Origin of the sequence: Leifsonia sp. YAF41 (assembly GCF_052113185.1) — a bacterium.
GTDB lineage: Bacteria > Actinomycetota > Actinomycetes > Actinomycetales > Microbacteriaceae > Cryobacterium.
In genome coordinates, this window is the sequence record NZ_JBFRCS010000009.1 from 1 (window position 1) to 57,105 (window position 57,105).

Consider the following 57,105-nt stretch of genomic DNA (forward strand, 5'->3'; position numbering starts at 1 on the left):
CCCGAAACCATCTCCTACGTCGCCAAACGCACCCAAGAAGGCAAGACCCCCGAGAAGATCCTGCGCTGCCTCAAGCGCTACATCGCACGCTCACTCTTCAGGAAACTCAACGCGAACGCCACTTGACACGACCCATAGAAGCGTCGACAAGCTCGATCACCGAACTCCTACCGCCGGAACGCCTTCCGCGCCAGCCAGTTGCCGGAGAACTGTACAACCTGCACGAGCACGATGATCACGAGGACCGCGGCCCAGGTGGCGACCGGGTTGAACTGCCGGTAGCCGTAGGTGAGCGCGAAGTCTCCGAGACCACCTCCGCCAACGGCACCGGCGACGGCCGCCATGTCGACGAGCGCCACGAAGACGAAGGTGTAGCCGAGAATCAGCGGGCCGAGGGCCTCGGGCAGCAGCACGGTGAAAATGATTCGCAGCGGGCTGGCACCTACCGAGCGGGCGGCTTCAACGACGCCGGGTGAAATCGTCATCAGGTTCTGTTCGACGATGCGCGCGATGCCAAAGGTCGCCGCGAGCGAGATCGTGAAGATCACCGCTGCGTTGCCGATGCCGGTTCCGACGACCACACGGGCCAGCGGCTGAGCGGCGGCGATGAAAATGATGAACGGGATCGGCCGGACGAAGTTCACCAGCACGTTGAGAATCACCGAAATCGGGCGGTTCTCGAGGATGTTGCCTGCGCGGGTCAGATAGAGACCGAGCCCGACAATGAGGCCGCCGATCCCGCCGAAAAGCAGTGTGAGACCGACGATGTACAGTGTCTCAACGGCCGCCGTGCCGAACTGGGGAAGCAGATCGAGGAAAGCATCCATCTCTAGCGCACCTCCGTCACGGTCGTGAGCGTTCGAATGCGCGTCAGCGCCGAGTCGACAACCGCGTCGTCGGCCAAGAGTGACAGTGTCAGGTGACCGAACGGGCGTCCCTGAATCTCATGAATACCGCCGTAGACCACCTCGAAAGCGACCTGGGCTCGGGTGAGTTCGCCGAACACGGCGGTCTGGTCGACCGCTTCGTCGCGGAAGGTGAGGGTGACGATTCGACCGGCGTGACGCGCCTGCAGCGTCTCCAGTTCGGCTGCCGAGGGAACGCCCTTCACCACGGTCGAGACGAACCGGGCGGATGCGGCGTGCTGCGGATTCGAGAACACGTCGAAGACGTCGCCCCGCTCGATCACCCGTCCCTGGTCCATCACAGCGACCTTCGTCGCGATGGTCTGGATGACATCCATCTCGTGGGTGATCACGATGATCGTGACGCCGAATTCTTGGTTGATGCGTTTGAGGAGCGTGAGTACCTCATGCGTGGTCTCGGGGTCGAGTGCGCTCGTCGCTTCGTCGGCGAGAAGGATGCTGGGCGAGGTCGCAAGCGCGCGGGCGATGCCGACGCGCTGCTTCTGCCCGCCCGAGAGCTGGTCCGGGTAGGCCTTGGCCTTGTCGCCGAGTCCGACGAATTCGAGAAGCTCGGCGACCCGGGCCGTGCGCTCGGCCTTCGGCACCCGGGCGACCTCCAGCGGGTAGGCCACATTGGCCGCGACGGTGCGGGAGTTCAGCAGGTTGAACTGCTGAAAGATCATGCCGATGCCGGCCCGGACCGGCCGGAGTTCCCGCTCGGAGAGACCGGTGATACTGGTGCCGTTGACCAGGATCTGGCCGGAGGTCGACAGCTCGAGGGCGTTGACCAGACGCACAAGCGTGCTCTTGCCGGCGCCGGAGTAGCCGATGATGCCGTACACGTCGCCCGCCTCGATGGTGAGGCTCACGTCGTCGATGGCGACGACCGGCAATCCTCCCTTGGCGGTGGCGGGATAGACCTTGCTGACTCCGCGGAGTTCAACAACGGCGTGCGGGACGACTGACATGAGTTCCTTCATCGGTGCATTCACGACCAAGCAGTCCCGCTGACGCCTTGTGGGCATCAGCGGGACTGCAGGATCGTGCAGGGTGGTGCGGATAATGCGGGTGGTGCTGGGTGCTACTTCTGAGCAGCGGTGTCTTTTTCGACCTTGGCCAACGACGCTTCGAGGTCGGCAACCGGGGTCTTCAGCAGTACGGCGGTTCCGCCGGAAACCTTGAGCACGCCATCCTGAACGGCCTTCGAGTTCTGGTAGATCTCGACGAGCTTCTTGTAGGTCGCGTTGTCCTTGTCTTTGGCGCGTGCGGCGAAAACGTTGACGTAGGGCAGAGCGTTCGGGTCGCTGGGGTCATCCTTCGCGATCGCGTCGGCGAGGCTGAGACCGGCCTTGGCGACGAAGTCGTTGTTGATGACGGCTGCTGCGACATCCGGCAGCGAGGTGGGGATGAGCGCCGCCTCCAGCGCCTTAACCTGAACCTTCGACTTTTCGGTGTCGATGTCGGTCAGGTCGGAGAAGATGCTGCCGCCGCTCTTGAGCGTGATGAGCTTTGCCGACTGCAAGATCAGCAGGGCGCGAGCCTGGTTGCTGTTGTCGTTCGGAACGACGACCGTGTCCCCCTTCTTGATCTCGGCGACATCCTTGACCTTGGTCGAGTACAGGCCGAGCGGGTAGATCGCGGTGGAGCCGACCGGCACCAGATCCTGCTTCGCTGACACGTTGTAGTCGGCGAGGTAGACGATGTGCTGGAACTGGTTGAGGTCGATTTCGCCCTCGGTCAGCGCCGGGTTCGGCTGCGGGTAGTCCGAGAAGCTGACGATCTCGACGTTGATTCCTTCCTCGGCGGCAGCCTTCGTGTAGTCGGCCCAGTAGGCGTCGCCGGCGTTGACGACGCCGATCTTGACGACCTTGTCGGCACTGTCGGTCTTCTCGGCGTTGCCGCCGCCGGCCACTGCTGCGCAACCGGCGAGGAGTGCCACGAGGGGTACAACCGCGAGGGCGGCCAAAATCTTCTTCTTCACGTTTGTTACTTTCCCTTTCGCTGTGTGCGCCGGCCTGCACCGAAGTTCGATGAGAGGGCAAAATCGGCACAGAAAATCCACCGGTGCAAAAGAGTGGGGGTCTGTGCCGCTGCGTTGCGAGGCACATCAACTACGTTAGCTGGAGAAAATTCGGCCCGCTGGACGTTACGTCACACTCCGTCACAGCTTCTGCGAGCGGATGCGGTGGGTCGCGCAGTATCGCCAGCAAATGCCGAATTTCGGGCGCGGGCCACGCGGACAGCGGGTGACGAGGAGGTGATGGGCGTTGCGCCGGAACGGGGCAACCTGTGAGAGTCGAGTATGACCACGCCGCTTGCGACCATTCTGTGCGATCTTGACGGAACCCTCTACACGGGCACCATGACTTTCCCCGGCGCGGCCGACGCGCTCGACGAGTTGCGTCGCCTCGGCTGTGTTCTGAGGTTCTTTACGAACACGGATTCGAAGAGTGAGTCGCGACTTCTCGGAGAGTTGAAAGACCGCGGATTTTCCCTGACCTCGGAGGAACTCTTCACGCCGGCCAGTGCCGCCGTCAGGCTTCTCGACGCCGAACCTGAGTGCCGAGTCCTGGCGCTGGTCACACCAGACCTGGCGCCGACATTCGCACCATTCCAGAGCACCGACGGCGCCCCAATCAGCCACGTCGTTGTCGGCGACATCCGCGAGACCCTCAGCTACGCGCTACTGGATCAGGCATATCGGAGCATCCGTGGAGGGGCCGAGCTGATCGCTCTGCAGCGCGGCCCCTACTTCAAGGACGAATCGGGAGATCACATCGATACCGGCGCCGTCGTCGCCGCCCTTGAGTTCTCTACGGGAGTTCGGGCACGCGTTATCGGCAAGCCCTCCCAGGACTTCCTGCGGCTCGCGGCGGCATCTGCCGGACAAGTCGCAGCGGATGTCTGGGTGGTCGGCGACGACGCAACAACCGATATCGCGATGGGCAACGAAGCCGGGAGCGTCACCGTGCAGGTCGAGACGGGTAAGTTCGCCGATCAAGCCAATGAGCGTGTCTCCCATCCGGCGACTCATCAGATCGCATCCGTTGCCGACCTCCCGGGGCTCATCACGGCGACGATTCCACGCGACTGACGATTGATCGGCGTGCTGATGCCGTCCCGGTGAACCTAAGTGCCTCTGGTTTCGTTGTTCTCAATGGGGCTTGTGACGAACTCGAGGTCTACGGAGGCTGGGACGCACCATGAAGAGCAGCGGATTAGTGAGATATGCGGCCACGGTCGCGATTGTGTTGTTACTGGCCGGATGCTCGTCGGGCGGGGGCATGACCAACTCCGCGCCGACTTCCAGCCCGGCGCCGTCCGGCAACTCGAGCGTCACCACCTGGGCCATCACTGTCAAAGATTTCGGCTTTCAGGGGCCACCGTCGGTGCCTCCGGGCGCCACGGTGACGGTGACCAATCTGGACAACGTGGCCCACACTGTGACGGCCGACGACGGCACCTCCTTTGACGTCACGATCAAGGGCAGCGGGGACACAGCGTCCTTCAAGGCACCCACAAAGCCCGGAAGCTACGCCTACCACTGCACTTTCCACCCGGACATGCACGGGACGCTTGTTGTCACAGGAGGATCATGATGCGGCACGGAAGCACGGCGGAAATCGTCCTGAGACTGTTGGTCGCTGCGACCCTAGTGGTTGACGCCGTCGTGCATTTCCGGCTGGCGCCCGGGTACCAGCTGGCGAATCCAGGAGGAATCGGGCAGGGCAACCTGTTCTATATCGAATCGGCGGTCGCCGTCATCGTGGCGGCGTATGTGGTCATCCGCGGGAGCCGACCGGCGTATCTTGCCGCCTTACTCGTGACAGGGAGCGCCTTGGCGGCTGTCCTGCTGTCCACCTCTGTGGCGCTCCCCGCGATCGGACCGATTCCGGCCATGTATGAACCGATCTGGTATTTCGAAAAGACTCTGAGCGCCGTGGCTGAAGGGCTGGGGGCGGCCCTGTCGATCGTCGGACTCATCGCAATCCGCCGCACCGCGAGCCAGCCAGCCGTGAACAAGGACGCCTCACTATCGCGGTGACGGTGGCCACGGTACGTTCGGCGTGAAGTATGCCGCATCGGGCTCCAGCCCCGCACATTGCCCAGCTTCAGAAAGCAGATGAAACCATGCCAACTCTCATGATCTTCCACGACGTCGACGACGTTGAGCACTGGCTCGCCTCACCGCGACGGGAGGAAGTCTTCGGCCCCATGGGCATTACCGTGCGCACCTTCGTCGACCACGCGAGGAGCAACCAAGTCGGCTTAATCGTCGACGTCCCTGACCTGGATAAGTTCCAACAGATGATGCAATCCGATGTGGCGGCCGACGCGATGAAATTCGATGGTGTCCGCCCGGAGACCATGCGGATGTACTTCGAGTCCTAAGGCGAGTCGCTCAGAAGACCGGCGCACTTCAGGTCGCCGTCAGGAGTGTGCGGGTGGGTTCGCAGCCGTTTCTGTAGCGTGCATGCTCAGAACCTTACGAGCCGATGTCATCGCGCGCCCGACGACCACACGCCAAACCACTGCTCGTCACCGAACTCCTCGAATCGCTCCGCCTCGGTGAACCCCAGCTTCGCCGCGACGCGCACCGAGGCCCCGTTGGCGATCTGCGTGCAGAGCACTACCGGCTCGCCGGGGAGCGCGCCGGCGAACCAGCGAAGCCCCGCGGCGCACGCCTCAGTGGCATATCCGAATCCCCACGCCTGCGGCAGAAACATATAACCGAGCTCGGCCTCCCCGCCATCCGGGCGAATGTGACCTGGACGCTCGGCGTCACGGCGATCGAACGTCACTATGCCGATCGTCGTTCCATCGAGATCGACGACGAAGTAGCCAGGACGTCGCCCCGGAACGTCGGGCACCGCGCGCTCGAGTGCGTCGCGCGGTCGCGGGCCGCCGAGATGGGTGGACACTTCTGGCGAGCCGAACAGTTCGATAACAGCAGAACGGTCCCGAGTCTCAGACTCACGGAGCACGAGGCGCTCGGTCCTGAGCGGGCCCGGCGGCCAGGCGACGAATCCCAGATCTGCCATGCGCTCATACTAACGAAGGGTCCGGCTCCGTTACTCAGGGGTGTTGATGGTGTCCGTAACGGGAACCGTTCGTTCCGGGCGTTTAACCCTGGGCTTGCGAGCGCCGATCCCGCAGCGTCGCTAGTAGGGTGACCGGCACGTCCGCATCGTCGAGGGTCAACGCGAATTGCTTGTTGCTGGTCATGGTGACTATCAAGCCAGGGCCTTTCCTGAGTATCAGCGCAGATCTCCCCGGGATGATCCGATATCCCCAACCGCCCCATTCACTCGGAGCAAGCTCAGCAGCCTCCACCGTTTTAATGTCCTCCAACTGGATGTGCTTCAGTGGAATTCGTGACAGCGACGAGACCACGCGCAGGCCCCGCCAGTCAGCGGTCACCTGAAAGCGACTAAACGAGGCGAGAACGAGGATCACAAGGGCGATGACGGCCAGGCCGAAGATCGCCTCGGAGAGCCTGTTGTTGGCAGCCGACGTCGTGTAGATGGCGATGCCGACAGCAATCAGCGCGAGGCAGCTCCAGAGAAATAGTTTCGCCGTGATGTTCCGTGACCACGCGCCACCTTGCCCGGGCCCAATGTCGATCCTCTGCACCACATCGTGCGAGATCTGCTGCGGTTTCGGGGCGATCATGAACGGGATGAGGCCATAGGCGGCGGCCGCGAAACCTAAGACTGACCAGGCGCCGAGGACGACCTCGTACGGATCGCCGACGCTCATAGTCAAGAGCGTGTTGACAAACCACGACTGGGCTCCCGCTCCCGCGACGGCTCCTGCAATCAAGAAGCCACCTCGCCGGGTTGCCGCTCGCATGCCCGGCCACAGACCGATGACGACGGCCGCGAGAGCTGCGCCGCCGGTCATGACCAGTGCCACGGTCAGGAATTGCGGGACTGTCATAGCACCATCGGCCGGCCCCGTCCCCGACCAGTGAGAGGCAATCTCCCGGGGCAGTTGATCCCTCCAGACGATGAAGGATCCCAGCACGACGCCCAACGGGATGAACATAGTCGCAACTGCTATGACAAGTCGGACGGTTTCTGATCTCTGGGGCGTATTCGTCATGCGGATTCCGCTCCATTGATCAATTGCACGACTTCGGAGTGTGTCATCCCCAGCTTCTGGGCTTCCTTAATCAGCTGCGCCGCCAATTCTGTGATGCGAGCTAGTCCGGTGCCGGCGTCCTTGCGGACGAATGCACCCCTGCCCTGACGCATCTCGATCAGACCTTCATCGCGCAGCTCAGCGTATGCACGCAACACGGTGTGCATGTTGACCTGCAGCGCTTTCGCGAGATCCCGTGCGGGAGGGAGCCGTTCCCCCGGCACAAGAAGCCCGTCAGCGACGCTTGAACGAACCCGCTGGGCGATTTGTTGCGCCAAAGGAACTGAGGAGTTGGCGTCGACCCAGAACAACATAGAACGATTGTACTAGAACAAAATGTAATAGAACAATCATCTAACGGACAATGCCCGCCATGGCGCGGATCACCCCACAGCCAGCCAGGCCCGACCGCCAAAACGGCGATCGAGCCTGTCGAGACAGCGCACGCAGATCCTCAAACGCTCTCCGCGTTCAGGAACCCGGTCACCAGATCTCGACAGGCTCGATCAGCGGATGCGTTCGATTGCAGTGCTCTACTACTCGCCGAGCAACTCCGAGAGCTCCAGCCAACGCGTCTCGAAGCTCGCGATCGACTCTTCGAGCTCGCCGAGTTCCGTGCTCAGCTTGCCGAGGCCGGTGAAATCCGACTGGTCGTGCGTGGCCAGCTTCTCGTGCAGCGCGGCGATCTCAGCCTGACGCTTCGCGACCTTGCGGTCGATCGACGCGAGTTCCTTCTGGGCGTTGCGCAGTTCGGCGCCGCCGAGCGCTGCCTTCTTCGCGCCACCGACCGGTCCCCCGGCCTCCGTCGGCGATCCGGTCAGTGCCGATTCGCCCTTGGTGCGCAGTTGGAGGTACTGGTCGACGCCACCCGGCAGGTGGCGGAAGGCGCCATCCGCTACGGCGTACTGGTTGTCGGTGACGCGCTCAATCAGGTACCGGTCGTGCGAGACGACGAGCAGCGTGCCGGGGAAGGAATCGAGCAGGTCTTCCATCGCGGCGAGCATGTCGGTGTCGAGGTCGTTAGTGGGCTCATCGAGGATGAGAACGTTCGGCTCGTCGAGCACGATCAGCAGCAGCTGCAGGCGACGCTTCTGGCCACCCGAGAGGTCCTTGACCTGGGTCGACAGCTGCGCGCTCATGAAGCCCATGCGCTCGAGCATCTGGCCGGGCGTGATCTCCTTGCCGCCGGCGACATACGAGGTCTTCTGACGTGCGATGACCTCGCTGACGCGGTCGTTCTGGATGCCCTCCAGCTCGGCGAGCTGCTGCGTGAGCACAGCGACCTTGATGGTCTTGCCGCGCTTGACCGTGCCCTTGGTCGGCTTCACGGTTCCGGCGACCAGGCCGAGCAAGGTGCTCTTGCCGGCGCCGTTGATACCGAGGATGCCGGTGCGCTCACCCGGGGCGATCCGCCAGGTGATGTTGTTCAGCACCGTCTTCTCGCCGGTCTTCGTCGGGTAGGTGACGGTGACGTCGATCAGGTCGACGACATCCTTACCCAGACGCTGCATCGCCATCGACTGCATCGAGACGGTGTCGCGGGGCGGCGGCTCGTTCTCGATCAGTTCGTTGGCCGCGTCGATGCGGAACTTCGGCTTGGCGGTACGGGCGGGGGCGCCGCGACGCAGCCAGGCGAGCTCCTTCTTCATCAGGTTCTGACGCTTGGCTTCGACGACCGAGTTCATCCGGTCGCGCTCCACGCGCTGCAGGATGTAGGCCGCATAACCGCCTTCGAACGGTTCGATGATGCGGTCGTGCACCTCCCAGGTCTGGTTGCAGACCTCGTCGAGGAACCACCGGTCGTGAGTGACGACCACCAGGCCGCCGGAGTTCGCGGCCCAACGGGTCTTCAGGTGCCCGGCGAGCCAGGAGATGCCTTCGACGTCGAGGTGGTTAGTGGGCTCATCGAGGAAGATGACGTCGTGGTCACCGACGAGAACCGCGGCGAGGGCGACGCGGCGGCGCTGGCCACCCGACAGGTCGTCGACGAGGGCGTCCCACGGGATGTCCCGCACGAGTCCGCCGATCACGTCGCGCACCTTGGCGTCGCCGGCCCAGATGTGCTCTTCGATGCCGCCGACGATCGCGTGACCGACGGTGACGCCTTCGACGAGCTTGTCGGACTGGTCGAGCATGGCGATGGTGACGCCGCGCCTGCGGGTCACCCGGCCGGCGTCAGGCTCCATGCGCCCGGCGAGGAGCTTGAGAAAGGTGGACTTACCGTCGCCATTGCGGCCGACAACGCCCACTCGGTCGCCCTCATTGAGGCCGGCGGTGACGCTGTCGAAGATGACGCGGGTTGGAAATTCGAGGTGCAGGGACTCGGCCCCGAGCAAATGTGCCATTATCCCTTGAGCTTATCTGGCCTGGATGTGCAAGCCCTGCGGCATCCGTTGTCGCGCTCGCGGAGCTACACAAGGTTTATTCCTCATCGAGCAACGATGTCTCGCGAGCGGAGACGTCGATGACGACGCGAAGCGAAACGGATGCGCTAGACGCGCTGGCTACGCGTGCATCAGTCGCGCGCCATGCACCGGACCGGAAGCCCGCACTGCATTCACACGCAACGCCGACAGGGCTACCTGCAACTCAAGAGCGCTATCGGAGTCGGCGACCAGGAAGGCGACCGTCGGGCCAGAACCCGAGAGGATGCCGGCCAACGCGCCGTTCTCCTCGCCGAGCTCCAGCACACGGCCAAGCCCCGGTGCCAGGTGCAACGCCGGAGCCTGCAGGTCGTTGTGCAGCGACTCGGCGAGCATCGCCGGGTCGCCCGCACGCAGCGCCTGCAGCACATTCGCGTCGACGCTCGGCTGGTGGATCGCCGGAAAGATGTCCTGCGCGTGACGTTCGCGGTGCCGATCGAGCTCGGCGTAGACTCCGGGCGTCGACATGCCGAACTCGGCAATCGCCAACACCCAGTGAAACTGCCCCTTGGCCAAGGCCGGGCTGAGCTGGTCGCCGCGACCGGTGCCGATCGCGGTTCCGCCGGTGACAGCGAAGGGCACATCGGCGCCCAGCTTCGCAGCAATCGTCAGCAGCTCGTCTTTGCTGGCCTCGGTTCCCCAGAGCGCATCGCAGGCGAGAAGCGTGGCCGCGGCATCCGCTGACCCGCCGCCCATCCCGCCGGCGATCGGAACGTTCTTCGAAATCTTCAGGCGCACCCCGCCGCGATAGCCGGCCTTGCGGGCCAACGCCCGGGCCGCCTTGATCGCCAGATTGCTGCCGTCGGTAACGAGGCCTGAGGTGTCGATCGATCCGGAAAACTCGACGGAGAAGTCATCGGCCGGCGCCGCCCACACGTCTTCGTACAGCGAAACCGCCTGGAATGCCGTCGCGAGTTCGTGGTAGCCGTCGTGTTGCAGTGCACCGACCTTGAGAAAGACGTTGATCTTGCCCGGCGCTCTTGCGTGCACAACCGTTGAGGCCTCCGGGATGGTCATGAATCCAACCTAGCTCAGGCCTCGTGGCTGTGATGACGAAGCGAGGCCCGTGCCTCGGCCAGCCAGCCTTTCATCGCCTCTTTCGCCGGCGCGACGGCGGTCGCATCGTCGAGTTTCGAGTGTGTCAGCGACACGGATGTCTTGCCGCCGGAACTCGGATTGGCCATCGCGAGAATCGACGCCTTCTCCCCCGTCATCCACTTGGCGGTCACGAACTTCACGTCACGGCTGACCCGAACCGGTGGCTCGCCGAGCCCGGCACTGACCGCAGCGATCACTGCGTCGAGGGCCTCCTGCTGCGAGCCCGCCAACGTCGCTGACGCCCCCACCTCAAAGGTTCCGTCTGCGCGCTGGCCGGGCAGACGCATCCCGCGGGCCTGCTCGAAGCCCACGGTGACCATCTGACACCACCACGGAGGAACCGCGTGGTCGCTCTGCAAGAGGCCGGCGATCTGCGGATGCGTCAGGGACGTCGCCCCGGCAGCATCGAGAATCGCAAACCACTCTGCCCACGACTYGCCGGTCGCCGCGCGCAGAGCGTCGTCGCTCAGATTGTCGTGACGGCTGTTCACCGGGGTCGCGGGCATCGGGCTACTCCTCGTTCGACTCGTTCGACTCGTTCGACTCGTTCGACTCGCTCGGCTCATCCGGCCACGCCTGGGCGATCGCCAAGAAGTCGTGCACCGTGAGCTGCTCGCCGCGCGTCGTCGGGTCGATGCCGGCGGCCGACATCACCGCGGAGGCCGTCGCCGAGTCGCCGAACAGCACCGAGAGCGACTGGCGCAGCATCTTGCGGCGTTGCTGGAACGCGGCGTCGACGAGGGCGAAGGTCGCCAGGCGCAACGCCTCCGACTCGAGAGGTTCGGCCCGTCGCTCGAAGGCGACCAGAATTGAGTCGACGTTCGGCACCGGCCAGAACACCTGGCGGCTCACCTTGCCGGCGGTGCGGAAATCGCCGTACCAGGCCGCCTTGACGCTCGGGCTGCCGTACACCTTCGAGCCCGGCGCCGCGGCAATCCGCTCGCCGACCTCGGCCTGCACCATGACGACACCGGTGCGAATCGACGCAAAGTGCTCGAGCAGGTGCAGCAGCACGGGCACCGACACGTTGTAGGGCAGGTTCGCGACGAGGCTGGTCGGGTCGCCGGGCAGCTCCATCACCTTCAACGCGTCGTCACGGATGACCGTCAACGGCACCCCCGGCTGCATGAGCTCGACGGTCAGCGGAAGCTGCTCGGCCAACCGTGCGTCGATCTCGACGGCAACGACCCGGGCTCCGACCTCGGTGAGACCGAGGGTCAGTGAGCCGAGGCCCGGTCCGACTTCGACGACCGTGTCGCCGGGCGTGATCTGGGCCACCTTGACAATGCGACGCACCGTGTTGGCGTCAATGACGAAGTTTTGGCCGAGTTTCTTCGTCGGGTTGACCCCGAGCATCTCGGCCAGGTCGCGGATCTCTGCGGGCCCGAGCAGTGCGCTCGGAGCCTTGGCCGGGGCTGCCGCGTGGCGGCCGTGCTCGGGGTGACCCTCGGCGTGCGGCTGGTCGATAGGAAGGTCCGAAGACGGGTCGTTCTGTGTCTCGCTCATGCGATGCCTCCGATGGGCTGGGCGTTGTCGTCGATCTCGGCGTGATGGCCGGTCAGCGGCTGGGCATCCCAGCGGCCGTAGACGAGTTCAGTGTTTGAAGAAATCTGGGCGGCCAGCACCCCGACGTCGGTCTCGAGGTGCTCAGCCATGGCCCGCAGCGTGTTCGGCAGCAGGTACGGCGAATTCGGGCGGCCGCGGTACGGCATCGGGGTGAGGAACGGGGCATCCGTCTCAACCAGCAGCAATTCCCGCGGCGTCACGGCCAGCGCTTCGCGGAGCGCGATGGAGTTCTTGAACGTGACGGTGCCGGAGAACGAGAGGTACCAGCCGTTGTCGGCGCAGATCTTCGCCATCTCGGCGTCGCCGGAGAAGCAGTGGAACACGGTGAACTCGGGCGCACCGACACGTTTGAGGGTGCCGATCACCTCGTCGTGGGCGTCACGGTCGTGGATCTGCATCGCCACGCCGTTGGCCTTCGCGATCTCGATGTGCGCTTCGAACGAGTGGTACTGGCTGGCCCGGCCGTCTTCTCCCGTGCGGAAGAAGTCGAGTCCGGTCTCCCCCACGGCGACAACCCGCGGTTGTGCGGCGAGTTCGGCGATCTCGGCGAGGGCGTCGTCGAGGGTGCCCTCCGCGGCATAGCGCGGCGCCTCATTCGGGTGGATGGCGACGGCAGCGAGCATGCGCGGCTCCCGGGCCGCCATCAGTGCAGACCAACGGGAGGTTTCCAGGTCGTTGCCGACCTGAATCACTCCGCGCACGCCGACGCTTGAGGCGCGGTCGAGCTGGTCGAGCCACGACAGCGGGTCGTCGCCGTCGGCAATTTCCAGGTGGGTGTGGTTGTCGTAGACCCCCACGGTGAGCGGTTCCGGCAGTGGCGGGTAACTGAGATCCCGCCCCGAGGTCTGCTCGCGTTTCCGAACGTGGTCGGAATCGTTAGCCAACAGTCGCCTCGATGCGCGGGAAGAGAGCGTCGAGAGTGGTGACGTGCGTGCCGCCGGTCCACTCCCAGGCCCTGTCGATGCGCTGTTCGGTGACTGCACCGGCGCCGCCGAGCGCGGTCCACAGGGTGGCCGTCGCCTCCGGGATCACCGGCGAGAGCAGCACAGCGAGCGTGCCGAGACCGCGCACGGCGGTGTTCAACACGGTTTCCAGGCGTTCGCGGTTCGCCGGGTCCTTCGACAGCGCCCACGGCTCCTGCACGGTGATGTAGCCGTTCAGCTCATCGACGAGCTCCCAGACCGAGGCGAGCGCCTCGTGAATGGCCAGACGGTCGATCGCCTCTGAGGCGGCATCCGTCACGCGCTTCGACGTGGCCAGGATTGCCTCATCGGCCTCGGTCAGCGCACCGGCAGCAGGGATCTCGCCCTCGCAGTAGCGGTTGACCATGGCGATCACGCGCGAGGCAAGGTTGCCGAAGCCGTTCGCGAGTTCTGACTGGTAGCGGGCCGAGAGGTCTTCCCACGAGAACGAGCCGTCCTGGCCGAAGCTGATGGCTCGCATGAAGTAGTAACGGAACGCGTCGGCGCCGAAGGTGTCGGTGATCTGGCTCGGCGCAATGCCGGTCAGCTTCGACTTCGACATCTTCTCTCCGCCGACGAGCAGCCAGCCGTGACCGAAGACCTGCGTCGGCACCTCGATGCCGGCGGCCATCAGCATGGCCGGCCAGATCACGGCGTGGAAGCGCAGGATGTCTTTGCCGACGATGTGGGTTGCCGGCCACAGCTCGGCGAACTTCTCGTCGTCGTGGCCGTAACCGGCGGCGGTGATGTAGTTCAGCAGAGCGTCGAACCAGACGTAGACGACATTGCTCTCGTCCCACGGAACCTTGATGCCCCAGTCGAAGCTGGAGCGGGAAATCGACAGGTCGCTCAGGCCGTTCTTGACGAATGCGATGACCTCGTTGCGCGCCGATTCGGGCTGCACGAAGGTGGGGTTCGACTCGTAGAGTTCGATCAGCTGGTCGGCGAAGGCACTCATCTTGAAGAAGTAATTCTTCTCGTGCAGCAGTTCGACCGGCTTCGAGTGGATGGCGCAGACCTGCTGGCCCGCGAATTCGCCGGTGCCGTCGACGAGGTCGCTCGGCTGCTTGTACTCCTCGCAGCCGACGCAGTAGAAGCCCTCGTACTCGCCGGTGTAGATGTGCCCGGAGTCGTAGAGGTGCTGCAAGAACTTGGCGGCGTTCACTTCGTGACGCGCGTCGGTGGTGCGGATGAAGTCGTCGTTTGCGATGTTGACGGTGTCCAGCAACGGCTTCCACGCGGTCTCGACCAGACGGTCGACCCACTCCTTGGGCGTGGTGCCGTTCGCGGTCGCGGTGCGCAGGATCTTCTGGCCGTGCTCATCGGTTCCGGTGAGCAGCCAGGACTTCTCGCCCTTCTGGCGGTGCCAGCGGGCTAGAACGTCCGCGGCCACCTCCGTATAGGCGTGCCCGATGTGCGGGACATCATTCACGTAGAAGATCGGCGTGGTGATGTAGAAAGAGGAGCCATCGGACATTCTCATATCTTATTGGGAGCTGAAGGCCTGCCGCTGACGCTCACTCGGCCCCCGGGGTCGCGGCTTGCGAAGTCTCCTCCGCTTCGCCGGGCACCGGTGGTTCGAATTCGGCGTCGAAGCCCGGCTTCGGATGCGGGTGGCCGGGCAGATGCCCGATCACCGGCGGCAGCGCTTCGACCGTGTGCGGCACCGGCGGGCGGTTCGGATCGTCTTTGGTCGCCTCGGTCTCCCGCATGTCGATGCCTCGCACTTTCTGGCGGGCGTAGCCGACCGGCAGCATGCTGAGCACGATCTTGCCGTGGGCGTGACCGACGTCCAGCTCACGGTAGGCATCCTGCACGTGTTCGAGCGGATAGATCGCCGCGACGGGCACAGAAATCTGGTGGTTCGCCACCATCACCGCCACGTTCGCGAGGTCGGTCTCGTCGGTGGATTCCGCATTCATCAGGGATTCGTCGCCCAGGTGATCGAGTTCAGAATCGATGCCCTCCGGAGCGAGCGCGGCGAGCCGGAGTTCGAGGCCCGGGCCGTATTCGACCGGCACGACGCCAATCTGACGCAGGTGGTCGAAGTGTTCGCGGCTTGCGGTTCCGATCACCGTCGCCCCGCGCAACCGGGCAAGCTGAGCGGCGATTCCGCCCACGGCGCCGGCCGCGGCATGCACGAGCACCGTCTCCCCAGGCACCGGATTCGCCGCCGCGACGGCTTCCCACGCGTTCGTGGCCGCAACGTACAGGCTGCCGGCGATCTCCCAGGCGAGGTGCTCCGGCTTGTGCAGAACATTTCCGGCCGGAACCGTCACGAAATTCGCCTGCGCCCCACGCACCGCATGGCCGAACACCGCGTCGTTGACATTCCAGCCGACGACGCCGCTGCCGACATCGACGATGAAGCCGGCGAAATCGGTGCCCTGGCCCGACGGCAGAGAGATCGGCCAGGCGTCCTGGCGCTTGCCCTCCCGGATCGCGCTCTCGCCCGGGTTCAGCCCGGCAGCCATGACTTCGACGACGACCTGGCCGGCGCCGGCGACCGGCTTTGTCATCGGAACGAGTTCGAGTACCTCCGGGCCGCCGAATCGAGCGAACATCACCGCATGTGCCACCGCGCACCTCCGACCAGAACCCAACAGAGTTACCTTAGTGAGGATTACTCTACTAGCGCAGTGGGGGGTCTATCGGGGTGACTTTTGGCGCGACGGTCGGGAAGACCCGTCTCCTCCCGCTCGCACTATTAGTTCAGCGGGAGATCCATCGGCGTGATTTTCGGAGCCTTCGCCACACCGTTCGCGCCGTCCTTACTGCTGAGAGCCGCCTCATAGAGGTCACGCTTGCTCAAACCGGTCGCCGCCGAGACATCGGCTGCGGCATCCTTCAAACGGATACCTCCCGCCACGAGCGCGAGCACCTCGGCCACACCGGTGGCCAGGTCCATCACGCGCACCTCGGCACCGGCAATCACGATGCAGATCTCGCCCTTGACGCCGCCGGCAGCCCACTCGGCAAGCTCGGTCGCAGTGCCGCGCTTCACTTCTTCATAGAACTTCGTCAACTCGCGGCAGACCACGACGCGACGTTCGGCGCCGAACACCGTCGCGACATCCGCGAGGGACGCGGCCAACCGATTGGGCGACTCGAAGAACACCATCGTGCGTCGCTCGCTCGCAAGCTCCCGCAACGCCGAACGACGGTCGCCGGGTTTTCTCGGCAGAAATCCTTCGAAGGTGAAACGGTCGGTCGGCAGTCCGGAGACGGCGAGAGCCGTCACCACCGCCGACGGTCCGGGGATGGCGGTCACCTGAACGCCGGCTGCCGCCGCCGCGTCGACGAGGTGAAATCCTGGGTCTGACACCGTCGGCATTCCGGCGTCGCTGAGCACCAGCAGGTCGGTGTCGCGGCCGATTTCGACGAGCTCCGCGGCCTTCTGGCGCTCATTGTGGTCGTGCAGACTGATCAGCTTCGGCCGGTTCTCAATGCCGAGCGCCTTGAGCAAGTGCACCGTCACTCTGGTGTCTTCGGCGGCGACAACTGTCGCGGTGCTCAGTGCCTCGACGAGGCGGGCCGAGGCATCCCCGAGGTTTCCGATCGGTGTCGCAGCGAGAATGATCATGCTCCCAGTCTCGCAGTCCTCGCTCACTACGATGGTCAGGTGCTCGCATCTCGCTGGTTCCGCATCGTCGGGCCCCTCGCCGTTGTCCTCCTTGCGGCGGTGCTGCGACTCTGGAATTTGGGCAACCCGCATTCGCTCGTCTTCGATGAGACCTTCTATGTGAAGGATGCCTGGAGCCTCTGGAACAATGGCTATGAGTCGACCTGGCCAGAAGGAGCCGACACGCGCTTCAATGCCGGCGACACGAATATTTTCACCGACGAGGGTTCATTCGTCGTGCATCCCCCGCTCGGCAAGTGGCTGATCGCACTGGGCATGGCGGCGTTCGGCGCCGACCAGACCTGGGCGTGGCGCATCGTGACCGCGCTGATCGGCATCCTCGCCGTCGTGCTGTTGATGGTCATCGCGAAGAAGCTGTTCGGTTCAACCCTGCTCGCCACGATCGCCGGGTTCTTGATGGCGATCGACGGCAATGCGATCGTGATGTCGAGGGTGGCGATTCTCGACAATTCCGTCATGTTCTTTGCCTTGCTCGGTTTCGGTGCCGTGCTGATGGACCGGGACTGGCATGAGAAACGTTTGACAGCCTGGCTCGCCGCACGCCGAGCGGCCGGCGAGCATCCCAGCTGGGGTCCGATGTTCTGGTGGCGGCCCTGGGTGATCGCCGCAGGCCTCGCCTTCGGTCTGGCCAGTTCCGTCAAGTGGTCTGGCTTCTATTTTCTTGCGGCGTTCGGGGTCTACCTGGTTGTCGTCGATGCCCTGGCCCGGCGACGTGCCGGTGTGCCGTTCTGGCTGAGTGCCGCGGTTCTCAAGCAGGCGCCGGCGACCTTCGTGCTGTTCGTGCCGGTCGCCGCGGTGACCCTGCTCGTCTCCTGGACGGGTTGGTTCGTCACGCAAGGCGGTTTCTACCGGCAGTATGCCGCGTCGGCGGGCTCGGCCTGGACCGGCCCCTTCGCCTGGGTGCCGCACGTCTGGCAGAGCTTCTGGCACTACCAAGTCGCGATCTACCAGTACCACGTCGGCCTCTCGACCCCGCACCCCTACCAGGCGAACCCGCTCACCTGGCTGCTGATGACGCGGCCGACCAGCATGTTCTATGAGGGAACCACGCTGGGTCAGAACGGATGTGCGTCGGCCAGCTGCTCGCAGGCGATCCTCGGCGTCGCGAATCCGCTCATCTGGTGGGCGGCCACAGCAGCCATCCTCTACCTGGTCTACCGTTTCGCGCGCTACCGCCAGTGGCAGGTCGGCCTGATTCTGATGGGCATGGTCGCCGGATACCTGCCCTGGCTCGCCTACCTGGGCCGCACGGTGTTCGAGTTCTACACGATTGTGTTCGAGCCCTACCTGCTGCTCGGGCTGACTTTCGTGCTGGGTATGCTGCTGCGTGAGGGGCCGCTCTTCCTGCCTGCATCGCCCGCGCTCCCCGCTGATATGCCGGCGGATCTCCGCGCCGCACTCCACGACGAGTCAGACCGAGCGGAGGCGTCCCGTCGCACCGTCGGCATCCGCATCGTGGCGATCTTTCTCGCCGTCGCACTGCTCGTGAGCGCGTTCTTCTATCCGCTCTGGGCGGGAATTCAGGTGCCGCTGTGGTTCTGGCAGATGCATATGTGGCTGCCCAGTTGGGTGTGAGTTTGCCTCACGCGATGAAAAACTTCCGCATGTTTCCGCGGATTTTCATCAAACATATTCCACATTTAGCATATATCGACTGAGAATGCGTTGTGAAATGACGCCGGAATGCAGGGCGCGCCCATAGGATGACCGGTATCTGTTTTATGAGTAATTGCTCGACCTCCGACTGAGAAGTCAAGATCAAAACAAAGGCCTCATGTCGGACGCTACAGCTGCACCCTCGGTACGCATCATCAGAACCCGCCCGGGTGGTGACTCGAAGAATCCCACCACCGAGTACTCCTCGCTTCTGCATACAGTGCGCAACCTTGGACTGCTGCGTCGGCGCACGGGCTTCTACTGGATGGTCTTCTCGATCCTCATCGTCGCGACCGCGGGTGCCGCCACCGGTTTCGTGCTGCTCGGCGACAGCTGGTTCCAGCTGATCATCGCCGGCGCACTCGGCATCATCTTCACCCAGTTCGCGTTCCTCGCCCACGAGGCCTCGCACCGCCAGGTCTTCGAATCCGGGCCGGCCAACGACCGCGCCGGCCGCGTGCTCGCCAACCTGTTCGTCGGCATCAGCTACGCCTGGTGGATGACCAAGCACAGCCGTCACCACGCCAACCCGAATGTCATCGGCAAAGACCCTGACATCGACCCCGACTTCATCGTCTTCCTCGAAGAAGACGCGAAGAAGGTCAACTGGCTCACCTCCTTCATGACGCGCAAGCAGGGTTACTTCTTCTTCCCGCTGCTCACGCTTGAGGGCATCAACCTGCACATCCACGGCTTCCGCACCGTCTTCGGCAAGGGCAAAGTCGACAAGCGCTGGCTCGAGATCTCCATGCTCGTCACGCGCCTCGCTCTATACCTCGGCGTCATCTTCTACTTCCTCCCGCTCGGCATGGCATTCGCATTCGTCGGCGTGCAGCTGGCCGTGTTCGGCGTTTACATGGGCGCCTCGTTCGCGCCGAACCACAAGGGCATGCCGATCCTGCCGCACGAGAGCAAGGTCGACTTCCTGCGCCGCCAGGTGCTCACCTCGCGCAACATCCGCGGCGGCACCCTGATGGACACCTTCATGGGCGGCCTCAACTACCAGGTCGAGCACCACCTGTTCCCGAACATGGCTCGCCCGCACCTGAAGCGTGCGCAGGAGATCACCAAGGAATACTGCGAGAGCCACAACATCCTCTACACGGAGACGTCACTGACGCAGTCCTACAAGATCGTCGTCGAGTACCTGAACCGCGTCGGGCTGTCGGCCCGTGACCCGTTCGACTGCCCGATGGTCTCCCGGTTCAGGGTGAGGTAGTCAGCAGTTCCCTGCATCTCAAACGGATGCGCAGCCCACGCGGGCTGCGCATCCGTTTTTTGTGCGGCCTGGCGCCGGCTGCCACGCTCGGCGTGCAGCGCCGCCCGGCCAGAGGCGCGCGGGAACGGCAATAGGCTGGAGATCATGTGGTTGCCCGGAGTTCTGACCGCGGCAGCAGCCACGCTCGTCGCGTGGGGAATCCACACCCTGGTTCCGGCCGTGCCGCTTCTGACCGCGGCCGTGGCCCTCGGCATCCTCGTCGGGCAGATCCCCGCCGTCCGCCCCGCTCTGACCGGGATACTCGCGCCCGGATTGTCGGTCGCGTCGAAGCAATTCATGCGCCTGGGCATCGTGCTCTTGGGGCTGAAACTCAGTCTCGTCGACATCGCGGGCCTCGGCTGGGTGACCATTGCGACCACCGTTGCCGTCGTGCTGCTCACCTTCGCCGGCACGTTCTGGCTCGGGCGCGCCTTCAAGCTGCCCGGCCACCAGCCTCTGTTGATCGCGACCGGTTTCTCGATCTGCGGAGCCTCGGCCATCGGCGCGATGAGCAGCGTGGTCAGGGCGAAAGACGAAGAGACCGCCACTCCGATCGCACTCGTGACCCTGTGCGGCACGCTCGCCATCGCCGTGCTCCCGGCGCTCTGGCATCCGCTCGGCCTCACCGCCGTGCAGTTCGGGCACTGGGTCGGCGCCGGCGTGCACGACGTCGGCCAGGTCGTGGCCACCGCACAGATCGCCGGCTCCGCCGCTCTGGCAGTCGCCATCGTCGTGAAACTCACCCGGGTGCTCATGCTCGCCCCGATCGTGGCTGTCGCGTCGGTCCTCGAACGGCAGAAGCACGCCGTCCTGGTGGGCGCCGGCACGGCTTCGATCACGGATGGTGCGGCGAAGCGACCGCCGATCGTGCCCCTGTTCGTGGCCGGGTTCATCGCCGCCGTGCTCGTGCGCACCCTGCTGCCGGTGCCGGAGGTTGCCCTCGACGTCGCAGACACACTGCAGACCGCGCTGCTCGGAATGGCCCTGTTCGGGCTCGGCGCGGCGGTGCAACTGGGCGAACTCGCGCGCACCGGCGGGCGCGCCCTGGCAGTCGGGCTGCTCTCCTGGGCGCTGATCGCCGCTCTCGCGCTCGGCGCGGTGCAACTCGCCTAGCGCCGGTTCAACAATCTGCTGGCTTGGCCGTCTGCCGGGCCGCGTCTTTCTGAGTAACACGGTTTCGGCGGCGCGGCCGAATAGGTCGACCATGGGTCACATGACGACCACCCTCACCCCCGCCCTCGTCGGTATCTCGCACGGCACGTCCTCCCCCGACGGCCAGGCCGCGGTCGACGGGCTGATGCGCGGGGTGGCCGCCGCCCACCCCGACCTCACCGTCGCCCTCGGCTTCGTCGATGTGCAGCATCCGAACCCACCCGAGACGTTGGCTGCGCTCCCGCCACGCCTGCCGGCGATTGTGGTTCCGTTGCTGCTCTCCGCCGGGTATCACGTGCATGTCGACCTGACCCGCGCGATTGATGCCGAAACCGACCGTTCAGTGGTGCTCGCCGCGGCACTCGGACCCGACGACCGGCTCATCGCACTGCTTCAGCATCGACTGGTCCAGGCCGGATTCGGGCCCGGAGACGTGCTCCTGCTCGCCGCAGCCGGCTCCAGCGATGCGCGCGCCGTCGCCGACTGCCGGGTCGTCGCAGAACGCCTGGCCTCGGCATCCGGTCACGATGTCGCCCTCGGATTTCTCTCCGCGGCCGAGCCCCGTCTCGCCGACGCTGTCGCCGCCGCACGCGCCGCGTCGCCCGGCCGACGCATCGTCGTGAGCAGCTATCTGCTGGCTCCGGGCTACTTTCAGTCTCTCGTTGAAAAGGCCGGCGCGGATGTCGTGACGTCGCCATTGCTGACTCCAGACGAAGTCGCCCCCAAGCTGCTGATCGACGTCGTTTCCAGCCGATACCGCGAAGGATTGTAGGCCGCAACGCGCCCCGTCGCATCTGTGTGACGCAGCGCTACTTTTCGTGACCGGACGTGACTTCACGTTCTCGCGTGCGGGGGCCAACGACCCTAGTTTTACTCCATCGCAGTTACGCGGCATCCGGTTTTCGTCCGTGCCGCGTTCATCGAGGAGGAGAGCATTGTGTCGCTGAACCTGACTGAAACCGCCGAGGCGGCCCGGCCGCCACGCCCGGCCTCGCGCCCGAACGGCCAGTGGAAGGTCGACGGCACCGCTCCCCTCAACGGCAACGAGGAGTGGAAGCAGCAGGACAGCGGCCTTAACGTGCGGGAGCGCATCGAGCAGATCTACTCCAAGCAGGGTTTCGACTCGATCGAGGGCACCGACCTGCACGGACGTTTTCGCTGGTGGGGGCTCTACACGCAGCGGAAGCCCGGGATCGACGGCGGCAAGACCGCCACTCTCGAACCGCACGAGCTGGAAGACAAGTACTTCATGCTCCGCGTGCGCATCGACGGCGGCCAGCTCACCACAGAGCAACTGCGCGTCATCGGCACGATCTCCGAGGAATTCGGCCGGGACACGGCCGATCTGACCGACCGGCAGAACATCCAGCTGCACTGGATCCGGGTCGAAGACGTGCCGGAGATCTGGCGCCGCCTGGAGGCCGTCGGTCTCGGCACCACCGAGGCCTGCGGCGACGTGCCGCGCGTGGTTCTCGGCTCCCCCGTCGCCGGCATCGCCAGTGACGAACTCATCGACCCGACCGAGACCATCGCCGAGATCACCGCGAAGTACATCGGGGTGCCGGAGCTCGCCAACCTGCCGCGCAAGTTCAAGACCGCGCTGACCGGGCACCCGAGTCAAGATGTCGTGCACGAGATCAACGACGTCGGCTTCGTGGCCGTCGAGCACCCTCAGCTCGGCATCGGCTACGACCTCTGGGTCGGCGGCGGCCTCTCGGTCAGCCCGCGCCTCGGCGAACGACTCGGCGTCTTCGTCACCCCCGACCAGGTCGCCGATGTCTGGCTCGGCGTCGTCTCGATCTTTCGCGACTACGGTTACCGGCGACTGCGCAACAAAGCGCGGCTCAAGTTCTTGCTCGCCGACTGGGGGCCCGAGAAGTTTCGGCAGATCCTCGAAGACGAGTACCTGTTTGCGGCCCTGCCCGACGGCCCGGCCGCGCCGACCCCGACCCGCCAGGGCGACCACGTCGGCGTGCACAAGCAGAACGACGGACGCTTCTACATCGGCGTGACCCCGTTCGTCGGCCGCGTCTCCGGCACTGTTCTCACCGCCCTCGCCGATCTGCTCGAGCAGCACGGTTCCTCCCGCCTCCGCACGACGCCTCACCAGAAAATCGTGCTGCTCGACATCAGCGAGGAGAACGTCGAGCCGCTCATCACGGCGCTCGATGCGCTGGGCCTGGCCGCCCGGCCGAGCCTCTTCCGCCGCTCGACCATCGCGTGCACCGGTATCGAGTTCTGCAAGCTCGCCATCGTCGAGACCAAGCAGACGGCCACCGATGCCGTGCTCGAACTCGAGAAACGCCTCGCCGGCCTCGACCTCCCCCAGCCGATCAGCCTGCACGTCAACGGATGCCCGAACTCCTGCGCCCGCATCCAGACCGCCGACATCGGCCTGAAGGGTCAGCTGCTCGCTGACGGCAACGGCGGTCAGGTGCCCGGCTTCCAGGTGCATCTCGGCGGCGGTCTCGCCTCGGTCGGCCGTGACGAGGCCGGCCTCGGCCGCACGGTCAGGGGCCTCAAGGTCACTGCCGACGACCTCGCCGACTACGTCGAACGTCTCGTTCGCCGGTTCCTCGGCGAGCGCGATGAAGCCGAGACGTTCGCAACCTGGGCGCACCGCGCCGACGAAGGGGCACTCCAGTGAGTTCAGTAACCCCGGGTACCGATGCGCTGCGCATCAGGAAGACAGCATCCCCCGACCGGAACCCGAACCTCCGCACACCCGAACAGCTGCGCACTCTCGCCGAGCAAGCATCCGCTGAGCTCAGCGCGGCCTCCGCCGAGCAGCTGGTCGCCTGGGTGGCCGAGAATTTCGACACCGGCGTTGTCGCGGTCGCCTGCTCGATGGCGGATGCGGTGCTGCCGCAGCTCGTCGCTGATCAGCTGCCGGGCGTCGACGTGCTCTTTCTCGACACGGGCTACCACTTTGCGGAGACCTACGCGACACGCAACGAGGTGGCCGGCGCCCTCGACGTCACGATTGTCGACGTGCTGCCGGAGCAGACCGTCGCCGAGCAGGATGTGGCTCTCGGCACGGACTTGTTCGCTCGCGATCCCGGCGCCTGCTGCGCGGCGCGGAAGGTCGCCCCGCTGCACCGCGCTCTGCGCAGCTACGAGCTGTGGTTCACCGGGGTGCGCCGCGACGAGGCGCCCACCCGCATCAACACTCCCCTCATCGAATGGGATGAACGCAACCAGCTGGTCAAGGTGAACCCCCTGGCCGCCTGGAGCTTTGACGAACTGCAGGACTACGCCGCCGCGCATTCCGTGGTGCTGAACCCCCTGCTCACTCAGGGCTACCCCTCCATCGGCTGCGCGCCGTGCACGAAACAGGTCAGCGCAGGAGACGACCCCCGGTCCGGCCGTTGGGCCGGGCTCGAGAAGACAGAATGCGGACTTCACCTATGACCTCGACACCAGCTCTCCAGGCGGCACCTGTCTTCCAGGAGGCACAGCCCGATTCGACTGCACGACCCCGCCTCGACCAGCTCGACCTGCTCGAAAGCGAAGCCATCCACATCATCCGGGAGGTCGTCGCCGAGTTCGAGCGACCGGTGCTGCTGTTCTCCGGCGGCAAGGATTCCGTCGTCGTGCTGCATCTCGCTGCGAAGGCGTTCTGGCCCGGCAAGGTACCGTTCCCTGTTCTGCACGTCGACACCGGCCACAATTTTCCGGAAGTTCTCGCGTTCCGGGATGCGACGGTGGCGCGTTTGGGCATCCGGCTCGCCGTGGCCAGTGTGCAGGACTACATCGACGACGGCCGACTCCTCGAGCGCGCGGATGGAACCCGGAATCCGTTGCAGACGCAGCCGCTCTTGGATGCGATCGCGAACGGCCGCCACGATGCGGTCTTCGGTGGTGCTCGTCGCGACGAAGACAAAGCCCGTGCCAAGGAGCGCATCCTGTCGCTTCGGGACGAGTTCGGTCAGTGGGACCCACGCAACCAGCGACCTGAGCTGTGGAATCTGTACAACGGGCGCCACACCGTCGGGCAGCACGTGCGGGCGTTTCCGATCAGCAACTGGACCGAGCTGGACATCTGGCGCTACATCGAACGCGAGGGAATCGAGCTGCCGCCGCTGTACTACGCCCACGAGCGTGAGGTCTACCGGCGTGACGGCATGTGGCGGGCCGTCGGCCCGGTCAGCGCGCCCACGGCCGACGAAACGGTCGAGCTCCGCACGGTGCGCTACCGCACCGTCGGCGACATGAGCTGCACCGGCGCCGTCGAATCCGACGCCGCCACCGTTCACGCCGTCGTGCACGAGGTCGCCCAGTCAACCATCACCGAACGCGGCGCCACACGAGCCGACGACCGCATCTCAGAAGCAGCGATGGAAGATCGCAAGAAGGACGGGTACTTCTAATGACCGACGCACTGCTGGCCCGCCCACTCGAGGGCACGCTGTTCCGGTTCGCCACCGCCGGCTCCGTCGACGACGGCAAGTCGACCCTGGTCGGACGCCTGCTGCACGATTCGAAGGCGATTCTCGCCGATCAGCTCGACTCCGTCACCCGCACCTCCGTGGAGCGCGGATTCGGTGGCGAGACCGGCGGCATCGACTTCGCCCTGCTCACCGACGGCCTGCGGGCAGAGCGGGAACAGGGCATCACTATCGACGTCGCCTACCGCTACTTCGCCACCGGGCGCCGCTCATTCATCCTCGCCGACTGCCCCGGCCACGTGCAGTACACCCGCAACATGGTGACCGGTGCCACAACCGCAGACGCCGTCGTCGTGCTCATCGACGCCCGCAACGGAGTGCTCGAGCAGACGCGTCGGCACCTCTCCGTCGTGCAGCTGTTGCGCGTGCCGCACATCATCGTGGCGGTGAACAAGATCGACCTACTCGATTACGACGAAGCTGCTTTCGATCGCGTCGCCGCCGCCGTGCGCGTCGTGACCGACGAGCTGGGTATCGATGCGGTGCACGTGATCCCGGTCTCGGCTCTCGCCGGTGACAACGTCGTCGATCGCTCCGTCAACACCCCCTGGTACGACGGCCCCAGCTTGCTCGAACTTCTCGAGACGCTGCCGCTCATCGACGAGGCCGAGAGTGCCCTCGAGGCGTTTCGGCTTCCGGTGCAGTTGGTCATCCGCCCGCAGGGCGCCGTCGCCGTCGCCCCCGAAGACGCCGATTCCTATCGCGACTACCGCGCCTATGCCGGGCAGGTCGCCTCGGGCACCGTGCGCGTCGGCGACCGGGTGAGTGTCGTACCGGGCGGCGGCAGCACCGTCGTCACCGGCATCGACTTCGCAGGTGTCGACCTGGAGACGGCCATCGCCCCGCAATCGGTGGCACTCCGCCTGCGTGACGACCTCGACATCGCGCGCGGTGCCGTCATCGTCGCCTCCGATCGTGTGCCCGAGTTGAAGAAAGATCTCACCGTCGCACTGTTCTGGCTCGATCCTCGGCCGCTCCGGCCGGGTGCCCGGGTGCTGGCGAAATTCGGCACCTCCACGGTGCAGGCCAGTCTCGCCACACTCCTCGGCCGCCGAAACCTCGACACCCTGGCCCTCGAAACCGCAGACGCGCTCGAGATCAACGACATCGGTCACGCCAACATCCGTTTGGCTTCCGCGCTTCCCGCCCAGGCCTATGCGACGAACCGCCGCGCCGGCGCCTTTCTGGTGATCCACCCGCAAGACGGCGCAACTCTCGCCGCCGGAATTGTGATCGCCGACCCCTCTGAATCAGACACCACCACCGACCTCGAAACCACCATCCCCACCAACACCGACATCACGGAGAGTGCAGCATGAATCGCATCGGCCTACGCGCCACCCTCGGCACCGTTTCCCTCGGACTGATCGTGACGATGATGAGCGGATGCGCCGCGACGTCCGGCGATGCGGCTGCAGGCGATACGGCAACACCGGCCCCGGCCACGGAGCTTCGTCTCGGCTACTTCGACAACGTCACGCATGCTCCCGCACTCGTGGGCCTCGAGAAGGGCTTTTTCCAGGAGAAGCTTGGTGCCACCGAGCTCTCGACACAGATCTTCAGCGCCGGACCGGCCACCATTGAGGCGCTCAGCGCCGGGGCGATCGACGCCGCCTACATCGGGCCGAACCCGGCCGTGAACAGTTTCGTCGCGAGCGATGGTGCGTCGCTGCGTATTGTGGCCGGCGCGACCAGCGGGGGCGCCGCCCTCGTCGTGCGTTCCGGCATCGAAAGCGCCGCAGACCTGGCCGGAACCACCCTCGCCACCCCGCAGCTCGGCAATACCCAGGACGTCGCCCTGCGCGGCTGGCTGGCCAAGCAGGGCTACACCACCAGTACCACCGGTGGCGGCGACGTGAACGTCACGCCGACCGAGAATGCCCAGACCCTCACGCTGTTCCAGAACGGTCAACTCGACGGAGCCTGGCTTCCCGAGCCGTGGGTGTCACGACTCGTGCTCGAAGCCGGCGCACACGTGCTCGTTGACGAGGCATCCCTCTGGAAAGACGGCGCCTTCCCGACCACGGTTCTCGTCGTGCGCGCCGACTACCTGAAGGAACACCCCGACGCCGTGCAGAGCCTCCTTGCCGGGCACGAGCAGTCCGTCGCCTGGCTGAACGACAATTCGGCTGAGGCGGCCACGGTGATCAACGCCAAGCTCGCCGCCGACACCGGCAAGGCGCTGTCCGATCCCGTGATCACCCGTGCCCTCGAACACGTCACCTTCACAACGGACCCGCTGGCTTCGACGTTCCCCGTGCTCCTCAAAGCAGGCGTTGCCGCCGGCACCGCCAAGCAGGGCGATGTGCACGGATTGTTCGACCTGTCCGTGCTGAACAAGGCGCTCGTGGCCGCGGGGCAGAAGCCCGTTTCGGCCGGAAAACTCGGAACTGAGTAGCCGATGACCGACCGCAGCCCCCGTGACAGCGCAATCCAGATCGACGCCGTCAGCAAGCGATTCAGCCCCACGGGGCCACTCGTGCTCGACAACGTGACTGTTTCAATCGAGCCGGGCGAGTTCGTCTGCCTGCTCGGCGCATCCGGCTGCGGCAAATCGACGTTGCTCAACATCATCGCCGGCTTGGAGCACCCGAGCTCCGGCACCCTCACGGTGGCCAGCGGCAACGCCGCAGTGATGTTCCAGGATGCTTCGCTCCTCCCCTGGTTGACGGCCGGCCGCAACGTGGAGCTTGCGCTCCGACTGCGCGGAGTGCCGCGAGCCCGGCGTCGCAGCCAGGCGCTCGAACTGCTCGACGTGGTCAATCTCGCGGACGCGTCCCACAAGCGTCCGCACGAACTCTCCGGCGGAATGCGGCAGCGGGTCGCCCTCGCCCGCTCGCTCGCGCAGGACCGCGAGGTGCTGCTGATGGACGAACCGTTCGCCGCGCTCGACGCCATCACCCGCGACCTGCTGCACGAAGAACTCGAACGCGTCTGGCGAGAAACCGGCCGCACGATCGTCTTCGTCACGCACAATGTGCGCGAGGCGGTCAGGCTCGGCCAGCGGGTGCTGCTGATGTCGAGCCGGCCAGGCCGGATCGCCAACGAGTGGCGACTCAACGGTCGCGAACAGCGACGCCTCGACTCCTCAGAGGCCTCCCTTCTCTCCGACGAGATCACCGAGCACCTCCGACAGGAGATCCGCCGCAATGCTGCCTGAAACTTCCCACCCACTGCTCATCCTCGACGAGTCCCCTCTCGATGTTCGAACCAATGCGGACCTGCGCACGCTCGAATCCGGGCTCGATGCCCTGCAAAGCGTCGCGATCACCGAAAAGGGTCCCTGGCGACGATTCATCGACGGCGTGCTGCCGCCCGTGCTCTTTCTGATCCTTCTGATTGCCGCCTGGCAGCTCTACGTCGTGATCGCTCGCCCGCGCCCCGATCTCGCGCCCGGACCGCTCGACGTCGCCGCATCGATCGGCGACCTCTGGGCAGACGGCCGGCTCCAACTCGCCGTGCTCACGAGCCTCGAACGCGGAGGGATCGGCTTTCTGATCGCGATCGCCATCGGCACACCGCTCGGCCTGCTGCTCGCGGAGTGGCGTCTGCTTCGCCGCGCCCTCGGTCCGCTTCTCTCCGGCCTGCAGGTGCTCCCCTCTGTCGCCTGGGTGCCGGCCGCGATCTTGTGGTTCGGGCTCTCCGACGCCACCGTCTACTTCGTCATTCTGATGGGAGCGATCCCGTCGATTGCGAACGGCTTGGTGTCGGGCATCGACCAAGTTCCGCCGCAGCTGCGTCGCGTCGGAACGGTGCTCGGCGCCAACCGCGGTCAACTCGCCACCCTGGTCGTGCTCCCCGCGGCGATGCCCGGCTACTTCGCCGGCCTCAAGCAGGGCTGGGCCTTCTCCTGGCGTTCGCTGATGGCCGCCGAGATCATCACCATGGGCGGCACGATCGGTTTCGGCCTCGGCTCGATGCTGCAGCAGAGCCGCGAGCTTGCCGACCTGTCGGGCGTGCTCGCCACGATCCTGGTCATTCTTTTCATCGGCATCCTGGTGGAACTCGTCGTCTTCGCCCCGATCGAGCGCACGCTGTTGCGCAGCCGGGGCCTTCTGCAAGGGGGAACCCGATGACCGACAGCATCCTGTACCCGCTCGGTCTGCACCTGGCCGGTCGCTCCGCGGTCGTCGTCGGGGGTGGAGCCGTCGCCGCGCGTCGGGCCGCCGGGCTCGTCGCGGCCGACGCGATTGTCACGGTCATCGCCCCCGAAGCCGGCAGTGATCTGCGCGCACTCCTGCTCACTGGGGCGGTCACCTGGCTGGAACGCGGCTACCGCACCGGCGACCTCGACGGCGCCTGGCTCGTGCACACCGCGACGGGTGCGGCGGATGTCGACACGCAGGTCGCGGCCGACGCCGAGGCTGCTCGGGTGTGGTGCGTGAATGCCACCGACCATCGCAGCTCGGCCGCCTGGGTTCCCGCCGTCACGCGCGGTGACGACGTGACCGTCGCCGTGTCGGCGGGCGGCGATCCGCGCCGGGCGATGGCCCTGCGCGATGCGATCGGCCACGCCCTCGACGCCGGCTCGCTGCCGCTTCGGCACCGCCGCCGCAGGGCAGGAACGGGCACGGTTCACCTCGTGGGAGGCGGGCCGGGCGACCCTTCCCTGATCACGGTGCGCGGGCGCCGCCTGCTCGCCGAAGCCGATGTCGTGATCAGTGATCGCCTCGGCCCGCGCTCCCTGCTCGGCGAATTGGACGCCGAGGTGCTCGTGATCGATGTCGGCAAGCTCCCGGGGCATCATCCGGTTCCGCAAGACGAGATCAATGCGCTCCTCGTCGAACATGCCCGTGCGGGCCGGCGCGTCGTGCGCCTGAAAGGCGGCGATCCCTACGTGCTCGGGCGCGGCGGCGAAGAGGCAGAATTCTGCCGCCGCCACGGCGTGACCGTCGAAGTGGTGCCGGGCGTGACCAGCGCCATCTCGGTGCCGGCTGCGGCCGGCATTCCGGTCACTCACCGCGGCGTGGCCACCGGTTTCACCGTCGTGACCGGGCACGAGCAACTCGCCTCGCTGCCCGGCGGCCGCGACCACACCGTCGTGCTGCTCATGGGCGTCGGGGCGCTGGCCGGCTCGGCCGCAGTGCTGGCGCAGGGGGTGCGCGGCGGCGAATGCCCGGTCGCGATCATCGAAGACGGCTACGGACCGAACCAGCGCGTCACGATCGGCACGCTCGACACGATTGCCGCGCAGGCTGTGGCCAGAGAAGTGCGGTCGCCGGCTGTCATCGTCGTCGGCGCCGTCGTCTCGTTGAGCCCGTATTCGTCCTCCCCTGCACACTCCCCTCAGCATTCAGACACCTCATTCGCCGACAGCACACCCCGAAAGGCCCACCCATGACCCGGTCGCATCCTGCGTCCTCCCCCGTCCGCGTTGCGATCATCGGCGCCGGCCCTGCCGGCATCTACGCCGGCAACATCCTGGCCGCTGCCGTGCGCGACGCCGGTGCCGAGGCGAGCATCGACCTGTTCGATGCGCTGCCCGCCCCCTATGGGCTGATCAGGTACGGCGTCGCTCCCGACCACCCGCGCATCAAGGGCATCGTGAACTCGCTGCACGAGATGCTCGATTCGGGGATCATCCGCTTCATCGGCAACGTGACCTACGGTGTCGACCTCACCCTCGACGACCTGCGCACGCACTACCACGCGGTCATCTTCGCCACGGGCGCCATCCGCGATGCCGACCTCGACGTGCCCGGCATCGACCTGCCCGGCTCGTTCGGCGCCGCCGACTTCGTCTCCTGGTTCGACGGGCATCCGGATGCCCCGCGCGACTGGCCTCTCGACGCGACCGACGTGGCCGTGATCGGCAACGGCAACGTCGCCCTCGATGTGGCCCGGATGCTCGCCAAGCATGCCGACGACCTGCTGTCGACTGACATCCCCGGTAATGTCTACGCCGGGCTCGCCGGGTCGCCCGTCACCGACGTGCACGTCTTCGGCCGGCGCGGACCCGCCCAGGTGAAGTTCACGCCGATCGAACTGCGTGAACTCGCCGAGGTTCCCGACGTGGACGTGATCGTCTACGAGGAGGACTTCGCGCCCGACGAACACGGCGAGCAGAGTGTCGCCAAGAACAACCAGCTCAAGGTCATGACGCGCACGTTGCGGGGCTGGCTCGACACCGAGCAGACGGGCGCCTCGCGGCGGTTGCACCTGCATTTCTGGCACGCTCCCGCCGAGGTGTACGGCGACGGCCGGGTCGAGGGGATCCGCTTTACGCGCACCGAGCCGACCGGCGACGGCGGGGTGCGCACAACGGGCGAGATTCGCGATTTTCCGCTGCAGGCGGTCTACCGTGCGGTGGGCTACCGCGGCAGCGCGCTGCCCGGGCTACCGTTTGACGACGAACGCGGCGTCATCCCGAACGACGGCGGTCGCGTGTTGGACACCTCGGGCGCGCCGATTCCCGGTCTCTACACGACCGGCTGGATCAAGCGCGGCCCGGTGGGTCTGATCGGCCACACCAAGGGCGACGCACTCGAAACGGTCGGCACGATCATCGCCGACCTCGACTCGCCGGCCGGGCTTTCCGAGCTTTCCGAGTCTGCGGCCGGGGATGCCGAGGCGATCCTCGCGGTGCTCGCGAGCCGCGGCATCCGTTTCACGACCTGGCCGGGGTGGCTCGCTCTCGATGCGCACGAACGGATGCTCGGCACCAGTGATGAGTCGCCCGTGGAGCGGGAGCGCGTCAAAGTGGTGTCGCGCGATGAGCAGGTCGACGTGTCCCGCGCCGGCACCCTGATCACCTCATGACCTACGTCATTGCGTTGCCCTGTGTCGATGTCAAAGACCGGGCCTGTATCGACGAATGCCCGGTCGACTGCATCTATGAGGGCGAGCGGTCGCTCTACATTCACCCTGATGAGTGCGTCGACTGCGGCGCCTGCGAACCGGTCTGTCCGGTCGAGGCCATCTACTACGAAGACGACCTGCCTGAACTGTGGAGCGACTACTACACGGCGAATGTGGCGTTCTTCGATGAAATCGGATCACCGGGCGGTGCCGCGAAGGTGGGCACCTACAGCTTCGACCACCCGATCATTGCGGCGCTGCCCGCGCAGGGCGGCGCTCATGAGTAGCCTTCCCGACTCCTACGATTGTGTCGTCATCGGCGGCGGGCCGGCCGGGCTGTCTGCCGCGCTCAACTTGGCGCGTGCCCGCAAACGGGTGCTCGTCGTGGACAGCAACCGGCCGCGCAATGCGGCGACGATGATCTCGCACGGTTTTCTCACACGTGACGGTGTGCCTCCGCATGAGTTGCGCCGCCTCGCCCGGGAGGAGCTCGCGCAGTATCCGGGGGTCGAGGTGCTGCAACGCGCATCGGTGCGGGCGGTGCGAGCGTTGGCGGCGGACGAGGACGACATCCCGCTGGCCGGTGTTGCCGACGTCGAGCGACCCGATCGCTTCGAAGTGGAGATCACCGGCGCCACCCCGGCTGCCGGGCGAGTGGTGCAGAGCCGGTCGATCGTGGTCGCCACCGGATTGCGCGAAACGCTGCCGGCGCTGCCGTCGATCCGCGCGTACTACGGGATGAGCCTGTTCAGCTGCGTCGCCTGCGACGGATACGAACAGCTCGATCTCCCGCTCGCGCTCATCGGCGAGACCGACGACTTACTCGAACGTGCCCTGCTGGTCGCCCAGTGGACCAGCGCGTTGACCGTCTTCACCAATGGAGTCGCACGTCTCAGCGTCGCCGACGAGGCGGTGCTCGCGGCCCACGGCATCCGTCTCGATCGACGGGTCATCGACGATCTGGAAGGTGAGCGGGGCGCGCTCTCGGCCGTGCGCTTATTCGATGGCGAACGGGTGCCGGTCACCGGCGGTTTTGTGCGCCCGTTGTGGCATCCGGTCGTCGATTTTCTCGAGGGGTTGGCGCTCGACACCGACGACGACGGGCATCTGGCCACTGATCGCGACGGGCGAACCGCCGTGCCGGGAATCTACGCGGCAGGTGACGTCGCCGCGCCGGGCCCGCAACAGCTCATCGTTGCTGCGGGCGCTGGTGCGCGGGTCGCGGCGATCATCACCCACGATCTGCTCGGGGTGACGACCTCGCACTGAACTAGTGGCTGCCGTCGACGAGCTTGAGCCCGACGACACAGCCGACGAGGCCGAGAATGAGCAGCACCTTGATCAGCGAGGCTGGTTCGCCACTGAAGATCATCGCGTAGAGCACGGTGAGGGCTGCGCCGATGCCGACCCAGACCGCGTAGGCGGTGCCGATCGAGATGTCACGCATGGCGTAGGCGAGCCCGCCCATGCTGAGCAGGATCGTCACGCCGAAGATGATCGACGGCCAGAGCTTGGTGAAGCCCTCGGATTTTCCGAGCGCTGTCGCCCAGACGGCTTCGAGTACTCCGGACGCAATGAGAATGATCCACGACATGGCACACTTCCTTGGCCAGTCTTGTCGCGTTCCGGGTACTGATCCCTCGTCCGGGGCCGGGTGGGCGGCCTGCAGCCAGACTAGCAAACCGGGCTGATCAAGCGCTGGGCAGCGATCAGCGCCGGCGCGCGAACGCGAAGAGGCCGGGGGCGGATGCCGCATCAGTCGCCAGGTCGGCGAGGATGCGGCCGACGCTCGGCGTGAACTTGAAGCCATGTCCGCTGAAGCCGGCGCCGACGATGACCGGGCCGACCCGATCGAGCACGAAGTTCTCGTCGGCCGTGGTCGTGTAGGTGCAGCTGACCGGTTCGAGCGCGTCGGCGTCGGCGCCCGGCAGCCACTCGCGCACATACCGTTGCAGGGCGGCGAGTTGCTGGGGTTCGGGCAGGAAACTGCGCCGATCGGGATCGACGACCGGACCGACTCCGTGCCAGCCGGCCTTCACGCCCTGACCCGGCGTGTACATGCCGTAGACCGGCGAATACCACCAGGCCGAGTCCGGCCGTGAGCGATCGACGTTGTGATTGAACCCGGGCCAGTCGGTGGAGGCGCGGGCGTCGGCATCCGCAGCCTGATCGCGCAGCGCGAAGTGGGCCGGCTGCTCTTGCGTGACGACCAAGCGCGGGAGGGCGGCGATCGGCAGCGCGTCTTCCAGCAGCGTGGTGGTCCAACCACCGACCGTGACCACCACGCGCCTGGCGTCGATCACACCGGTCTCGGTGGTCACACGCACGTGATCGTCACCGAGCACGTCGAGGCGCAGCGCCCGCGTGTTGTGCCGCACGTCAGCCCCGGCCGCCGCGGCCGCGCGTTGCAGGGCTACCACCGCGGCATCCGCGTTCAGCCGACCGGCGTCGGGGGCGTGCAGCACGCGCCCCTCAAAACGGATGCCCGGCCAGCGCTCGTCCGCCGCCTCTGGTGTCAGAAACTCAGCGCTCAGACCCACCGTTGCGAGGCCGGCGGCGATGTCATCGAAACCTTGGTGCGGCCCGTGATTGACGATGCCGACCTGGTCGAGCACTCGGCTGCCGGACTCTGCCTCGAGTTCGCGCCAGAGCGGCAGCGCCTCGGCGAGCATCGCCAGGTACGTGGGATCGGAGTAGGCCGTGTTGAAGTTGCGGGACGCCCCATGCGAAGCGCCGTTCGTGTGTCCGGGAGCGAATCGTTCCAGCAGCGTCACCGGGCGGCCACGGCGCGCGAGCTGCCAGGCCGTCGCCGACCCCATCGCCCCGCCACCGATCACAACTGTCTCGAGCATCTGCGTCATGCGATCCATCCTGCCGCACTCACTACATCCGTTTCACGCAGGCAGCCCGACCCGGCCTTCACCGATGTTCCCCGGGTTACGTCACATTCCTTCCGCGCCACGACGTGGGCACTAGCGTGGTGCCATGGCTGATCGCGAATACGGTTTTTCGACGCGCGCAATTCACGCGGGCAACATCCCCGACCAGGTGACGGGGGCCCGCGCACTGCCGATCTACCAAACGAGTGCGTTTGTGTTCGATGACACGGCGGATGCCGCGGCCCGGTTCGCCCTGCAGAAGTACGGAAACATCTACTCACGCTTGTCGAACCCGACGACCGCTGCGTTCGAGGAACGCATTGTCAGCCTGGAAGGCGGCCTCGGCGCCGTCGCCACCGCGAGCGGCCTGGCCGCGCAGTACATCACCTTCGCCAGCCTGGCCGGATCCGGTGATCACATCATCTCCTCCGCCAATCTCTATGGCGGTTCGATCACCCAGCTCGACGTGACCCTGCGCCGCTTCGGCGTCGAGACGACGTTCGTACAGAGCGCCGACCCGGCCGACTATGCCGCCGCGATCACCGACAAAACCAAGCTGATCTTCGCCGAGACGGTGGCCAATCCGTCGGGCGAGGTCGCCGACATCGAGGGACTGGCCGCCGTTGCGCACGCCGCCGGCATCCCGCTGATCATCGACTCGACGATCGCGACCCCCTACCTCTGCCGCCCCATCGAGTGGGGCGCCGATATCGTCATCCACTCGGCCACCAAGTTTCTCGGCGGACACGGCACCACGCTCGGCGGCGTCGTCGTCGAAAGCGGCCGGTTCAACTGGCACAGTGAGCGCTTTCCGTTGTTCAGCGAACCCGTGTCGAGCTATGGCGGCCTGGAATGGTCGGGAAACTTCGGCGAATACGCCTTTCTCACCCGCCTGCGCGCGGAGCAGCTGCGTGACATCGGGCCAACCCTGGCGCCGCATTCCGCGTTCCTGCTCGCGCAGGGCGTCGAAACCTTGCCGTACCGGATGCAGGCGCACGTGAACAACGCCCGTATCGTGGCCGAATGGCTGAATGCCGACCCGCGCGTCGACTACGTCAACTGGGCCGGGCTGCCGAGCCACCCTCACTATGAACGCGGCCTCAAGTACCTGCCGAAGGGGCCGGGCAGCGTGTTCAGTTTCGGTGTGAAGGGTGGGCGCGACGCCGGCCGCACCTTCATCGAATCGGTCGACCTGGCCAGTCACCTCGCCAACATCGGCGACGCGAAGACGCTCGTGATTCACCCCGCATCCACCACTCACGCCCAGCTGACCGAGCAACAATTGCAAGATGCGGGCGTGCTGCCCGGGCTCGTGAGGCTCAGCGTCGGCATCGAAGACGTCGAGGACATCATCTACGACCTCGATCAGGCACTGGCCCAGGCTACGGGAGGATCGAAATGAGCTCGGATGCGATCACCGAAGTAGGCGCCACCGGTGCCGCCGGAGCTGGCACCGAAGCTGTCACTGACGCGACAACGGATGCCGCTGCCACCGCTGACTCCGGCGAGACCACGGTTCAGCTGGCGAACGGGCTGAGCTGCTCGGTTCCCACGAACTCACCGCTGGCCAAACTGCTGCATTCGCAGCGCACCTGGGAGGGACCCGACGCGAAGGCACGGTTGAAACTGCTGCGCGCAGCGAAGTCGATCGCCATCGTCGGCGCCTCGCCGAATCCGGCCCGCTCGAGCTACTTCGTGGGCACCTACCTGCAGCAGTCGAGCGACTATCGGGTCTACTTCGTCAACCCGAACGCCGACACCATTCTCGGCGAGAAGGCCTATCCCGACCTCGCGTCGCTGCCCGAGGTGCCCGACATCGTCGATGTGTTCCGCAAGGCCAGCGACATCCCGGCGGTCATCGACGAGGTGCTCGCTATCGGCGCCCCGACGGTCTGGGTGCAGCTCGGAATCTGGAACCAGGAGGCCGCCGAATACGGCGAATCGAAGGGCCTCGCCGTGGTGATGGACCGCTGCCTCAAGATCGAGCACGCCCGTTTCAACGGCGGATTGCACCTGCTCGGCTTTGACACCGGGCAGATCACGGCGCGCAAGACCATCCGCTAGCTCGCGCCGCTCCGCGGGGGTCGACACTCATTTCCTCCCTCTTCTTCCTCCCTTCTTCCTTCCTCCCTCCTCCTCCACTCGTCACGCCCGGTTTCGGTGGCTAACTCCGGTAATCCCGGGCGGCATCCGTTTGCTGCCGCACTGGACCGCGGTTGTCGACGGCGCAAGTCGCGGATTACCGGAGTTAGCCATACACCGAGAAGCGGAGTGAGCGGCACGCGCCACGACCGGGAACCGGGTGAGGGAGGTGATCGGTAGGATCGGCAGAGTGGTTTTCACCCCTGATCCGCGCATTCGTGTCGCGATCCTCGGCCCCGTGCTGGTGGCGGGACGCGACGGCGTTCTCGTCCCGCCGTCGGGCGCGCTCGGACAGAGCCTGATTCGGTCGCTGGCGCTGGCCCGCAATCACGCGCTGAGCACCGATGCCCTCATCGACGACCTCTGGGGCGACGAACCGCCGGGCAACGCGAAGGCGGCGCTTCACACCCTGGTTTCCCGCCTGCGCGGAGTGATCGCCGACGACCTCCTTCTCTCGACGCCCACGGGTTACGCCCTCGCATTGGATGCCGACGAGACCGACGTCGGTCTGGCCCACGCCCTGCACGCCCAGGCTTCAGCATCGGCCACCACCGATCCGGCAACAGCGCTCGCCCTCGTCGACGAAGCACTCTCACTCTGGCGCGGCGGAGCCGATGACGGGTCTCCGGCGCTCAGTCAGCTGAATTCCTCGCTCGCGCGTACCCGAATTGAGCTCCTGATCGCACTCGGCGAGAACGCGGCAGCGCTGGCCGACATTGACGCGCTTATCGCGATTGATCCGCTCGATGAACAGCTGACCCTCGCGCGAATGACCTGCCTCGCCGCCGTCGGCCGCACCACTGACGCGCTCCGGCACTTTGCCGACTACCGCGCATTGCTGAGCGAGCAACTCGGAACTTCCCCGTCCCGTTCCCTCGTCGATTTCAATGCGGCGCTTCTGCGGGCCGACGACGACGCTGACGACGGCGCCGACCGCACGCGTGACGCGCAGACCGCTCGCGCGGCTGCGACGCCGCGCCGCCGCATCGGCCTCCGCCTTGCGCCCAACCAGCTGATCGGCCGAGGCGATGACCTCGCCGCCGTCGAAGATCTGCTCCGCCGCGCCCGTCTCGTTACCGTCCTCGGCCCGGGTGGCCTCGGCAAGACCCGACTGGCGCAGGAATTGGCACACCGTTCGAACGCCGCGTCGGTCATCGTGGTTGAGCTGGCCAGTGTCGGCAGCGACGACGACGTGACACTCGCACTCGCGACGACACTGGGCATCCGGGAGCGCTCGGCTGGGCAGCGCCTGAGCGAGGTTCCGGCCGGCGACCTGCGGTCTCGCATCCTGGCCCAATTGGCCGAGCAGGAGACCCTGCTCGTTGTCGACAACTGCGAGCATGTCATTGACGGCGCGGCCGGTTGGGTCGCAGACATTCTGGCAAGCACGGCGAGCGTGCGCGTTGTGGCGACGAGCCGCAGCCCGCTGGCCATCGGGGCCGAGCGGGTCTATCCGCTGGGTTCCCTCTCCAGCAACGCCGACAGCGACACCGACAGCGACGCCGACCACGACGAACACCATCCCGATAAGCAGCACAACGGCCCGGCCGTGCAGCTCTTCGTCGACCGGGCCACCGCCGCACGTCCGGCCGCTGTACTCCCCCGTGACGCAATTGCCCGGCTGTGCACCAAGCTCGACGGGATGCCGCTCGCGATCGAACTTGCCGCGGCGCGCATCCGTTCGATATCGGTCGAGGAGATTGAGCGTCGGCTGCAGAACCGCTTCGCCCTGTTGACGATCGGCGATCGGTCCGCCCCAGAGCGGCACCGCACATTGCAGGCCGTCATCGACTGGAGCTGGAACTTTCTGTCGCCCGGCGAGCAGACCGCACTGCGCCGGCTGTCCCGATTCGCCGACGGTTTCGGTTCCGACGCTGCAGAATTCGTCGCTCCGGGGCCCGAGATTGTCGACCTGCTCGACGCGCTGGTCCGGCAGTCGCTGCTCAGCGTGAGTGAGAGCCCTCCCACCGGTCAGTTGCGGTATCGCATGCTCGAAACCGTGCGCGAATTCGGGGCCATCAAGCTGGCGGATGCCGGTGAGAGCGCTGCCGTGCAGCAGTCGATGTTCCGCTGGGCCGAGGCGTTCTGCCTCGAAAACTACCCGCAGCTTGATGGGCCGGCCCAGCTCGAGAGCTACCATCTCATCGAACTCGAGCACGACAATCTGCTGGCTATCCTGCGGCTCGCCGTCGCGGCTGAGCACCCCGACACCGTCGTGAGCGTGTTCGCGGTGCTCGCCCAGTTCTGGACGATGCGCGGCAATCACAGCGAGGTCGCCACGTTCGGCGAGATGATTCTCGCGGCCACCGCCCGCTACAGTCCGGATGCCGCCCACACCGACGTCGCGGCGGCCAGCCTGATTTCGCTCGCGACGATCTTCTCGGTCACCAACGACCGTGCCGCCGCGCCGGCGCTCAGCGGCCTCCGAAAAATCCTGAGATCCGGCGCTCCGCTCCGCCCGCGTCTGGGCGCCATCGCCGGTTTTCTGCTCGCTCCCGGCGGACCGATCGGCGCGATCGGACACCTCGAGTCGATGCGGCACTCCCCCGACGACTCGGTCGCGCTCGTCGGTTCTCTCGTGGTGTCGCAGCTGGCCGAGAACGACGGCGACTTCGAACGAGCGGATGAGGCGGGCCGCACGGCCTGGAGCATCGCGTCGGCCCGCGGCGACGTGTGGGCCGCGTCGATGGCGGCCTCGATGGTCGCCCAACTCGCAAGCCAGCAGAATCACCCCACCGAATCGTTGCTCTGGTCGGCCAGGGCCGAGGTGGGCCTGCGTGCGTTGAACGCCGAGGAGGACCTGCATCAACTCGAGTGGATGCTCGGCGCCAATCTGATCAGCCTGGGCCGACTCGACGAGGCCCGCGTCGTCTTCGACCGCTACCTGAACGCATCCGTCGTGAACTCCCGCAACGTCGACCTGCGGTCGATCGGGTTGGCCGGGCAGGCCGAACTAGCACGCGCCGAAGCACGCTATGAGGATGGGGCCCGGCTGTACCTCGAGACGGTGTGCACATTCTTGGGTGCCCGGGATCGCGGATCACCCTGGTTTCTGATGGCCACGGCCGGGCTCATCGCGGCCTGGATCACCGACGAAACCGGCAAACCTGCAGAAATCGCCCGGCACGCCGGGATCCTACGCTCCCGCGTTCTGGCACAGAAACGTGCACGGCCCGAATTCGTCGACAAGCCGGTGCTCGGCACCGCGGCCCTCGGTTATGCACTGTGGGCACTCAGCCAGAGCGCGCACCGCGACCTCGGGCTCGATCTCCTCGCCGTGGCTGAGGGATTGCACTCCCGTCAGGATCTGCCGGTGCTGCATCTCGACGTCCATCTCGCGGCCGCCGAGAGGACCGTGGGTGCAGAGGCGCTGGCTGCTGCGCGAGAGTCTGTCTCCGTTTTGTCACTCGGCGAACGAGCGAATCGTGCGCACGAGCTCTTCGCGCGGCGGCTCGACGCGCAACCGCAACCATAAACGCACTCGACGTACGCAGTTGCCACGACCGGAAAACCCCGGCCGTCACGAATGCGTGACGAACCGGGGGCTTCGACGAACCGGAATCTGCCGACCGCTAGGCCTTGAGCATGTAGGCCCTCACCGTCAGCGGCGCGAAGATCGCCACGATCACCGCGGCACCGATCAGCGCGAACGCCGCATCCGGACCGAGTGTTCCCGAGGTGGTGACCTCCCGAACCGCCGTGACGAGGTGCGAGACCGGGTTCATGTTCACGAATCCCTGCAGCCACTCCGGCATGGTGTCCACCGGCACGAACGCGTTGGAGAGGAAGGTCAACGGGAAGAGGATCAGCATTGAGATCCCCTGCACACTGCTCGCGGTGCGTGCGATCACGCCGAAGAAGGCGAAGACCCAGCTGATCGCCCACGCGCAGAGAATCACCATCACCGCACCCATCAGCACGCCGCCGAGTCCGGCTTCGGGCCGGAAGCCCATGATGTAGCCCATCACGAAGGTGAGCGTGGTGGCGATGGCATAGCGCACCGTGTCGGCGAGCAGCGCGCCGGCGAGCGGCGAGATGCGGGCGATCGGCAGCGATTTGAACCTGTCGAACACTCCCTTGTCCATGTCCTCGCGCAGCTGCACACCCGTCACGATCGACGTGGTGATGACCGTCTGCACCAGAATTCCGGGGATGATCACGGGCAGGTAGCTCTGCACGTCACCCGAGATCGCGCCACCGAAGATGTAGGTGAACATGAGCGTGAAGATGATCGGTTGCAGGGTGACGTCGAAGAGTTGCTCCGGCGTGCGCTTGATCTTAAGCAGACCGCGCCAAGCCATCGTGAATGAGTTGCGCAGCGACTGCTCGAGGCTGACGCGATTGCCGAGGGTGCGGCCGGCACCGGGGGCAATCCGGCCGGGGGCTGGTGAAGTGGGATCCAACCGTGCAGAAGTTGCTGTTGTGGCGCTCATGCGCTGATCCTTTCGGGGTCTGATGCATGCGCATCCATGTCGGCGACGCGGTCGGCGTCGCTGTTCTCGTCATCGGCAACGCCATGGCCGGTGAGCGCGAGAAACACCTCGTCGAGCGACGGCTTCTGCACCGAGACCTCGCTCAGCCGGATGCCGGCCTCGCGGAGCACGACGAGCAGGTCGGTCACGCGATCCGGATCGCTCATCGGCGCAGTGAGGGTCGCGTCGTGCGGGGAGATCACGGATTGCACACCGAGCAGCGAGTGGATGGCCAGGCGGGCGTCGTCGAGGTCGGCCGCGTCGGTGAGGCGCAGCTGCAACGACGACTCACCGACCGAGGCCTTGAGCTCGTTGGCGGTGCCCTCGGCGACGACGATTCCGCGGTCGATCACCGCGATCCGGTCGGCGAGCTGATCGGCCTCGTCGAGATACTGGGTGGTCAGCACGACCGTGGACCCGGTCGCGACGAGGCGACGGATGGTGTCCCACATCTGTGCCCGGGTGCGCGGGTCGAGGCCCGTGGTCGGCTCGTCGAGAAAGATCAGGGGCGGCTGGGAGATCAGGCTCGCCGCGAGGTCGAGTCGACGGCGCATCCCGCCGGAGAAGTTCTTGAGCGGGCGGGAGGCCGCCTCGGTCAGCCCGAACTCCTCGAGGAGCTCGGCCGACTTGCGCTTGGATGCCGCGCGGCTGAGTCCGTGGAGCCGGGAGAACAGCACGAGGTTCTCGGTGGCGGACAGAGTTTCGTCGACCGACGCGTACTGGCCGGTGACGCCGATGAGCTGCCTGACGATCTGAGCTTCGCGCTGAACATCGTGGCCGAAAATGGTCGCGGAGCCGGCGTCGGGCCGCAGCAGAGTGGCGAGCATTCGAATCGTGGTCGTCTTACCTGCACCGTTCGGGCCGAGCACGCCGTACACGGTGCCGGTGCGAACCGAGAGGTCGATCCCGTCGACTGCGCGGTTTCCGCCGAACGCTTTGACGAGTCCGTGGGCCTCGACGGCCCAGTCGCTGGTGTTGGTTGTTGTCATGGCTCCATGCTGGAGCCGGGCGCTCACGTGGCGCTTGCATGACGCTTTCATGGCGCTGACATCGCGCCGGCCTGCCACTCCCGGCTCGGTAGCTCACCGCCTCGGCGGCCGCAGCTGCTCGAACGAGCACGACCGATCTTGCACATGCTCAGCGCATCTTCGGGGGTGCCGACCTACGATAGAACCGTGACTGCATACGTCTCGGCTCTCGACCTGTTCTCCATCGGAATCGGCCCATCCAGCTCCCACACCGTCGGCCCCATGCGGGCCGCCCTCACCTTCGCCGATCATCTCACCGAGACCGGGCGTCTCGACGAGGTCTCGCGCATCAGCTGCACCCTGTACGGCTCGCTCGGCGCGACCGGGCTCGGACACGGCACCCCCGACGCCGTGATCGCCGGTCTCGCTGGGTTCCGACCCGAATCCTGCGATCCCGATGATGTTCGCGCAGCCTGGACCGGCCTGGAAGAGGGCGCAACGCTGTCGGTGCTCGGCCGCCACAACATCCCGATCAGCAAAGACGACGTGAGCTTCGAACCGCGCACCCGTCTGCCCGGGCACCCGAACGCGCTGACGCTCTTGGCCTGGAGCGAGTCAGATGCGCTGCCAATTTTCGAGGAGACCTACTACTCGATCGGCGGCGGGTTCATCCGCCGCGACGGCGACACCCTCGGCCAGGCCACTCCGATTGTCACGCAACCGATGCCGTACTCGTCGAGTGTCGAGCTGCTCGCGCTCTGCGACGAGCACGAGCTCGACATTGCCGGAGTCGCGCGCATCAACGAGGAGTCGATTCACGGCCAGGAGAAACTCGACGCGGGCCTCGACGCCATCTGGGATGCCATGCACGTCTGTGTGGAATCCGGGTTGAAGACCAGCGGCACGCTCCCGGGCGGCCTCAAAGTGAAGCGCCGGGCTGAGGCGATTCGTATGCAGCTTGAGGAATATGACAGCCTCCCGCAGCGCGAACGCGACACCTCGACCGAGTGGCTGCACGCCTTCGCCCTCGCCGTGAACGAGGAGAACGCGTCGGGCGGTCGCGTCGTGACGGCGCCGACCAACGGTGCGGCCGGCATCATCCCGGCCGTCGGTCACTACTATCTGCGTTTCGTTCCGGGCGCGGATGCCGCGGGTCTGCGTCGCTATTTACTGACGGCCGTAGCGATCGGCTCGCTGGTCAAAGCAAATGCGTCGATCTCCGGTGCAGAAGGTGGCTGTCAAGCCGAGGTCGGCTCGGCGTGCGCCATGGCATCCGGTGCCCTCTGCGCCGTTCTCGGCGGCACCCCGCGTCAGGTTGAGAACGCGGCAGAGATCGCGATGGAACACCACCTCGGCCTGACCTGCGACCCCGTCGGCGGACTCGTTCAGGTGCCCTGCATCGAACGCAACGCCATCGCCTCGTCGACCGCGGTGTCGGCGGCCCGGCTCGCCTTGCACGGCGACGGCACGCACCTCGTCTCGCTCGACACCGTGATCGAGACAATGCGCCAGACCGGTCTCGACATGATGACCAAGTACAAAGAGACGAGCGAGGGCGGGCTGGCGGTCAACGTCATCGAGTGCTGAGGCGCACCGCGCGCTGTGGTCGATGGGATGTCTGATCAGAGGACTGTCGACACCGCGGCTGATGCCGTAGGCTGACGGAACATCTCTGGGGGACATCATTCGTTACGCACCGTCGCGCCGAAACGCACTCGTCATTGCCGCTGTCGCGGCACTCTTCACGTTGTCGGCTTGCGCCGGCACTCCGGAACCCGTCGTGACAGTCACTGTCGCCCCGAAGCCGACGAAGACAAGCACTCCAACGGCGGTTCCGTCCGCGACTCCGGCGCCGATCGTGGAACCGGCCCCGATCGAAGAGCCCGAACTGGTGCCGAACCCGGCGGTCGGCCAGCCGATCCCCAACGCTCCGGCCCCGATCGTGGAGCCCGGACCGGCCGTCGATCTCGGCGAAGCCCCTGGTGCCCGCGGCTCGACGACCAGCAACGGCGACGGCAGCCTGAGCACCTACACCGTCGTCGAGGGCGACACCTTCTTCGACATCGCGCAGCGTTTCGATGTGCCCGTTCAGCAGTTCTTGCACATGAACCCGTCGGTGCCCGGTCTCGGCGAAGACATCTATCTCAAGCAGGTCATCAACCTCGACTGGACGACGAAGCGCTAACTTCCTCGTTGGTCGAGCTTGTCGAGACCTCGGACTGTCGATCCGCAGACCCGATGACGTTCAGAAATCGGCCCGACTGATCTCGACAGGCTCGATCACCGACACGCCCGCAAGCCGAGCGCGGAATACAGTTGAGACCCTGACGCGTTTCAGCATTGGATGAGAACGCAGGCTGGGAGGCTCCGTGAGCGATGATTCTTGGCTAAGCGATGCTGAACGGCGCCGCCTGAGCAGAAAACAGAACGACAGCGCGATCGTCGCGGCACTCGCCTTCACCGGCCTCGTCGCATCCTTCATGATGACCTTGGTCACCCCCCTGCTGCCGGAACTGCCCCATCTGCTCGGCGTCTCACAGGCCGATGCCATGTGGGTCGTCACCGCCACGCTTCTCGCCGCCGCTGTCGCAACACCGATCGGCGGCCGGCTCGGCGATCTCTACGGCAAGCGACGGATGATGCTGGTGCTGCTCGGCAGCCTGATCCTCGGTTCGTTGATCGCCGCGTTCTCCTCCACCCTCATCCCGCTCGTGATCGGCCGCGCGCTGCAGGGTGCCGGGCTCGGTGTGATCGCACTCGGCATCAGCATCCTGCGTGACGTGCTGCACCGCGATCGCCTGGGCAAGGCCATTGCGCTCGTCAGCGCGACCCTCGGTATCGGCGGTGCGGTCGGTTTGCCGGTCTCCGCCCTCATCTCCCAGTTTCTCGACTGGCACATGTTGTTCTGGGCGTCGGGAACGCTCGGGGTGATCGGTTTCATTCTCGTGTTCACGCTTGTTCCGGTGAGCACCCTGCGAAGCGTTGGCACGTTCGACTACGTCGGAGCGATCGGATTCGCGGTCGGCTTGGTCGGCATCCTGCTCAGCGTCTCGAAAGGGGCGATGTGGGGATGGACCAGTCCGCTCACCCTCGGGATCGGGCTCGGCGGCGTCGCGGTGCTCGGGCTGTGGATCCTCTTCGAGCTGCGCACCGCAAGCCCGCTGATCGACATCCGGGTGGCGATGCGGCGATCGGTTCTGCTCACCAACCTCGCCTCGGTGACCGTCGGCTTCGCGTTCTTCGCCACGGCCGTCGCGCTGCCGTTGCTGCTCGAGTCGCCCACCGATACCGGTGTCGGTTTCGGGCAGAGCATGTTGATCGCGAGCCTCTGCTTGATGCCAAGCGGCCTGGTGATGTGGGCGATGTCGGGCACGGCGGCCCGGCTCACCGACCGGCGCGGCGCCCGCACTAGTTTGCTAATCGGTATCGCCGTGATCACCCTCGGCTATGCCCTCGGCATCGGCTTGATGACCGAGGTGTGGCACACGGTGCTCATTGCAACCCTGGTCGGTTTCGGTGTGGGCTTCGCCTATGCCGCGATGCCAACGCTGATCATGGCGGCGGTGCCGGCCTCGGAGACCGCGGCATCGAACGGTCTGAACTCGGTGATGCGTACCCTCGGCTCGACCACTGCAAGCGCGGTGATCGGCGTCATCCTCTCGGTGAACATCGTCACGGTGAATGGGGTGACAACTCCCAGCACGTTCGCGTTCCAGCTGACCTTTGCCCTGTGTGCCGGAGCCGCGCTGATCGGGTTGGTGCTGACTCTGTTGCTCCCCCGCCGTCAGCCGCAGTACGACACGGCGAGCCTGCCCGTTCAGACGTAGGAAGGGTTCTGCTGCGCGGCCTCGGTCGGCCCCGTCTGTGAGGCATATGGCCTTTCCGGTGGTTGAGGAGCAGCCGACGGAGGAGGCCGCGTCTCGAAACCACGCGAGCCGACCTCTGAACGTGGGTCGCGTCTGAGGATTGGGCGGCGGTGGTCACTTCGACACGCTCAGTACATCGCTCGAGACGGCCGCAGGCGGCCTCCTCGACCAGCGAGAGGGGGACGTCCGCCGCGGTCTGCCCCTTTCCGGTGGTCGAGCTTGTCGAGACCGGGTGCGCCGAGCCGTGGGAGGTGGGTGCGTTGTATGGGGCGTCCGGCGGAGGTCACTTCGACAAGCTCAGTACATCGCTCGGCAGGCTCAACCACTGGTCAACCGGCCCGTCGGGCGGGCGGAGGCCCGGCTGGTTTCGGCGGGAACAGTTCCAGCATCAGCGGGCTTTTGCTCGGCATCGGAATCGGGGTCTGGTCGGCGTCGAGGGTCACCGGTGGGATGAGCCAGTAGTCGGCTCCGGTACGCCGGATGTGCCAGTTGTTGTTGTGGAGCAGCAGGTGGTGGGCTTTGCAGAGCAGGATGCCGTCGGCGAGATCGGTTTTGCCGTGTTCGGCTTTCCAGTGGTCGATGTGGTGGGCTTCGGTCCAGGAGGCGGGTTTGTCGCAGCCGGGCCAGCGGCAGCCGCCGTCCCGGGCGGCCAGCCCGACGCGTTGCCGTGCGGTGAAGAGGCGTTGGTCGCGGCCGACGTTGATGCATTGACCGTCGTCGTCGAACTCGACGCCGGTGAGGCCGGAGCAGAGCAGGCGGTTCACGGTTTCCATCGACACCGGGTCGGGGTGCCCCTCGATCTGCCCGTGCCCGATTCGAACGAGGTCACTGCCGGGCGAGTCGGTGCAGGGGGTGGTCGGCCCGGCTGTCGGGGTCGGTCCGGCTGGCGAAATCGGAGCCAGCCGGATCGATGAGGATCCGGTCGGTGAACCGGGCATGCCCGATCCGACCGCGGTTGCTCCGGTCGGTGCAGACCCGGTTGAAGAATGGCCGGCCGAGGATCCGGTCGGTGACGATCCGGTCGACGACTGGCTGGCCGGGTTCCGGAAGGCGGGGCCCGGGATCGTGTGAGCGAGGTCACGTTCGGTGACGAGCACCCGGACGGCCGGCCGGCGGCCGAAGAACACCGTGTTCGGGTCGGCCTCGGCCGCGATCTGCAAGAGCGCGAGGATTGTGTCCGCGGCGATCTGCTCGATGCTGCGTTCGTCGTCGCGGAGCGCGTCGGCGCGGGCCTGGGTGCGCGGGTCGACGAAGCGGGGTCCGCCGCGGCGCGGTGACGTCGCCCCGTCGACGATCAACTCGACGAGGCGGCCGTCTTCCGGTGGCAGCAGCGCGGACACCCGGTACATGCCGTCGGCTTGCCGCCAGATCCGGAAACTGCGCGCATCCCGCTGGGTCTTCTCCCGCCGGGCGATCCCCTCCGCATCCAATTGGTCGCGCAAACGCCGCGCCCGGCGCAGCAACTGGTCGGCGTTCAGCGTCCCGGCCTCACCGAGCAGGAACTCCGCGGCGGCGGCGAGCTTGTCGGCGGGCACGCCCGGGTCGATGTCACCGAGGCCCTTGCGGATCGCCTCCGCCGCATCCACGGACAGGGTCCCGGCGTGGACCGCCCCGGCGACGACGGCCAGCCAGGGGGCGGCCAGGCCGGCCAGTGCGGCCCGCTGCTCGTCGGTCAAGGAGTCGGGGTCGGCCTGCCGCAGCTGGTGCTGCAGCTCCTCGTCGGCCTCGGTCTGGGTGAGCATCGTGCCGACCGCGACCAGTTTCACGGCCTCGGCGCGGGTGCCGCCGGTCGCCGACTGGATCAACTCCACCGGGGAGAGGAACCCGTTCCGTTGCGCCAACCCCGAAAACCCGAGCTCCCGGGAGGAGCGGCGGGCGATCTCCCCGGCCGCCCACGCCGCATGCGTCTCAAACGACCGCCGGATCAGGCCGAGCTGCGTCTGCGACTCCAGCAGGTCCGCATCAGAAAGTGCCGCATACCCGGCCGCGCCGTCACCGATCCGCGCGACCGCCGAGGCGGCGTCCCGGAGTTGATCAGGCAGAGGCTGATCGGTGAGATTTTGCATACTCCCAGACTAGAAAAAGGGGGTGGAACCGAAACTCGGAAACCGCAGATCCGTGAGTAAGTTCTCGACCCGCCCGCCTGTGGAGGAGCGTTGCGGCACCGCACCGATCGACCGGCAGGCCGTGGTCGAGCCGGTCGAGGGGACGCACCCAGGTCTCGAGACCGGCCCACCGGGTCTCGACAAGCTCGACCACCGGGCGGGTCGCGCACTCGAGCACGCGCGGGTCGCGCACTCGAGCACGGGCGGGTGGCGCACTCGAGCACGGGCGGGTCGCGCACTCGAGCGCCCAAGGCGTTCGAGCGCGCTAACAGTTCTTAGAGGAATCTGAGACCCCCCGGCACAGACTCAATCAGTTGGCCACGCGACATCCGCGCGCCAGCAGAAATGAGTGAAGTGACGGTGACAACCTCCGGGCCCGATGTGTCGACACAGCAGCGGATGCTCCCGTTGCGACCGCTCGCCCACCCGCGGGCGATCACGATAATGAGCGTTCTCGCCCTCTGCGCGGTGATCGGATTCGGTCTGCTCGTCGCCCGCACGCCCGGCTGGTCGGCCTCCGAACTCGGAATCGATCAGTGGCTGAGCCTGCACCACACGCCCGTTCTCGACAGCGTGGCGCTCACTATCGCATGGCTGTTCGATCCGGCGATGGCGCTGGCAATCACGCTGGTCTCGGCAATTCTGATCGGGCTGGTCACCCGCAATCCCGCCCGCGTTCTCACGTTCCTCGGCATGATCGCCGTCGCCTGGGGCGGCAGCGAGCTGATCAAGTGGATCGTGCAGCGACCGCGACCCGACGCCACCCTGTTGGCGCATCCGTTGCTCACCGAGCACTCATTCGGCTACCCGAGCGGGCATACCTGCTTCGTCGCAGCCCTCGGCCTGGCTCTGATCTTTGTGGCGCGGGATCACCCGTCGCGCCCGCTCGTCATCACCGTGGCAGCCCTCGCAACGGTGCTGGTCGCCGTGTCTCGCGTCTACCTCGGAGTCCACTACCCCACGGATGTCCTGGCCTCCATCGTCTACTCGCTCGCGGCGTCGGCTCTCGCCCTCGTCATCTGGCTGCAGAATGTGGTGCCGCGCGTTTCGGTCTTGCTCAGGGGCGGGGCATCGCCGCAGGACCAATCCATGGGCAGTTAGATTATGTTCACGAGGCGAAGCGGAAGGATGGGTCCCCGATGACAACGACGAAGACGACAACGACGAAGATGACAACGACGAAGCCCCGGCTGCTTCTCATCGAAGACGACACAGAGCTCGGGCCGCTGATCACGGGTGTGCTCGCGGAATCCTATGACGTCGAGCTGGTCACTGACGGGCAGACCGGCCTCGACCTCGGCATCCGTGACGACTACGACGTGCTCGTGATCGACCGCCGGCTTCCGAGTCTCGATGGTCTGAGCATCGTGCAGGCTTTGCGCTCGCACCACGTGACCACGCCGATCCTGCTGCTCACGGCGCTCGGCACCATTGCCGACAAGGTCGACGGCTTGGATGCCGGCGCCAACGATTACCTGGTCAAACCGTTCGATTTCGACGAGCTTCTTGCCCGCCTCCGCGCGCTCACCCGCGAGTTCACCGCTGAGGGGCCGGCCGTCGACATCGGCGAGTGGACCTTCTACCCCGACGACCACAGCATCCACTCGCCGCACATCGGCCGCATCCTGCTGACGCCGCGCGAATCCGATCTGCTGCGGCTCTTTGCCACCCGGCCCGATCGCACTTTCAGCCGGGAGCAAGTCTTGAGCGCCGTCTTTCAAGTCGGCGAGCAGCCCGGAACCGTCGACACCTACGTGCACTATCTGCGCCGCAAAACCGACAAGGACATCGTGCTGACCGTGCGCGGTCGCGGCTACCGTTTGGGCCAGCTATGAACCGGTCGGGCCGCTCAGTTCCCGACAGCGACGCCGCCGCTGTCGGCCGCGCGTCCCGGATCATCGGCTGGCAGATCACCGCGGGGGCGACGGCGATCGTGCTGTTCTTGGTAGTGGCCTCCGTCATTTTCATCGTCAATCAATCGCAACCGGCCGAACTGCTCGAGAAACCGAAGCCGGGTGAAACCCGCATTTACATCGATTCGACGGCCGTGCTCGTCGCCGTGATCGTGGTCGGCGTCGTCGCCATTGCGATCGCGGGCGTGCTCAGCTGGGTGGTCGCCCGGCGCGCGGTGCGTCCGCTCGGTGAGGCACTGCGGATGCAACGAAGTTTCGTCGCGGATGCGAGTCACGAACTCCGCACCCCGCTCACCGTGCTCGACGCACGCATTCAGGTGCTGCAACGCGGCCTTGCGCCCGGCGACCCGGTCTCGCCGGCGGTGGCGGACATCCGTCGGGACACCCTCGCCCTCGTCGCTGTGGTAAACGACCTGCTTCTGGTTGCGGCGAGTGAGGCGCCGGAGGGCGCCACGCCTGTGATTGACGTGGTTCCTGTGGTCGAGCAGGCCGTGCAGTCGATGCGTGTACTCGGCGATCAGCGCGGCGTTCAGATCGAGTTCGGGCACGAGTTCGTGCCCGACCGTACACGCGCGCATCAGCACGACGGCGAGGTGTTGGCGAGGATTCCGGCGGCAAGCATTCAACGCTGTGTCGTCGCCTTACTCGACAATGCCATTGCGCATTCGCCGAACGGATCGCACGTTTCCGTGACGCTTCACGCGTCGAAGGCGACCTTCGATCTCGTGGTCGCCGATCAGGGTGCCGGAATTCAAGGAATCGACCCGGCGCACATCTTCGACCGATTTGCGCACTCGAGCGCGGCGGAGTACCCGTCGGCAAATCAGCGGAGCGGGTTCGGAATCGGGCTGGCGCTCGTGCGCGACGTCGCCGTGCGGAACGGCGGACAGGTCCAGCTGCGCGAGTCATCGCCGGCCGGAACGACGTTCGTGTTGACGTTGCCGACAGCGCACTGAGTCGGTGGTTGAGGAGCGCCCGACGGAGTCGGCCGCGTCTCGAAACCTCGCGAGCCGATCTCTGAACCTTGGTTGCGCTTGAAGGACGGCTTGCGGGATTTCGAGACGCGTGCTCGCTGCGCTCGCGCGCTCCTCAATCACCGAGTTCCACTTCTTGGACGTTTCTGGGAACGCATCCGCTCAACTGGTGAGACACGGGCGCACACCGCGCCCCCTCTCGCGAAACGGATGCCCAATGTCAGATCTCACGGCAACACGTGCCGACCGACGCGTTTCCACCGGCCTCAACAAGGTTCCCGACCCCACCGCCATTTTCTGGATCATCAAGATTCTCGCGACCACCGTCGGAGAGACGTTTGCCGATTTTCTGGCAACCAACCTGAACCTCGGCCTCACCAACACCACCATCGTGATGGGTGCGCTTCTGGCAATCGTGCTGGTCTTCCAGTTCCGGGCGATTCGCTACGTGCCGGGAATCTATTGGCTGGCGGTTGTGCTGATCAGCATCGTCGGAACCCTGATCACCGACAATCTCACCGACAACTTCGGCATCCCGCTGGGGACAACGACCATCGTCTTCGCTATCGCACTCGCCGTCGTCTTCGCCGCTTGGTATGCCAGCGAACGCACCCTGTCGATTCACTCGATCACGACTCGGCGTCGTGAAGGGTTCTACTGGCTCGCCATTCTTTTCACCTTCGCGCTCGGAACGGCCGCCGGCGATCTGATCGCCGAAGGTCTGAACCTGGGCTACTTCGTCTCTGTATTGCTCTTCGCCGCCGCGATCGCGCTGGTCGGCTTGGCCTACCGCTTCGCCAACCTGAACGCGATCCTCGCCTTCTGGGTGGCCTACATCCTGACCCGTCCGCTCGGGGCCTCGCTGGGCGACTTCCTCTCGCAGCCCGTCGCTGATGGCGGACTGGGGCTGGGCACCGTCGGAACCAGCGCCATCTTCCTCTCCGCGATCCTTGCGCTCATCATCTCGTTGACCGTCCGTCAGCGGAAGGAACTCGCCTCCTGGCAGGCTGACCTCGCATGAGCGGCATTCTGATCGGCAGCATGAGCAACATGAGCAGCGGTATCCTCGACCCCCAGGCGCTGATCAACGGCGCCGGGGCGTGGGGGCTCGCAGTCGTGTGCCTCATCGTCTTCGCCGAGACGGCGCTGCTCGTCGGGTTTTTTCTGCCCGGTGACACGCTGCTCTTCTTCGCCGGGGTGCTCACGCTCACCGGCGCGCTCCCCGCGCCGCTCTGGCTGGTGATCGTGGCCGTGAGCGTTGCGGCAGTTCTCGGCGACCAGGTGGGCTATCTCATCGGACGTCGGGCCGGACCGGCGATTTTCAACCGCAAGGAATCGGGTCTGTTCAGCCGCGCCAGTGTGGCGAAGACCGAGTCATACTTCAGGCGCTTCGGATCGGCGACGGTCATCGTCGCCCGCTTTGTGCCGATGGTTCGCACCTTCACCCCGGTGATCGCCGGAGTCGGCTCGATGCGCTACCGCTCGTTCATCACGTTCAATGTGATCGGCGGCGTCGCCTGGTCGAGCGCAGCCATTCTGCTCGGCTTCGGCCTCGGCCATGTTCCGGGAGTGGCCGAGTTCACCGCGCGCTACCTCGATCTGATCCTGCTCGGCGTCATTCTCGTCTCGACGGTTCCGGTGCTCGTGCGCAGCCTGGTGTTGCGTCGGCGGAGTCGGCTGAGGCCGGCGAACGCCCGGTAGGGCAATCAGCGCGACCGCGCCGCCGACTCGAGACGCTGGAGAAGAGCGGCGAGGAGTGCCTGCTCGTCGCCGCTCAGCACATCCGTGATCGCTCGCTCGGTCTCAACGTGATCCGGGAGCGCCTGCTCGATGAGCGTCGTCCCGGCTTCGGTCAACGCGACAAGGGTGCCGCGCCCGTCGTCGGGATTGGCCTCCCGCGCGATCAGCCCGCGAGCCTCGAGTTTGTTGAGGCGCTGCGCCACCGCACTCGACGTGATCATCGCATCCCGGGCGAGCACCGCCGGCGCGATCCGGTACGGCGCACCACTCCGCAGCAGGGTTGCAAGCACGTCGAACGACCCGGAATCCAGTCCGTGCCGCGCAAAAGTCTCGGCCAGGCGCGCGTCGATCGCGAGCGCGGAACGGCTCAGCCGTCCGATCACGGCCATTGGCGACACGTCGAGGCCGGGCTTCTCCGCGTGCCACTGCTCGAGAATCCGATCCACCTGATCTGCCATGCATCCACCCTAGCAATTCGCTAAGCACTTAGCTATTATAGCTAAGTGCTTAGCAATCGAACTCTGCTCCTCGTCACCACCGCCGTTGCTCCCGCGCTCTGGGGAACGACCTACCTCACGACCACGACGTTCCTTCCACCGGATCGCCCGCTCCTCGCCGCGACCCTTCGCGCCCTCCCCGCCGGGCTCCTTCTTCTGGCGCTCGCGCGACGGATGCCGCAGGGCGCGTGGTGGTGGAAGGCCTGGGTTCTCGGGGTACTCAACATCGGCGCCTTCTTCGCACTGCTCTTCATCGCGGCCTACCGGCTCCCCGGCGGGGTCGCCGCTGTCGTCGGAGGAATCTCACCACTCGTCGTCGCCGTGCTGGCGAGCCGGGTGTTGCACGAGAGACTGACCACACGCGTGATCGTCGCCGGAGCGGCCGGCGTGCTCGGTGTGAGCCTGATCGTGCTGCAGGCGCAGAGCCGATTGGATGCGATCGGGGTTCTTGCCGCATTCGGCGGAACACTCTCCATGGCCACCGGCATCGTGCTCTCGAAGAAATGGGGCCAACCTGCGCCGCCACTCGCCACCACGGCGTGGCAGCTGATCGCGGGTGGGCTCACACTTCTCGCGCTGCTTCTGGTCTTCGAAGGTCTTCCGGCGCAACCGCTGACGCCCACCAACCTGATCGGCTATGCCTACCTGTCGGTGGTCGGAACCGCCCTCGCCTACCTGCTCTGGTTCCGCGGAATCGCGCGACTCCCCACGAGCATCCCCGCGTTCTTAGGATTGCTCAGCCCAGTCGTCGCCATTCTGGCCGGCTGGCTTATTGCCGGAGAGACGCTCACTCCCCCGCAACTAGCCGGAATCGTGATTGTGCTCGGGGCGGTCTCGGTGGCGGTGCGGCCGCCGCGCGGGTCGGGCGCCGCGACGCGCGTCGGCCCCAACCCGCGCGGCGGCGCCCAGCCCGCGCAACGCCGCGTGGCTGCGTCTGAGGAATAGCTCGCGGGGTCTCGACAGGCTCGACCACCGAGGTTCTACAGCCGGTTGATTTCCGTCAGCCGAACGACGGCCTCGCCCGCTTCATCCGACGCCTCGAGATCGACCTCAGCCGTGAAGCCCCAGTCGTGATCGCCCGCGGGGTCGTCGAGAATCTGGCGTACCTTCCACGAGGTGGCGCCCTCTTCGATGATCAACAGCGCGGAGCTGCGTGCGTTGGCACCGGTCAGAATCTCGTCGTGCTCGTCGTAGTAGCCGTCGAGCGCGTTGGCCCAGGCATCCGCGTCGAAACCGGATGCCGCATCCAGCTCACCGAGCGCGTCATACTGCTCACGCGCGGCCAGCTGCACCCGACGGAACAACTCATTGCGCACCAGAATGCGGAACGCGCGCACGTTCATGGTGAGCCGCTTCGGGGCCGGCGGCAGCACCACGTGCGCACCGGCGGCGTGGGCTTCGGCATCGGGGTGGATCAGTTCTTCCCACTCGTCGAGCAGGCTCGAGTCGACCTGGCGCACGAGCTCGCCGAGCCATTCGATCAGGTCGAGCAGGTCTTCGGTCTTCGCCTCGTCGGGAATCGTCTGCCGCGCCGCCCGGTAGGCGTCGGAGAGGTAGCGCAGCACGACGCCCTCGCTGCGGGCGAGTTTGTAGAACGCGATGAACTCGCCGAACGACATCGCCCGCTCATACATGTCGCGCACGACCGATTTGGGCCGCAGCTCGAAGTCGGCGATCCACGGCTGCGACAGCTTGTAGGTATCGAAGGCGTAGGTCAGCAGTTCATCGAGGGGCTTCGGGTGCGTGACTTCTTCGAGCAGCGCCATCCGCTCGTCATATTCGATGCCTTCGCGCTTCATCGCGGCGACCGCTTCGCCGCGGGCCACGAACTGCTGGCCGGAGAGCACCGGGCGCGGGTCATCGAGGGTCGACTCCAGGATCGAGATCATGTCGAGCGCATAGTGACCGGTGCCGGTTTCAACCGCCGGGTCAGGGTCAAGCAACTCAAACGCGGCGAGGGCGAACGGCGACAACGGCTGGTTGAGCGCGAAGTTCGCCTGCAGGTCAACGGTCAATCGAATAAAAGGTCGGTGGCCGAGCTTGTCGAGACCCTGCTCCACGATTCCGGCGGCACGCAGCGTCTTGTAGATGCCAAGAGCCCGACGGGCCAGCTCGAGTTGACGCTTCCACGGCTCGTGGTTGTCGAAGACCAGCGCGTACACGTTGGCGAAGGCGTCGCCGCCGCGGGCAATGACGTTGATCAGCATGGCGCTGGTCATCTGCATGCTCGAGGTCAGGGTCTCGGGCTCGGCCTCAATCAGGCGGCGGAACGACGGCTCGCCCCAGGAGACGAATCCTTCCGGAGCCTTCTTGCGGATGAGCTTGCGCTTCTTCTTCGGGTCGTCGCCGGCCTTCTCGATGGCCTTGAGGTTCTCGGTCTCGTGGTCGGGAGCCTGTGCGACGACGGTTCCGGCCGTGTCGTAACCCGCGCGGCCGGCTCGACCGGCGATCTGGTGGAACTCGCGTGCGTTGAGCTGGCGCATCTTGACGCCGTCGTACTTCGTCAGCGCGGTGAAGAGCACGGTGCGGATGGGCACGTTGATGCCGACGCCGAGCGTGTCGGTGCCGCAGATCACACGCAGCAGTCCGCGCTGGGCAAGCTGCTCAACCAGTCGGCGGTACTTCGGCAGCATTCCGGCGTGGTGCACGCCGATGCCCATCCGAATCAGGCGCGACAAGGTCTTGCCGAAGCTCGTCGTGAACCGAAACTCGCCGATCAGCTCGGCGATCGCATCCCGTTGCTCGCGGTTCGCCACCTTGGCGCTGGCCAGCGCCTGCGCGCGCTCGAGCGCGGCGGCCTGCGAGAAGTGCACCACGTAGACGGGAGCCTGGCCGGTGCCGAGCAGCTCTTCGACGGTCTCGTGGATGGGCGTCATTTGGTAGAAGTAGTGAAGCGGAACCGGGCGCTCGACACCGGTGACCAGCGCGGTCGGCCGGTTCGTGCGGCGGCTGACGTCGGCCGCGAGATCGGTGACGTCGCCCAGCGTCGCCGACATCAGCACGAACTGCACGCGCGGCAGGGTGAGCAGCGGCACCTGCCAGGCCCAGCCGCGGTCCGAGTCGGCGTAGAAATGGAACTCGTCCATCACGACCTGGTCGACCTGGGTGTCCTCGCCGTTGCGGAGGGCGAGGTTCGCCAGAATTTCGGCGGTGCAGCAGATGATGGGCGCGTCGGCGTTCACCGAGGAGTCGCCGGTCATCATTCCGACGTTCTCGGCGCCGAAGATCTCGACCAGTGCGAAGAACTTCTCGCTGACGAGCGCCTTGATCGGCGCCGTGTAGAAGCTGCGCTTGCCCGCGGAGAGCGCCGCGAAGTGAGCACCGATCGCGACGAGCGACTTTCCGGTACCGGTCGGCGTCGACAGGATGAGGTTGGCGCCGGACACGATCTCGATGAGCGCTTCTTCCTGCGCCGGATAGAGCGACAGGCCTTGGGCACCGGCCCACAGCTCGAATGCTTCGAAAAGCACGTCGGGATCGGTGACGTGCGGGAGCG

The 57,105-nt window shown here is 66.1% G+C and carries 52 protein-coding genes and 1 riboswitch (1 of these 53 only partly in view); of the genes, 31 read left to right on the forward strand and 21 right to left on the reverse strand.

The genetic code is table 11. The features are described 5' to 3' along the window. Positions 1-167: 167 nt before the first annotated feature. The 3 genes from AB4Y63_RS10555 to AB4Y63_RS10565 form a co-directional block, all read right to left on the reverse strand. Positions 168-827 carry a methionine ABC transporter permease gene (locus tag AB4Y63_RS10555; protein ID WP_441790999.1) on the reverse strand — a complete coding sequence of 220 codons (660 nt, stop codon included), beginning with the start codon at positions 825-827 and terminating at the stop codon, positions 168-170. A gap of 2 nt (positions 828-829) precedes the next feature. Further along, on the reverse strand, positions 830-1,873 hold the full coding sequence (locus AB4Y63_RS10560) for a methionine ABC transporter ATP-binding protein (RefSeq protein WP_441791447.1): 1,044 nt from the start codon (positions 1,871-1,873) through the stop codon (positions 830-832). A 113-nt stretch (positions 1,874-1,986) separates the two neighbouring features. Then, positions 1,987-2,886 carry a MetQ/NlpA family ABC transporter substrate-binding protein gene (locus AB4Y63_RS10565; RefSeq protein ID WP_441791000.1) on the reverse strand — a complete coding sequence of 300 codons (900 nt, stop codon included), beginning with the start codon at positions 2,884-2,886 and terminating at the stop codon, positions 1,987-1,989. 321 nt (positions 2,887-3,207) lie between these two features. On the opposite strand from AB4Y63_RS10565, the gene AB4Y63_RS10570 reads away from it, so the two are divergent. From AB4Y63_RS10570 to AB4Y63_RS10585, 4 genes are all read left to right on the forward strand, one after another. Then, entirely contained in the window at positions 3,208-3,999 is a 792-nt protein-coding gene (locus AB4Y63_RS10570) for an HAD-IIA family hydrolase (RefSeq protein ID WP_441791001.1), read from the forward strand. 109 nt (positions 4,000-4,108) lie between these two features. Beyond that, entirely contained in the window at positions 4,109-4,504 is a 396-nt protein-coding gene (locus tag AB4Y63_RS10575) for a cupredoxin domain-containing protein (RefSeq protein ID WP_441791002.1), read from the forward strand. Next, positions 4,501-4,950 (forward strand): hypothetical protein, encoded by a 450-nt coding sequence (locus AB4Y63_RS10580; protein ID WP_441791003.1) that lies wholly within the window; start codon positions 4,501-4,503, stop codon positions 4,948-4,950. Before AB4Y63_RS10575 ends, AB4Y63_RS10580 begins: the two co-directional genes overlap by 4 nt. A 98-nt stretch (positions 4,951-5,048) precedes the next feature. Next, a complete protein-coding gene (locus AB4Y63_RS10585) occupies positions 5,049-5,297 on the forward strand; it encodes a hypothetical protein (RefSeq protein ID WP_441791004.1) in 249 nt (82 codons plus the stop codon). Between the two features lie 107 nt (positions 5,298-5,404). Here AB4Y63_RS10585 and AB4Y63_RS10590 read toward each other — a convergent pair whose 3' ends face one another. The 11 genes from AB4Y63_RS10590 to rsmI form a co-directional block, all read right to left on the reverse strand. Further along, the gene (locus AB4Y63_RS10590; protein WP_441791005.1) at positions 5,405-5,947 is read right to left on the reverse strand and encodes a GNAT family N-acetyltransferase; all 543 of its coding nucleotides are present in this window, start codon (positions 5,945-5,947) and stop codon (positions 5,405-5,407) included. Between the two features lie 82 nt (positions 5,948-6,029). After that, positions 6,030-6,953, reverse strand: coding sequence for a hypothetical protein (locus AB4Y63_RS10595; protein WP_441791006.1), 924 nt, complete (start codon positions 6,951-6,953; stop codon positions 6,030-6,032). A 53-nt stretch (positions 6,954-7,006) separates the two neighbouring features. After that, positions 7,007-7,363 carry a GntR family transcriptional regulator gene (locus AB4Y63_RS10600; RefSeq protein ID WP_441791007.1) on the reverse strand — a complete coding sequence of 119 codons (357 nt, stop codon included), beginning with the start codon at positions 7,361-7,363 and terminating at the stop codon, positions 7,007-7,009. Between the two features lie 222 nt (positions 7,364-7,585). Next, positions 7,586-9,394 carry an ABC-F family ATP-binding cassette domain-containing protein gene (locus AB4Y63_RS10605; protein ID WP_441791008.1) on the reverse strand — a complete coding sequence of 603 codons (1,809 nt, stop codon included), beginning with the start codon at positions 9,392-9,394 and terminating at the stop codon, positions 7,586-7,588. 159 nt (positions 9,395-9,553) lie between these two features. Next, positions 9,554-10,489, reverse strand: a complete 936-nt coding sequence (locus AB4Y63_RS10610) for a 4-(cytidine 5'-diphospho)-2-C-methyl-D-erythritol kinase (protein WP_441791009.1) — start codon at positions 10,487-10,489, stop codon at positions 9,554-9,556. Between the two features lie 14 nt (positions 10,490-10,503). After that, positions 10,504-11,076 (reverse strand): hypothetical protein, encoded by a 573-nt coding sequence (locus AB4Y63_RS10615; protein ID WP_441791010.1) that lies wholly within the window; start codon positions 11,074-11,076, stop codon positions 10,504-10,506. A gap of 4 nt (positions 11,077-11,080) precedes the next feature. Next, positions 11,081-11,926 (reverse strand): 16S rRNA (adenine(1518)-N(6)/adenine(1519)-N(6))-dimethyltransferase RsmA, encoded by an 846-nt coding sequence (rsmA, locus tag AB4Y63_RS10620; RefSeq protein WP_441791448.1) that lies wholly within the window; start codon positions 11,924-11,926, stop codon positions 11,081-11,083. A 146-nt stretch (positions 11,927-12,072) separates the two neighbouring features. Further along, complete coding sequence (locus AB4Y63_RS10625) at positions 12,073-13,020, reverse strand: TatD family hydrolase (RefSeq protein WP_441791011.1); 948 nt, start codon at positions 13,018-13,020, stop codon at positions 12,073-12,075. Beyond that, a complete protein-coding gene (gene metG, locus AB4Y63_RS10630; RefSeq protein WP_441791012.1) occupies positions 13,013-14,575 on the reverse strand; it encodes a methionine--tRNA ligase in 1,563 nt (520 codons plus the stop codon). The genes AB4Y63_RS10625 and metG overlap by 8 nt, the downstream gene beginning before the upstream one ends. Before the next feature lie 40 nt (positions 14,576-14,615). Next, the gene (locus AB4Y63_RS10635; protein WP_441791013.1) at positions 14,616-15,677 is read right to left on the reverse strand and encodes an NADP-dependent oxidoreductase; all 1,062 of its coding nucleotides are present in this window, start codon (positions 15,675-15,677) and stop codon (positions 14,616-14,618) included. 128 nt (positions 15,678-15,805) lie between these two features. Continuing rightward, positions 15,806-16,681 carry a 16S rRNA (cytidine(1402)-2'-O)-methyltransferase gene (rsmI, locus tag AB4Y63_RS10640; RefSeq protein WP_441791014.1) on the reverse strand — a complete coding sequence of 292 codons (876 nt, stop codon included), beginning with the start codon at positions 16,679-16,681 and terminating at the stop codon, positions 15,806-15,808. 39 nt (positions 16,682-16,720) lie between these two features. On the opposite strand from rsmI, the gene AB4Y63_RS10645 reads away from it, so the two are divergent. From AB4Y63_RS10645 to AB4Y63_RS10715, 15 genes are all read left to right on the forward strand, one after another. After that, positions 16,721-18,316 (forward strand): dolichyl-phosphate-mannose--protein mannosyltransferase, encoded by a 1,596-nt coding sequence (locus tag AB4Y63_RS10645; RefSeq protein WP_441791015.1) that lies wholly within the window; start codon positions 16,721-16,723, stop codon positions 18,314-18,316. Between the two features lie 199 nt (positions 18,317-18,515). Next, complete coding sequence (locus tag AB4Y63_RS10650; RefSeq protein WP_441791016.1) at positions 18,516-19,616, forward strand: fatty acid desaturase family protein; 1,101 nt, start codon at positions 18,516-18,518, stop codon at positions 19,614-19,616. Between the two features lie 144 nt (positions 19,617-19,760). Continuing rightward, a complete protein-coding gene (locus tag AB4Y63_RS10655; protein ID WP_441791017.1) occupies positions 19,761-20,768 on the forward strand; it encodes a YeiH family protein in 1,008 nt (335 codons plus the stop codon). Positions 20,769-20,868: 100 nt separating this feature from the next. After that, the gene (locus tag AB4Y63_RS10660; RefSeq protein ID WP_441791018.1) at positions 20,869-21,579 is read left to right on the forward strand and encodes a sirohydrochlorin chelatase; all 711 of its coding nucleotides are present in this window, start codon (positions 20,869-20,871) and stop codon (positions 21,577-21,579) included. Between the two features lie 165 nt (positions 21,580-21,744). Beyond that, positions 21,745-23,454: a nitrite/sulfite reductase gene (locus AB4Y63_RS10665; RefSeq protein WP_441791019.1), complete on the forward strand. Its 1,710-nt coding sequence runs from the start codon at positions 21,745-21,747 to the stop codon at positions 23,452-23,454. A gap of 26 nt (positions 23,455-23,480) precedes the next feature. Then, on the forward strand, positions 23,481-24,218 hold the full coding sequence (locus tag AB4Y63_RS10670; RefSeq protein ID WP_441791449.1) for a phosphoadenylyl-sulfate reductase: 738 nt from the start codon (positions 23,481-23,483) through the stop codon (positions 24,216-24,218). Then, positions 24,215-25,177: a sulfate adenylyltransferase subunit CysD gene (gene cysD, locus AB4Y63_RS10675; RefSeq protein WP_441791020.1), complete on the forward strand. Its 963-nt coding sequence runs from the start codon at positions 24,215-24,217 to the stop codon at positions 25,175-25,177. Before AB4Y63_RS10670 ends, cysD begins: the two co-directional genes overlap by 4 nt. Continuing rightward, positions 25,177-26,574: a sulfate adenylyltransferase subunit 1 gene (locus AB4Y63_RS10680; protein WP_441791021.1), complete on the forward strand. Its 1,398-nt coding sequence runs from the start codon at positions 25,177-25,179 to the stop codon at positions 26,572-26,574. The genes cysD and AB4Y63_RS10680 overlap by 1 nt, the downstream gene beginning before the upstream one ends. Then, positions 26,571-27,653 (forward strand): ABC transporter substrate-binding protein, encoded by a 1,083-nt coding sequence (locus tag AB4Y63_RS10685; protein ID WP_441791022.1) that lies wholly within the window; start codon positions 26,571-26,573, stop codon positions 27,651-27,653. Before AB4Y63_RS10680 ends, AB4Y63_RS10685 begins: the two co-directional genes overlap by 4 nt. Positions 27,654-27,656: 3 nt before the next feature. Further along, positions 27,657-28,415 carry an ABC transporter ATP-binding protein gene (locus AB4Y63_RS10690; protein WP_441791023.1) on the forward strand — a complete coding sequence of 253 codons (759 nt, stop codon included), beginning with the start codon at positions 27,657-27,659 and terminating at the stop codon, positions 28,413-28,415. Then, positions 28,405-29,331: an ABC transporter permease gene (locus AB4Y63_RS10695; RefSeq protein WP_441791024.1), complete on the forward strand. Its 927-nt coding sequence runs from the start codon at positions 28,405-28,407 to the stop codon at positions 29,329-29,331. The genes AB4Y63_RS10690 and AB4Y63_RS10695 overlap by 11 nt, the downstream gene beginning before the upstream one ends. Continuing rightward, a complete protein-coding gene (cobA, locus tag AB4Y63_RS10700; RefSeq protein WP_441791025.1) occupies positions 29,328-30,596 on the forward strand; it encodes a uroporphyrinogen-III C-methyltransferase in 1,269 nt (422 codons plus the stop codon). Before AB4Y63_RS10695 ends, cobA begins: the two co-directional genes overlap by 4 nt. Then, positions 30,593-32,014: an FAD-dependent oxidoreductase gene (locus AB4Y63_RS10705; protein WP_441791026.1), complete on the forward strand. Its 1,422-nt coding sequence runs from the start codon at positions 30,593-30,595 to the stop codon at positions 32,012-32,014. Before cobA ends, AB4Y63_RS10705 begins: the two co-directional genes overlap by 4 nt. Further along, positions 32,011-32,340, forward strand: coding sequence for a ferredoxin (gene fdxA / locus AB4Y63_RS10710; RefSeq protein ID WP_441791027.1), 330 nt, complete (start codon positions 32,011-32,013; stop codon positions 32,338-32,340). Before AB4Y63_RS10705 ends, fdxA begins: the two co-directional genes overlap by 4 nt. Then, positions 32,333-33,322: an NAD(P)/FAD-dependent oxidoreductase gene (locus tag AB4Y63_RS10715; protein ID WP_441791028.1), complete on the forward strand. Its 990-nt coding sequence runs from the start codon at positions 32,333-32,335 to the stop codon at positions 33,320-33,322. The genes fdxA and AB4Y63_RS10715 overlap by 8 nt, the downstream gene beginning before the upstream one ends. A 1-nt stretch (position 33,323) precedes the next feature. Here AB4Y63_RS10715 and AB4Y63_RS10720 read toward each other — a convergent pair whose 3' ends face one another. Together AB4Y63_RS10720 and AB4Y63_RS10725 are read right to left on the reverse strand one after the other, a co-directional pair. Beyond that, the gene (locus AB4Y63_RS10720; protein WP_441791029.1) at positions 33,324-33,647 is read right to left on the reverse strand and encodes a DMT family transporter; all 324 of its coding nucleotides are present in this window, start codon (positions 33,645-33,647) and stop codon (positions 33,324-33,326) included. Positions 33,648-33,657: 10 nt separating this feature from the next. Then, positions 33,658-33,722, reverse strand: a riboswitch (guanidine-III (ykkC-III) riboswitch). A 40-nt stretch (positions 33,723-33,762) separates the two neighbouring features. Further along, the gene (locus AB4Y63_RS10725) at positions 33,763-34,914 is read right to left on the reverse strand and encodes an FAD-dependent oxidoreductase (RefSeq protein ID WP_441791030.1); all 1,152 of its coding nucleotides are present in this window, start codon (positions 34,912-34,914) and stop codon (positions 33,763-33,765) included. A gap of 124 nt (positions 34,915-35,038) precedes the next feature. On the opposite strand from AB4Y63_RS10725, the gene AB4Y63_RS10730 reads away from it, so the two are divergent. From AB4Y63_RS10730 to AB4Y63_RS10740, 3 genes are all read left to right on the forward strand, one after another. Then, complete coding sequence (locus AB4Y63_RS10730; RefSeq protein ID WP_441791031.1) at positions 35,039-36,334, forward strand: O-acetylhomoserine aminocarboxypropyltransferase/cysteine synthase family protein; 1,296 nt, start codon at positions 35,039-35,041, stop codon at positions 36,332-36,334. A gap of 161 nt (positions 36,335-36,495) precedes the next feature. Next, positions 36,496-36,996, forward strand: a complete 501-nt coding sequence (locus AB4Y63_RS10735; protein ID WP_441791450.1) for a CoA-binding protein — start codon at positions 36,496-36,498, stop codon at positions 36,994-36,996. 268 nt (positions 36,997-37,264) lie between these two features. Then, positions 37,265-40,549, forward strand: a complete 3,285-nt coding sequence (locus tag AB4Y63_RS10740) for a BTAD domain-containing putative transcriptional regulator (protein ID WP_441791032.1) — start codon at positions 37,265-37,267, stop codon at positions 40,547-40,549. A gap of 97 nt (positions 40,550-40,646) precedes the next feature. Here AB4Y63_RS10740 and AB4Y63_RS10745 read toward each other — a convergent pair whose 3' ends face one another. Both AB4Y63_RS10745 and AB4Y63_RS10750 read right to left on the reverse strand, forming a co-directional pair. Next, the gene (locus tag AB4Y63_RS10745) at positions 40,647-41,507 is read right to left on the reverse strand and encodes an ABC transporter permease (RefSeq protein WP_441791033.1); all 861 of its coding nucleotides are present in this window, start codon (positions 41,505-41,507) and stop codon (positions 40,647-40,649) included. Continuing rightward, complete coding sequence (locus AB4Y63_RS10750) at positions 41,504-42,535, reverse strand: ATP-binding cassette domain-containing protein (protein ID WP_441791034.1); 1,032 nt, start codon at positions 42,533-42,535, stop codon at positions 41,504-41,506. The genes AB4Y63_RS10745 and AB4Y63_RS10750 overlap by 4 nt, the downstream gene beginning before the upstream one ends. Positions 42,536-42,721: 186 nt before the next feature. Here AB4Y63_RS10750 and AB4Y63_RS10755 point away from each other — a divergent pair, with 186 nt between their 5' ends. The 3 genes from AB4Y63_RS10755 (at position 42,722) to AB4Y63_RS10765 (ending at position 46,341) form a co-directional block, all read left to right on the forward strand. Further along, positions 42,722-44,101, forward strand: coding sequence for an L-serine ammonia-lyase (locus AB4Y63_RS10755; protein WP_441791035.1), 1,380 nt, complete (start codon positions 42,722-42,724; stop codon positions 44,099-44,101). Positions 44,102-44,294: 193 nt separating this feature from the next. Continuing rightward, positions 44,295-44,699 carry a LysM peptidoglycan-binding domain-containing protein gene (locus AB4Y63_RS10760; protein WP_441791036.1) on the forward strand — a complete coding sequence of 135 codons (405 nt, stop codon included), beginning with the start codon at positions 44,295-44,297 and terminating at the stop codon, positions 44,697-44,699. A gap of 184 nt (positions 44,700-44,883) precedes the next feature. Continuing rightward, on the forward strand, positions 44,884-46,341 hold the full coding sequence (locus tag AB4Y63_RS10765; protein ID WP_441791037.1) for an MFS transporter: 1,458 nt from the start codon (positions 44,884-44,886) through the stop codon (positions 46,339-46,341). A 368-nt stretch (positions 46,342-46,709) separates the two neighbouring features. On the opposite strand, the gene AB4Y63_RS10770 is transcribed toward AB4Y63_RS10765, so the two are convergent. Further along, positions 46,710-48,446 (reverse strand): DUF222 domain-containing protein, encoded by a 1,737-nt coding sequence (locus AB4Y63_RS10770; protein WP_441791038.1) that lies wholly within the window; start codon positions 48,444-48,446, stop codon positions 46,710-46,712. A 393-nt stretch (positions 48,447-48,839) separates the two neighbouring features. Here AB4Y63_RS10770 and AB4Y63_RS10775 point away from each other — a divergent pair, with 393 nt between their 5' ends. The 5 genes from AB4Y63_RS10775 (at position 48,840) to AB4Y63_RS10795 (ending at position 53,073) form a co-directional block, all read left to right on the forward strand. Next, on the forward strand, positions 48,840-49,586 hold the full coding sequence (locus tag AB4Y63_RS10775; RefSeq protein ID WP_441791039.1) for a phosphatase PAP2 family protein: 747 nt from the start codon (positions 48,840-48,842) through the stop codon (positions 49,584-49,586). Positions 49,587-49,624: 38 nt separating this feature from the next. Beyond that, the gene (locus tag AB4Y63_RS10780) at positions 49,625-50,320 is read left to right on the forward strand and encodes a response regulator transcription factor (RefSeq protein ID WP_441791040.1); all 696 of its coding nucleotides are present in this window, start codon (positions 49,625-49,627) and stop codon (positions 50,318-50,320) included. Further along, complete coding sequence (locus AB4Y63_RS10785) at positions 50,317-51,354, forward strand: sensor histidine kinase (protein ID WP_441791041.1); 1,038 nt, start codon at positions 50,317-50,319, stop codon at positions 51,352-51,354. Before AB4Y63_RS10780 ends, AB4Y63_RS10785 begins: the two co-directional genes overlap by 4 nt. A gap of 235 nt (positions 51,355-51,589) precedes the next feature. After that, positions 51,590-52,393 (forward strand): COG4705 family protein, encoded by an 804-nt coding sequence (locus AB4Y63_RS10790; protein WP_441791042.1) that lies wholly within the window; start codon positions 51,590-51,592, stop codon positions 52,391-52,393. Continuing rightward, a complete protein-coding gene (locus AB4Y63_RS10795; RefSeq protein ID WP_441791043.1) occupies positions 52,390-53,073 on the forward strand; it encodes a DedA family protein in 684 nt (227 codons plus the stop codon). The genes AB4Y63_RS10790 and AB4Y63_RS10795 overlap by 4 nt, the downstream gene beginning before the upstream one ends. A 5-nt stretch (positions 53,074-53,078) precedes the next feature. On the opposite strand, the gene AB4Y63_RS10800 is transcribed toward AB4Y63_RS10795, so the two are convergent. Further along, positions 53,079-53,570: a MarR family winged helix-turn-helix transcriptional regulator gene (locus AB4Y63_RS10800; RefSeq protein WP_441791044.1), complete on the reverse strand. Its 492-nt coding sequence runs from the start codon at positions 53,568-53,570 to the stop codon at positions 53,079-53,081. A gap of 45 nt (positions 53,571-53,615) precedes the next feature. Between AB4Y63_RS10800 and AB4Y63_RS10805 the strand changes: the two genes are divergently transcribed. Beyond that, positions 53,616-54,554, forward strand: coding sequence for a DMT family transporter (locus tag AB4Y63_RS10805; protein WP_441791045.1), 939 nt, complete (start codon positions 53,616-53,618; stop codon positions 54,552-54,554). A 35-nt stretch (positions 54,555-54,589) separates the two neighbouring features. Here the strand turns inward: AB4Y63_RS10805 and AB4Y63_RS10810 are convergent, their stop codons facing one another. Further along, positions 54,590-57,105: the 3' portion of a DEAD/DEAH box helicase gene (locus AB4Y63_RS10810; protein ID WP_441791046.1), read on the reverse strand. It continues 22 nt past the right edge of the window; 2,516 of the gene's 2,538 nt are visible here — the last part of the coding sequence; its start codon lies off the right edge, out of view; its stop codon occupies positions 54,590-54,592.

Bases quoted from the DNA above. Each gene is read 5' to 3' on its own strand.
- AB4Y63_RS10555 (WP_441790999.1), bottom strand. From the start codon at position 827: ATGGATGCTTTCCTCGATCTGCTTCCCCAGTTCGGCACGGCGGCCGTT.
- AB4Y63_RS10560 (WP_441791447.1), bottom strand. From the start codon at position 1,873: ATGTCAGTCGTCCCGCACGCCGTTGTTGAACTCCGCGGAGTCAGCAAG.
- AB4Y63_RS10570 (WP_441791001.1), top strand. From the start codon at position 3,208: ATGACCACGCCGCTTGCGACCATTCTGTGCGATCTTGACGGAACCCTC.
- AB4Y63_RS10575 (WP_441791002.1), top strand. From the start codon at position 4,109: ATGAAGAGCAGCGGATTAGTGAGATATGCGGCCACGGTCGCGATTGTG.
- AB4Y63_RS10580 (WP_441791003.1), top strand. From the start codon at position 4,501: ATGATGCGGCACGGAAGCACGGCGGAAATCGTCCTGAGACTGTTGGTC.
- AB4Y63_RS10585 (WP_441791004.1), top strand. From the start codon at position 5,049: ATGATCTTCCACGACGTCGACGACGTTGAGCACTGGCTCGCCTCACCG.
- AB4Y63_RS10590 (WP_441791005.1), bottom strand. From the start codon at position 5,947: ATGGCAGATCTGGGATTCGTCGCCTGGCCGCCGGGCCCGCTCAGGACC.
- AB4Y63_RS10595 (WP_441791006.1), bottom strand. From the start codon at position 6,953: ATGTTCATCCCGTTGGGCGTCGTGCTGGGATCCTTCATCGTCTGGAGG.
- AB4Y63_RS10600 (WP_441791007.1), bottom strand. From the start codon at position 7,363: ATGTTGTTCTGGGTCGACGCCAACTCCTCAGTTCCTTTGGCGCAACAA.
- AB4Y63_RS10605 (WP_441791008.1), bottom strand. From the start codon at position 9,394: ATGGCACATTTGCTCGGGGCCGAGTCCCTGCACCTCGAATTTCCAACC.
- AB4Y63_RS10610 (WP_441791009.1), bottom strand. From the start codon at position 10,489: ATGACCATCCCGGAGGCCTCAACGGTTGTGCACGCAAGAGCGCCGGGC.
- rsmA (WP_441791448.1), bottom strand. From the start codon at position 11,926: ATGCTCGGGGTCAACCCGACGAAGAAACTCGGCCAAAACTTCGTCATT.
- metG (WP_441791012.1), bottom strand. From the start codon at position 14,575: ATGTCCGATGGCTCCTCTTTCTACATCACCACGCCGATCTTCTACGTG.
- rsmI (WP_441791014.1), bottom strand. From the start codon at position 16,681: ATGATCATTCTCGCTGCGACACCGATCGGAAACCTCGGGGATGCCTCG.
- AB4Y63_RS10650 (WP_441791016.1), top strand. From the start codon at position 18,516: ATGTCGGACGCTACAGCTGCACCCTCGGTACGCATCATCAGAACCCGC.
- AB4Y63_RS10655 (WP_441791017.1), top strand. From the start codon at position 19,761: ATGTGGTTGCCCGGAGTTCTGACCGCGGCAGCAGCCACGCTCGTCGCG.
- AB4Y63_RS10660 (WP_441791018.1), top strand. From the start codon at position 20,869: ATGACGACCACCCTCACCCCCGCCCTCGTCGGTATCTCGCACGGCACG.
- cysD (WP_441791020.1), top strand. From the start codon at position 24,215: ATGACCTCGACACCAGCTCTCCAGGCGGCACCTGTCTTCCAGGAGGCA.
- AB4Y63_RS10680 (WP_441791021.1), top strand. From the start codon at position 25,177: ATGACCGACGCACTGCTGGCCCGCCCACTCGAGGGCACGCTGTTCCGG.
- AB4Y63_RS10685 (WP_441791022.1), top strand. From the start codon at position 26,571: ATGAATCGCATCGGCCTACGCGCCACCCTCGGCACCGTTTCCCTCGGA.
- AB4Y63_RS10690 (WP_441791023.1), top strand. From the start codon at position 27,657: ATGACCGACCGCAGCCCCCGTGACAGCGCAATCCAGATCGACGCCGTC.
- AB4Y63_RS10695 (WP_441791024.1), top strand. From the start codon at position 28,405: ATGCTGCCTGAAACTTCCCACCCACTGCTCATCCTCGACGAGTCCCCT.
- cobA (WP_441791025.1), top strand. From the start codon at position 29,328: ATGACCGACAGCATCCTGTACCCGCTCGGTCTGCACCTGGCCGGTCGC.
- AB4Y63_RS10705 (WP_441791026.1), top strand. From the start codon at position 30,593: ATGACCCGGTCGCATCCTGCGTCCTCCCCCGTCCGCGTTGCGATCATC.
- fdxA (WP_441791027.1), top strand. From the start codon at position 32,011: ATGACCTACGTCATTGCGTTGCCCTGTGTCGATGTCAAAGACCGGGCC.
- AB4Y63_RS10715 (WP_441791028.1), top strand. From the start codon at position 32,333: ATGAGTAGCCTTCCCGACTCCTACGATTGTGTCGTCATCGGCGGCGGG.
- AB4Y63_RS10720 (WP_441791029.1), bottom strand. From the start codon at position 33,647: ATGTCGTGGATCATTCTCATTGCGTCCGGAGTACTCGAAGCCGTCTGG.
- AB4Y63_RS10725 (WP_441791030.1), bottom strand. From the start codon at position 34,914: ATGACGCAGATGCTCGAGACAGTTGTGATCGGTGGCGGGGCGATGGGG.
- AB4Y63_RS10730 (WP_441791031.1), top strand. From the start codon at position 35,039: ATGGCTGATCGCGAATACGGTTTTTCGACGCGCGCAATTCACGCGGGC.
- AB4Y63_RS10745 (WP_441791033.1), bottom strand. From the start codon at position 41,507: ATGAGCGCCACAACAGCAACTTCTGCACGGTTGGATCCCACTTCACCA.
- AB4Y63_RS10750 (WP_441791034.1), bottom strand. From the start codon at position 42,535: ATGACAACAACCAACACCAGCGACTGGGCCGTCGAGGCCCACGGACTC.
- AB4Y63_RS10770 (WP_441791038.1), bottom strand. From the start codon at position 48,446: ATGCAAAATCTCACCGATCAGCCTCTGCCTGATCAACTCCGGGACGCC.
- AB4Y63_RS10780 (WP_441791040.1), top strand. From the start codon at position 49,625: ATGACAACGACGAAGACGACAACGACGAAGATGACAACGACGAAGCCC.
- AB4Y63_RS10785 (WP_441791041.1), top strand. From the start codon at position 50,317: ATGAACCGGTCGGGCCGCTCAGTTCCCGACAGCGACGCCGCCGCTGTC.
- AB4Y63_RS10790 (WP_441791042.1), top strand. From the start codon at position 51,590: ATGTCAGATCTCACGGCAACACGTGCCGACCGACGCGTTTCCACCGGC.
- AB4Y63_RS10795 (WP_441791043.1), top strand. From the start codon at position 52,390: ATGAGCGGCATTCTGATCGGCAGCATGAGCAACATGAGCAGCGGTATC.
- AB4Y63_RS10800 (WP_441791044.1), bottom strand. From the start codon at position 53,570: ATGGCAGATCAGGTGGATCGGATTCTCGAGCAGTGGCACGCGGAGAAG.